Here is a 57,166-nt window from a genome sequence, read left to right on the forward strand (position 1 = left end):
ATCGCCCGCGGCGCCGCCTCCGGCGACCGGGACGGCTACTTCGCCGAACTCGACAAGAAGTGGTCCGAAGCGCAGAAGACCGTCAACGGCTGACCACACAGCACGAGTTGACCGAGTGACACCCCGTGGCGCGGCCGGAACCACTCCGACCGCGCCACGTCCCTCCCGGGACTTCACGATCCCCCAGGCACCACCCCCCACCCCGCCCGCACGTCCGGAGGACCCGCGTGAACGACCAGCCCCGCACCACCCGCCGCCGCGCCCTGCTCGGCGCGGCCGCCCTCGGCCTCGCCACCGCCCCGCTGCTCGGCGGCACCGCGTCCGCCGCCGACCAGGACTCCGACGCCCGGGGCCGGGACGCCTCCGGCAAGGACCGCGGCCCGTTCGTCACCGCCCGCGGCGGTGAACTGCGCCTGGACGGGCGGAAGTTCCGCTTCGGCGGCACCAACTGCTACTACCTGCACCAGCAGTCGCACTACATGATCGACGCGGTGCTCGACGACGCCGCCACGATGGGCCTGACCGTCGTCCGCGCCTGGGCGTTCGCCGACGGCGACGGCCACTCCTACCGGGCCCTGCAGCCCAAGCCGTTCAGCTACGACGAGGCCGCCTTCGAGAGCCTCGACTACGCCGTGTGGAAGGCCGGGCAGCTCGGCCTGCGCCTGGTCCTCCCGCTGGTCAACAACTGGCCCGACTACGGCGGCATGCAGCAGTACGTCTCCTGGTTCCTCGGCCTGCCCGACGACTCCTACGGCGACGGCACCCACCACGACAGGTTCTACACCGACGCCGACTGCCGCAAGGCGTACCGGGCCTGGGCCAAGCACGTGATCCAGCGCCGCAACCGCCACACCGGCCTGCGCTACGCCGACGACCCCACCGTCATGGCCTGGGAGCTGGCCAACGAGCCGCGCTGTCGCAGCGACAAGTCCGGTGCCACGCTGCTGGGTTGGGCCCGCGAGATGAGCGCGTACGTGAAGTCGCTGGCCCCGCGCCAACTGCTCGCCGTCGGCGACGAGGGCTTCTACGGGCGGGCGAACGAGGCCGACTACCCGTACTCCGACTACGAGGGCAACGACTGGCTCAAGCTGACCGCCCTCCCCGCCGTCGACTACGGCACCGTGCACGTCTACCCGCAGAACTGGGGCGAGACCAGCGGCGGCAAGCCCGGCACCAACGCCACCGACTGGGGCACCCGCTGGATCACCGACCACCTCGCCGACGGCCGCAAGCTCGGAAAGCCCGTCGTCGTCGAGGAGTTCGGCCTCCAGATCGACGCCGGCCGGGACGTCCCCGACACCGCCGCCCGCGACGCCGCCTACCGGGCCTGGACGGACGCGGCACTGGCCGCCGGCGCGGCGGGCGATCAGTTCTGGCTGCTCACCTCCCGGGTCGACGACGGCTCCTTCTACCCCGACTACGACGGCCACCGCGTCATGTGGAACAACGACCCGGCCAACCCGACCCGCACCACCGCGCAGCTGTTCGCGGCCCACGCGAAGGCGATGGCCGCTTCGGGCTGACGGGCGGGAGGGCGCGCACCCGGGAGCCCCGGGCCCCCGGTCCCGCCTCCCGCCGTCCTCGCCGGGCCACTGGCAAGGCTCCCGTCGCTCCCCGGGCTCCGGCCCCGCTCGTTCGCCCGCCACCGCCACGATCCGGCTCCCCGTGACCGCGATCACAGGGGGTCGGGTGAAACGCGCGGCGGGGTGAGGGGCGTCTGAGCTGTGGGCGATGGGCGCCCTGCTGGGGATCGGAGTCCGATGGTGGTTGGCCGATGGAAGTCGCGGACGCGATCGAACCGTCCGCGGGCCGACCGGGAGGGGTGGCGCCGGTGGGTGCCGGACCGGCGCCACCGGATCGACTACCCGCGGGCCGGCCGCCGGGGGGTGCGGCGCTGGCTGCCGTCCTGGCGGCAGGTGCTGCTGCTGGCGGGCGGGGCGTTCGGGCTGCTGGTGGCCACGGCCGGGGTGATGTACGCGACCACGGACATCCCCACCGACCTGAACTCCTTCGCCACCCAGCAGAACAACGTCTTCTACTGGGCGGACGGCACCGAGATGGCCCGCACCGGGCTGGTCAACCGGCAGGACGTGCCGCTGGACGAGGTGCCGGGCCAGGTGCAGTGGGCGGTGCTGGCGGCCGAGAACGAGACCTTCTACTCGGACCCGGGCATCTCCTTCCAGGGCATCGCCCGGGCGGTCTACCGGATGGGCGCGGGCGGTGACACCCAGGGCGGTTCGACCATCACCCAGCAGTACGTGAAGAACGCGTACCTCAACCAGCGCCAGGACTTCTCCCGCAAGCTCGACGAGATGTTCATCGCGCTCAAGCTGGACCGGCAGGACAGCAAGGAGGAGATCCTCAGCGGCTACCTGAACATCAGCTGGTTCGGCCGGGGCAGCTACGGCATCGAGCGGGCCGCGCAGGCGTACTACGGCAAGGACGTCTCCGCGCTCGACGTCAGCGAGGGAGCCTTCCTGGCCTCGCTGCTCAAGGGCGCCTCGCTGTACGACCCGGCGGCCGGCCCGGAGAACCACGCCCGGGCGGTCGAGCGCTGGTCGTGGATCCTGGACCGGATGGTCAAGATCGGGAAGCTGTCGGCGGCCGACCGGGCCGAGTACACCCGGTTCCCGGAGCCGAAGCCGGTGCCGCCGCTGGTCGGGCTGAACGGCCAGACCGGCTACCTGGTCGACCTGGCCAAGGGCTACGCGCAGAGCCACGCCGACATCTCGCCGGCCCGGTTCGACCTGGGCGGGTACCAGATCTACACCACCTTCGAGAAGCCGCGGGAGACCGCGCTCACCGAGGCGGTCGAGAGCGCCGGGAAGAAGCTCGACCCCGACCACCGCCCCGCCGACCAGAACGTCCACCTGGGCGCCGCCTCGGTGGCCACCGACGGCCGGATCCTGGCGGTCTACGGCGGGCCCGACTACCTGAAACAGGGCTTCGACAACGCCAACACGGTGAACGTGCCGGTCGGCTCGGCCTTCAGCCCGCTGGTGTACGCGGCCGGCCTGGGCCAGGGCGTCCAGCACGAACGCGACGGGAGCAGGACGCCGGTCGGGCCCGCCACCAAGTACGACGGGGACGACGGCGTCGAGCTGGAGACCCCGGAGGGGCCCTACTGGGCGCGGGACGGGAAGAAGGCCAGGACCGCCAACGACGGCGGCAGGAACTGGGGCAGCATCACGCTGCGGACCGCGGTCGAGCAGTCCGTCAACGGGCCGATCCAGCAACTCGGCATGGACGTCGGACTGGGCAACGTCCGCAGGACCGCCCTCGACCTCGGGCTGCTGCCGGAGAGCATGGGCGACCTGACGCCCGCCTACGCGCTGGGCAACTCCACCCCCAGCGCGATCCGGCTCGCCGACGCCTACACGGCCTTCGACGCCCGGGGGAGGCGCACCGACCCCTACTCGGTCAGCAGCGTCAGCCACAACGGCGGCGACGTCCCGGTGGAGAAGCCCCAAACCGTCCAGGCCGTCACCCCGGCGGTGGCCGCCGAGGTCGACGCCGCGCTGCACGGCGCGGTCAAGGACGGCGCGTCCAAGGACGTCCGCCAGGCCGTTCCCGACGGCGCCGGGAAGACCGGCGCCACCCAGGAGCGCACCGCGGGCTGGTACGTCGGCTACCGGGGCGACGTGGCCACCGCGGTCGCCCTGTTCCGGCTCGACCTGAAGACCCTGGAACTGCTCCCGCTGGCCGGCGTGGGCGGCGCCGCCCCGAGCACCCCCGACTCGGCGATCCCGGCCGGGATCTGGGCCGCCTACACGAAGGGCGCCGCGCACTGACCGGCCGCGGGGGCGGGGAGGGCGCACCCTCCGCGCCCCCGCGGCCGGTCACTTCAGGTAGGTCGGCCAGTCGGGGGACTGGGCCGGGTCCAGCCGGCGCAGCTGTTCCAGCACCTTCGGGTCCTGGGCGTCCATCCAGTCCGCCAGCTCCTTGAACGAGACGCAGTGCACGCCGTCCTTCTTGCAGACCGTCCCCATCACGTCCTGGACGGCCTGCATGTAGATGCCGCCGTTCCAGGTCTCGAAGTGGTTCCCGATGAACAGCGGCGCCCGGCTGCCGTGGTAGACCCGCTCGAAGCCGTCCAGGTACCCCTCGCGGGTCTGCTTCTCCCAGGCCGCGTACTTCTTCGGGTCGCCCTCGGTGCTGGCGCCCGACTGGTTGGCCAGGAAGTTGAAGTCCATCGAGAGCACCTGGGTGTCGCCGAACGGCAGCAGTTGCAGCGGGAAGTTCCAGATGCCGTCCGCCTTCGACGGCCAGACCTGGAACTCGCCGGGGGAGCTGGCGTCGTAGCGCCACCCGTAGGTCTTCGCGGCCTGCAGCAGGTTCTTCTGCCCCTCCAGGCAGGGGGCCCGGCCGCCCACCAGCTCCTTGGCGTAGTCGAACGGCAGCGGGGCCTCGGTGGAGAAGCCGGTGTTGGTCTTCCAACGGGCGACGAACGAGTACGCCTGGTCGATCTCCTTCTTCCAGTCCTCGACGCTCCAGGTGGAGCCGCCCCCGGCGTCGCCGGCGTCGGTGCAGAAGTGGCCGTTGAAGTGGGTGCCGATCTCGTCGCCGTCCCGCCAGGCCAGCCGCAGCTGCTCCAGGGTCTCCTTGACGTGCTGGTCGGTGGGGAAGGAGATCGCGGAGCTGCCGGGCGAGTGCCGGGGCGCCTGGTAGAGGCCGCGCTTCTCGTTCGGGACGAGGTAGATGCCGCTCAGGAAGAACGTCATCGTGGCGTCGTTCGCCTCGGCCAGCTCCCGGAAGCGGGAGAACAGGTGGTCGTCGTTCTCCAGCGCGCCGTCCCAGGAGAACACCACGAACTGCGGCGGTTCCTCGCCCGGCTTCAACTTCTCGATCTTGAGCTGGTGGGGCTGCGGCCCGGCGTCCGACATCGAGCCGTCGCCCAGCACCTTCACCTTGCCGTCCCAGGCGGAGGCGGAGGCCCCGGCGCCCGCCCCGGCGGCCTCGGAGGAGGCCGTCCCGGCCCCGTCCGGGTCGTCGTCCAGCACCAGGGTCAGGGCGAGCGCGGTGACCGCGCACCCGGCGAGCACCGCCAGCGACACCTTGACCGTCCGGCTCCGGGTGCCGGGCCCCTCCACGCGCCTGTGGTTCTTCACTGTCCCGCTGTTCCCCGTCCTGCTCCGCCGTACCGCCGACCGCCGACCGCCGCCGAGACGGCACGACCGGACATCACACCGTCTTCTTGTCGGACGACTGTAGGCGGGCTTCGGTTGTCACCGGAGGGCGGTCCCGTCGGTCGGGAGGGCGGTCGCGGGGAGCCGCGGCCGGCGGCGGGTCTCCCGGGGCCGGCGAACGGCCGTCCGGTATCACCCGGCGAATTCCCCTCCACCTGGCGGTGATCTGCCGGGAGGAGGAGCGGCTCACCGAACTGGCGGCGGTGCCGACCGAGTTCCTGCGGGCGTCCGGCGCGATGATCGACGAGTACGCCCACGACTGGAGCGCCGACGGGAACCGGGACTCCGAGCCGCAGGGCTACGTCGCACTGGCCCCGCTCGCGGTCGCGGTGCTCGCCCACGACGCCAGCCTCCCGATCGAGGTCGAGTCCGAGTCCGAGTCCGAGTACCTCCCCCTCCACCTGCTCCGGGGGCGGCGGGCGGGAGTCCGTTGACCGAGCGGAGGCCGTCATGTGACCGCGCGTCGGGCATCGGGCAGCGTGCTCCGGCGGCCGGGCCCGGGCCGGGACCGTCACGAGGCCCGTTCGCGATGGACTGCCACGCCTTCCACGGCGACTTCCCCATCGGGGTGGAGTCCCCGTACATTCCCAGGTACCTGCTCGACCACGAGTGGCCGGGCGGGTTCCCGACCTGACGGCCGGGCAGGTGCGGCCCCGCCGGCGGTTGGGGCACAGTGGTGACGGGCGCCGTGGCGAAGCGGCGCCGGTGTCGGAACGGACGAGGGACGCAGGGGAGTTCGGGTGTCGCAGCAGATCATCGTCGATGAGGGGAACCTGCGCGGGCAGGGCAAGAACCTGGAGTCGATCGGCGAGTCGTTCCAGCGGACCGTCGACCAGATGAAGTCACGGCTGTCGGCACTGGAGGACAGCGACCCGCCGTGGGGCGACGACGACCTCGGCGAGAAGTTCGGCATCGTCTACGAGGGCCTGCGCGACGGCATGAAGGAGTCGATGGACTCCCTGGCCCAGCGGCTCGGCGAGGTCGGCCAGAAGCTCCAGGTGATGGCCGACAACCACGCCGCCAACGAGGCCGACACCGCGGACCGGATGCACGCCCTCGGCGACCGCACCCAGAGCGCGGGCAACGAGATCCAGACGATGAGCCGCCCGCAGCTCTGACCTGCCCGGCCTGTCCCGACCTGCTCCGGCCCGCCGTCCGGAGGAGCGGAAGCGAGCCCGGCCGGGTGTCCGTTCGGGTTCGTATCATTCGGCCATGGAACACACGGGCACAGGAGGGGCGGTCCCGGGACGGCGCGCATGGTCGTTCCTGGTCGCGGGCGCGGAACGGGAGTTCCAGGGAAACACGGGGTACGAGGACGTGATCGAGGAGTCGTACAGCTACGACTCGACGGTGGCCAACCACCAGAAGGTGACCGCGGGCGATCTGGTGGTCGTCCGGAACGGCCGCGAAGCGCTCGGAACCGGGTACGTCGAGCGCATCGACGTCCTGACCGACTGCTCGAAGGAGCGCAACAGGTGCCCGGAGTGCGGTGACACCAGCTTCAAGGAGCGCACGAGGAAGCAGCCGCGGTACTGGTGCAGCCGTTGCAGCACTGCCTTCAACGAGCCGACCACCGAGATCGTCGCCATCACCGCCTACCGGGCGCACTACGGCAGGACGTGGCAGCCGCTCGAAGGCTGCCTGGAGAAAGCGTTGCTGGGGGAACTGAGCCTGAGCAAGTCGGGGCAGCAGTCGATCAGGGCGATGGACCTGGTGCGAACCCTCGACGCAGTGACCGTACGCGGAGTCAGGTTTCCGCACGAGTCGTCGATCGGACGGACGGCTCCCCGGCCGACTACGGAACTGCCGGGCGGACGGCGTCGGACCACCGCGGCGGTCAGGCGCGGACAGGACGCGTTCCGCAGTGCACTGGTGCGGCAGTACGGCATGATCTGTGCTGTCACCGGTCCCGCTCCGGCGGAAGTGCTCGAAGCGGCACACCTGAAGCCGTTCGCGGAGACCGAGCGGCACCGCATCGAGGAAGGGCTCCTGCTGAGGGCCGACATCCACCGCCTGTTCGACAGCGGCCTGCTCGCGATCAGCCCGGAACTGCAGGTGCACATCGCGCCGAGCCTGCGCGGGCACGTCACGTACGGCGCGTTGGACGGTTCGCTGCTGCAGGTCGGGGCGGACGGGGTACTGGACCTCGCGGTGGTGGAGGAGCAGTACACCGCAACCGTCTCCACCTGGTAGAAGAGGCCCGGCGCCGCTTCCCCGGGTCCTTCCGGGAACCGCGCGGCGGCGAGGGGAGCCGCCGGTGGGATCGGCGGCTCCCCTCGGGTGGGGCGGGGGAGGTCAGGCGTCCCAGCCGAGTTCGTAGACCGCGGCGGCGGTGTTGGTGATGTGGACGGCGCCGGTGAGGCCCTGGTAGGCGCCGGTGCCGCCGGTGATGACGCCGTCGAACTTCTTCGGGTACTTGGCGGTCAGCGGGTTGTCGATCGGGACGACCGCCGTGAAGGTGACCTGGTCGCCGCTGGTGAAGACCAGGTCGGCGGTGCAGAAGGCGGTGACCGAGTCGACCGAGATCACGTCCTTGGTGCACTGGTCGTACACGGTGGCGATCGTCGCGCCCGTGGCGTCCTTGGCCGTGGCGGTGCCGCCGAAGCCCGCGCCGATTGCGTTGGCCGCGCCGCCCGCCGAGTTGGTGCCGGTGAAGTCGATCGTGACGGTGGGCGGTGCGGCCCGGTGCGCGTCGGTGGTGGCCGCACCGGCGAGCGCGGGGACCCCGGCGACGACGACGGCGGCGGCGCCGACGGCGAGTGCGACGATCCCCTTGGCCTTGGCAGTTCGGGACATGTTTCCTCCAGTTCGGTCCGGGCGGAGTGCCCGGGGGCGGGCCCAGATCACCACACATCGGACACGGAGGGTGTTCATTCGTCACTCCCCGTGTCGCCCGTCGTCTGCCGCCGGACACGCCGTGCCGCCCCTTGCCGGGCAAGGCCCGTCCTCCGGTACCCGGCCCGGTCCGGGCCCCCGAAAATCACCCGTTCGTATTCGCACCGAACGGGGCGGGGCGGTTCGGGGCGGGAGCTGCCGCCGACGCCGGGGCCGGACCGCCGCGGGTCCGCGAACGGGTGCGGATATCTGCCGAACGGCAGATGGCGGGGCGCCGTCGATCGGCGAGGCTCGGGGGGTGATCGACCGCAGCCGACCGGAGGAACCGGTGAACCGACGACAGCCGCACCCGAGAACCCCGCCGCCCATGGGCGCGCCCGCGGACGCGCCCGTGATCGAGTTGGCCGGGGTGGGAAAGGTCTACCGGGGCGGGAAGCGGGCCCTGGACGGGGTCGGCCTGACCTTCGGGGTCGGGCTGCTGGGGCTGCTCGGGCCGAACGGAGCGGGCAAGTCCTCGCTGCTGCGGATCCTCGCCACCGTGACCCGCCCCAGCACCGGCACGCTCCGCTACCGGGGGGTCGACGCGGTGGCCGCCCCCGACCGGCTGCGACGCGAACTCGGCTACCTGCCGCAGGACTTCGGCGTCTACCCGAACCTGACGGCCCGCGAGTTCCTGGCCTACCTGGCCGCCGCCAAGGGCCTCACGGCGCGCTCCGCCCGGGCCCGCGCCGACGAGCTGCTGGAACTGCTCAACCTGACCGAGGCGGTCCGCCGTCCGCTGGGCGGCTACTCGGGCGGGATGCTCCGCCGGGTCGGCATCGCGCAGGCACTGCTCGCCGACCCCCGGGTCCTGGTGGTGGACGAGCCGACCGCCGGACTGGACCCGGAGGAACGCGTCCGGCTGCGCAACCTGCTCGGCGAACTCGCCACCGAGCGAGCGGTGTTGCTCTCCACCCACATCGTCTCGGACGTCGAGTCGACCGCCGACACGATCGCCGTGCTGGCCCGCGGCCGCCTGCTGCGCCGGGGCACCCCGCAGCAGTTGGTGCGGGAACTGGAGGGAAGGGTGTGGGAGTTGACCGTCCCGGCGGCTGAACTGCCTGCCTGGCAGGCGAGTTGGCTGGTCGGCCGCACCGTCAGGGCCGCCGCCGGCAGCGTCCGGATGCGGCTGATCTCCCCCGGCGCGGGGGAGGGGCCGTCCACCGCCGTCCCGGTCCGGCCCGATCTGGAGGACGTCTACCTGGCCGCCGTCCACGGCGGAGGGCACGGGGACCACGGGGGAAGCGGCGGAAGCGGGGACCACGGTGGACGCGGCGGAGGCCGGGGACCGGAAGGAGGCCGCTGGTGACGGCGCGGACGCTGGCCGCCCTGGCGGTCGGAGACTTCCGGGAACGGGTCCGCCGCCCGGTGTACGCGGTGACGCTGCTGGCGGCCGTCGGGCTGGGGCGCCTGGCGGTGCCCGCCGCCGACAGCCGTTGGGTGGTCCTCGACGTGGGCGGCAACCGGGGCGTGTACAACAGCGCCTGGGTCGGTACCGCGACGGCCCTGGCCGGGGCGCTGTGGCTGACGGTCGGCGGGTTCTACGTGGTGCGCGGCGCGATCGTCCGGGACGCCGCGACCCGGGTCGGCCAGGTGCTGGCCGCCACCCCGCTGCGCTCCACCGGCTACCTGGCGGCCAAGTTCCTCTCCAACCTGCTGGTACTGGCCTCGATGCTGGGCGTGCTCGCGGGCACCGCGCTGGTCCTGCAACTCCTCGCCGGCGAGGACAGGTCCGTCGACCCGGTCGCGCTGTTCGCCCCGTTCCTGCTGATCGCACTGCCGCCGCTGGCGGTGACGGCCGCGGCCGCCGTGCTGTTCGAGACGGTGCCCGTGCTGCGGGCCGGGTTCGGCAACCTGCTCTGGTTCGGACTGGCGCTGCTGCTCGCGATCGGCGGCCAGTCCGCGCACGCACCGCTCGGCGGCCTCGGCGTGCGGCAGGCCGGCGACTCGCTGCGGCAGGCCCTGGAGGCGCAGCAACTGCCTTACGGAGAAGGAGGGTTCAGCCTCGGCCTGACCCGGGTCGCCGAGCCGCTGCACTCCTTCCGCTGGGACGGCGCACCGCTCACCGGCGGATTCCTGGTCGCCCGGCTGGCCCTGGTCCTGCTGGCCGCCGCCGCGGCGGTGCTGCCCGCCCTCTGGTTCGGCCGCTTCGACCAGGCCGCTGCCGCCTCGGGCACGGGCCGGAACAGCGGGGCCGGGAACAGCGGGGCCGGGGGTGGCGGGGACGGGGACGTTCGGAGCAGGAGCAGGAGCAGGAGCAGGCGCAGGCGCAGGAGCAGCCGGGCCGGGAAGGGGCGGGTGAGGCCCAACCGCCGTCCGGGGCGGCGGTGTTCGGGGCGCTGCCGCGCACCGTGCCGGTCCGGGGCGGGGCGTTCGGGCGGTTGCTGGCCGGGGAGGCGCGGATCCTGGTGCAGGGCGTGCCGCGCACCTGGTGGGCGGTGGTCGCACTGCTGTCCGTCGCCGCGCTCGCCGTGCCCGCGCCCGCCGCGACCGGGCTGCTGCTGCCACTGCTGTGGCTGTGGCCGGTACTGCTGTGGTCCCGGCTGGGCACCCAGCAGACGGAGAACGGGCTGGCCGAACTGCTCGGTGCGCACCCCGCACCGCGCCGCCGCCTGCTCGCGGAGTGGACGGCCGGGGTCCTGCTGACCGTCCTCACCGGTGCCGCCCCGCTGCTGCGGATGCTGGCGACGGGCGACGCCGCCGGGGCCGCGCACTGGTCGGGCGGCCCGCTGCTCGTCCCCTCGCTGGCGCTGGCGCTCGGCGTACTGAGCCGCGGCCACCGGCCGTTCCAGGCGCTCTACCCGCTGCTGTGGTACCTGCTGGTCAACCACGTCGCCGCGGTGGACTTCATGGGCGCCACCCGCACCGCGGGCCGTCCGGACGGCCCGCACCCCCTGCTGGTCGCCGCGCTCTCGGCGGCCCTGCTCGGCGCGGCGCTGCTGACGGCCGAGGCTCGACGCGGGAGACGGAGCTGACGGGGCGTCGCAGCACGGGTGACGGGACACGAATGCCGGGAAACGAATGCCGGGACACGGGTGCCCGAGCGCGGAGGTCACGTCACGGACGTCAGGTGCGCGAACACCACGGTGTTGGAGTCGTACCCGGTGCGCCGGTCGTAGTGGCCGCCGCAGGTGATCACGCGCAGCTCGGCGCGGCCGGTCGGCGCGTACACCTCGTCGGTGGGGAAGTCGTCCTTCGGGAAGGAGCGCACCGAGTCGACGGTGAAGGTGGCGGCGCGACGGTCCTGCCGGGTGACGGTGATGGTCAGGCCGGGGCGCAGCAGGCCGAGTCGGTACAGCACGCCGGGGCCGTGCTTGTCGTCGACGTGGCCGACCACGACGGCGGTGCCGTCGGCGCCGGGGGTGGGGGCGTCCCGGTACCAGCCGACCAGGTCGGGGCGGCCCACGGGCGGGGTGGTGAGTGCTCCGGCGGGGTCCAGGCCGAGCGGGGTGAACGCGGCGTCCACCGAGATGGACGGGATGCGCAGCCGTTTCGGGTCGGAGGGGGCGAGCGCCGCGACCTCCGGGACGGTCCGGGAGGGGCGGGGGGAGGGGGACGTCCGGGCGGTGGCCGGGGACTGCGCCGGGGCCGAGGCCGGAGCGGTGGCCGGGGGCGGTGGTGGGGGTGGCGGCTGGGAGGTGGTCAGTCCGTCGTCGACCAGCCAGGCGCCGCACAGCAGCGCGACGACCGCGGTGCCGAACCGTAGCCGGTCGGCACCGCGGGCGCGTCGGTGGGTGGTGCGGGTCAACGGCGCGAGCGCGAGCGGCGGCGCCGGCGCACGACCAGGTAGCCCGCCCCGGCGATCAGGGCGGTGCCGACGGTGACCTCGGCCGGGTTCAGGTCACGCGAGGACCCGCCCGCACCGGCCGCGACCCCGCCGTGCGGAGGCCGTCCCGGATGCCCGGGTGAGGCGCTGGGCGAGGTGCCGCTGGACGGGGACGGGGACGGCGAGGGGGAGGTGCTGCCGGACGGGCTCGGGGAGGGGCTGCTGCCGACGCCGCCGCAGTCGACCGTGAACACCTTCTGCTTGGCGTCGCCGTTCTCGCCCACGAAGTTCCAGCCGAGCTTGTAGTGCCCGTCGGGCAGCGACTGGTCGGCGGTCCGGGCGTTCCCGGTGGGCATGACCAGGCTTCCGCTCAGCACCTGGGCGTTGCCGGTCGGCGGCTGCTGGTCGATGTGCCAGGTCACGGTCTGCCCGGGGTCGAAGTTGAGCCCGACGATGTAGAACTTGCAGACCTTCGGGTCGTTGTTCTGGCTGTCGGCGGGCGTGCCGGCGTCGTGGATCTTCACGTCGCCGTTGTCGCCGGCGGCGTGCGCGGGGACGGCGAACACGGCCAGCGGCAGCACGACGGCACCGGCGAGGGCGGCCGCGCGCAGGGGCAGCAGATGCCGCCCGGCCAGGATGGGGATCATGAGAACTCCGGGGGGATGGACGGGAGCTGCCGGCACGGTGCCGACACCCTCCTGAGAGTCCTCGCCGCGATCTGACGGGCAGTCACAACACACCCGAACCGGTACGACGTTTCCACCTGACGGCCGAGCACGGTGTCGGCCGACCCGCCGACCCGCCGGGCCCGGCGCCGAGGTAGCGCAGGACGGGGCCACCGGTGCCCACGTCGCCCCCCACCTCGACCCCGCCGCCGTCGCCGCCGCGATCCTCGGCACCCTCCTGCTGGCCGTCACGGCGGGCACCGCCGTCACCCGGCGGGGGCTGAGGCGGCGCTGAGACGGCCCGCGGCAGCACCGTCGCGGGCCCCGGGGTCAGGCGGCTGGTTGGTGGGAGCGGCGGCGGGGGCGGAGGCGTTCGCCGCGGGCCAGGCGGCGCAGGCGGGCGAAGCGGGAGAAGCGGTCGCGGTTGGAGACGGCGGCGCGGTCGAGTTCCTCCATCAGGCGGCGGCCGCGGTGCTCGAGGTCGAGCTCGTCGAGGATGCGGTCGACCTCGGCGAGCAGGGAGCCGTGCAACTGCCAGGCCTCCGGGTGTTCCTGGACGCGGCGCAGCAGGAGCTGGGCGACGTTCTCGCGGCAGGACCAGGCGGCGGCGAGTTCGGCGGCCAACCGCTGCTCGGCCTCCTCGGCGTTGCGGCTGACCTGGGTGGTGACCAGCACCGCGAAGCTCACCAGCGCGCCGCCGACGTGCTCGAACAGCTCCTCCAGGGCCACCGCCACGTCGTCGGGGAAGAGCCGCTCGCCGGGGCCGCGGCGCTTGGCCAGGTCGGTCAGCGAACGGGCGATCACCCGGATCACGACCACGCAGATCTCCAGGGTGTCCAGCCCGGTGCGCAGCACCAGCCGGGAGAGCAGGCCCTCGCTGATCCGCGGGTTGAGCCGCAGGCTGTCCTCGGCCTGCCGCAGCGCCCCGTCCACCTGGGCGATCGCGTGGTCCAGCTGCCTGGCCTCGTGCAGCCGCTCGGCGGCCCGCTCCACCGGGACGGGACGCCCCAGCTCCTCGGCCAGTCCGAGCAGCAGGTAGCGGGCCCGGCGGGCCAGGTCCTCGATCGACTCGCCGGCCTTGTCCACCCACACCGGTGGCGCTATCACCAGGTTGAACAGCAGGCCGACGCTCGCGCCGATCACCGTCTCCAGCACCCGGTCCCAGGCCTGGGTGGTGACCTGGGAGACGCCCAGGATCAGCATCGCGCTGATCGCCACCTCCTGGACGAACTCGTCCACCCGCACGAAGCGGCCCACCACCAGCGAGGCGAGGATGATCAGCCCCAGGCTCCACCAGGAGAGCCCCACCACCGTCGAGAACCCGATCGCGATCAGCACCCCGACCACCACCGAGTTGACCCGCCGGATGCTGGTGGTGAGCGTCGAGTACACCGTCACCTGCACCACCAGCAGCGCCGTCAGCGGCGCGGTCAGCGGTGCCGGCTCCCGGCTCAGCCAGGTCGCCACCACGTAAGAAAGCGTCGCGGCGACCGTGGCCCGTACCGTCTGCACGACGAACGGGTCCCTGGCCCCGCGGCGCACCACCACCGCCACCGGCTCCGGAACGTAACGCATGCAGATCTTGTATCCCCGCCGGAGCCCGATCACACCGCGCACACGCTGAGGGGGCGTCAGACTGTGAGCCCCGGTCACAGGACAAACGCCTGTCTGGCTGCGCCCCGGGCGCGCCGCCCACGATGGCGGCATCGGACGCCCATGACCCCCGCGCGGCCGAACGCGTCCGCGGTCCGAGGACGCGCCGCGCGATCCGACGACCGGACGAGGTGGTGGTCGCCGTGAGCGACGTCTCCGACCTGACCGAGCGCACCGAGAGGGTGCCCGCCCCCGAGGTGCTGCGACCGCTGCGGTACGCCGGGGTGTTCGCGCTGCTGTTCCTGTTCGGCACCGAGACCTTCCTGGTCTCCCCGCTGCTGCCGACCATCGCCGAATCGATCGGCTCCACCGAGGCCGCCGCCGCCTCCACCGTCACCGCGTACGTCCTGGTGTACGCGGTCTTCGCGCCCTTCCTCGGGCTGCTCAGCGACCGGTTCGGCCGCCGCCGCACCCTGCTCGCCGGCGGGCTGCTGTTCGTGCTGTCCAACGCGGCCGCCGCGCTCTCCACCGACCTCACCCTGCTGGTGCTCTCCCGCGCCCTGGCCGGGCTCGCCGCCGCGGCCGCCGGGCCCGCGATCTGGGCGCACATCGCCGAGACCGCCCCCGAGGCGGTGCGCGGGCGGGCCCTCGGACTCGGCATGGCGCTGTTCTCCACCGGCCAGGTGGTCGGCGTCCCGCTCGGCGGCGTGCTGGCCGGCGCGTCGGGCTGGCGGGCCGCGTTCTGGGCGCTCGCGATCGGCACCCTCGCCGCGATCGCGCTGCTGGCCCGGCAGGTCGCCCCCGCGCCGGGCAGCGCGGCGTCCGGCGGGGCCGTCCGGGCGATCCTGGGCGGCTGGCGCGACCCGGCGCTGCGGCGCGCGCTGCTGGTCAACACCGTCTTCAACGCGGCCAACCTCGGCGCGTACACCTTCCTCGGCGCCGTCCTCGACCGCCGCTTCGACCTCTCCGTGCAGGCCCTCGGCCTGGTCGGCGTCCTGGTCGGCGCGGGCAGCGTGGCCGGCTCGCTGCTCGGCGGACGCCTCGGCGACCGGGCCCGCACCGCGGGCCGCGCCGACCTGCCGCTGCTCGCCCTCTGGGGCCTGCTGCTGGCCGCCGGCATCGCACTCGCCACCACCGGCCCCGGGCTGCCGCTCTCGCTGCTGGGCGTGCTGATCTGGTTCACCGCCAGCGGAGCCTTCGTCACCGACCAGCAGACCCTGGCCGGCACCGTCGCCCCCGCCCACCGGGCCACCTCCAGCGCCTGGCTCACCTCCACCATGTACGCGGGCACCGGCCTCGGCGCGTGGGCGATCGGCGCGTTCTCCGACGTCACCCACGGCGCGCTGCTGATCGGCACCGGCCTGGCACTGGTCGCGGCGGCGGGGGCGTGGCTGGTGACGCGGGGCCTGCGGCAGGAGGGCTGAGTCCTCAGACGCGGTCCTTCCGCCGGGTGGTGAAGGCGTTGCGGTAGGCGGCCGGGGTCATGCCGAGGTGGCGGTTGAGGTGCTGGCGGAGGGATTCGCCGGAGCCGAGGCCGCTGCGGTGGGCGACCTGGTCGACGGTGAGGTCGGTGGTCTCCAGGAGTTCGCGGGCGCGCAGCAGGCGCTGCTGGAGCAGCCACTGGAACGGGGTCACGCCGGTCTCGGCGGTGAAGCGGCGGGTCAGGGTCCGCACGCTGGTGCGGGCCCGGGCGGCGAGGTCGGCGAGGGAGAGCGGCCGGTCGAGGTGCTGCAGGGCCCAGAGGCGGGCGTCGTCGAGCGGGGAGCCGGTGCGGGCGGGCAGCGGGGTGCTGACGAACTGGGCCTGGCCGCCCTGGCGGACGGGGGTGACGACGGCGGCGCGGGCGGCCGCGTTGGCGACGGCCGCGCCGTGGTCGGAGGCGATCAGGTGCAGGCACAGGTCGATGCCGGCGGCTGAGCCCGCGCCGGTGACGACCGGGCCGTCCTCGGCGAACAGCCGGTCGGCGTCCACCCGGACGGCGGGGAAGGCGCGTCGCAGCTCGTCGGCGAAGGCCCAGTGGGTGGTGGCGGTGCGGCCGTCGAGCAGTCCGGCCTGGGCGAGGACGAAGGCGCCGGTGCAGATCGAGGCGATCCGCCTGCCCGCGGCGGCGGCCCGCCGGAGGGCGTCCAGCGCGGCCGGGTCGGCGTCGTGGCGGCTGGCGGTGGAGGGGACGATCACGGTGTCGGCGGCGGCGAGGGCCTCCAGGCCGTGCCGGACCACGACGTCGATGCCGCCGTGCCCGGGCAGCACGCCGGGCGCGGGGGTGCAGACCGTGACGGCGTAGCAGGGGCGCCCGTCGGAGAGCGCGGCGTCGAACAGCACCGAGGGCATGGACAGGTCGAAGGGCTTGACGGGCGGGACGGCCAGGACGGCGACGCGGTGCATGGCTGGATCCTTGGACTCCGTGGCTATCGGGCCACTGACCCTACTCCCTGGTGGCACGGCAGAGTTGGCCGGGCGGAGGGCCCCCGCGACCGCGTTCCCCACCGAGGCACGAAGGAGACACCACCATGGCCGGAGCAGTCGTCATCGGAGCGGGCGCGACCGGGGCCGCGACCGCCAGGCAGTTGGCCGGGCGCGGCGAGCCGGTCCGCCTGGTGACCCGCGGGGGCGGCGGGCCGGAGCACCCGGGCATCGAGCGGATCGCCCTGGACGCGGGCCGCACCGAGGAGTTGGCCGAGGTGCTGGCCGGGGCGGACACCGTCTTCAACGCCGCCATGACCGCGTACCACACCTGGCCGCAGACCCTGCCGCCGCTGTTCGACTCGATCCTCGCGGCGACCGAGCGGGCCGGGGCCGACTACGTGATGCTCGGCAACCTGTACGGCTACGGGCCGACCGCGGAGCCGGTGACCGAGCGCACCCCGCTGCTGGCCCGCACCCGCAAGGGGCGGGTGCGGGCCGAGCTGTGGCGGCGGGCCGAGCGGGCGCACGCCGAGGGGCGGCTGCGGGTCACCGAGGTGCGGGCCGGGCAGTTCCTGGGCCCGGGCGCGGTCTCGCCGTTCGCGCTGCTGGTGGCGCCGCGGGTGCTGGACGGCGAACTCGCCCTGGTGCACGGCGACCCCGACGCGGCGCACTCCTTCTCGTACACCGAGGACGTCGCGGCGGCGCTGGTCGCGGTCGCCCGCGACGACCGGGCCTGGGGACGGGCCTGGCACGCCCCGGTGATCACCAGCACGGTGCGGGCGGCCGCGACCGAACTGGCCGAGCTGCACGGGGCGCCCGAGCCGCGCCTGGAACAGCTCACCGAACGGGAGTTGGCGCTGCTGGCGTTCGGCGACCCGCTGTGGCGGGAGTTCGCCGAGCTCGGCTACATGGCGGAGCAGCCGTTCGTGGTGGACGACGGCGACCTGCGCGGGGTCTTCGGGCTGAAGGCGTCGCCGCTGCGCACGGCACTGGCGGGCTGAGGCTCAGCGGCGGGCCCCGGCCGCCAGCAGCTCGGAGCCGCCGCCCGTCGCCTCCGTCCGCGGGCCCGCCGTCAGCCCGGTCACCCGGGCCGCGTCCTCGGGGGTGGCGGGGGTGAACAGGACGACCAGCGCGGACGGGTCGTCGACCGGGTGGAAGGAGCTGAGGGTGAGCCGGACGGGGTCGAGGCCGGGCGGGGTCGCCCGGACGGTGCGGGCGGTGAGTTCGGCGACGGAGTGGCAGCCCCACCAGTGGCGCAGCTCGGGGGCGTCGGCCTCCAGGCGGCGGTAGAGCTCGTCGGTGCGCGGGTCGGCGATGGCCGGGCCGGCCTGGGCGCGGAAGTGCTGGAAGACGTTCATGGCCAGCGGCTCCCAGTCGGGCAGGACCCCGCGCAGCCGGTGGTCGACGGCCAGCAGCCACATCAGGTTGCGGCGGTCGGCGGGGACGTGCTCGGGGGAGCCCCACAGCGCCGTCCAGGCCGCGTTCCAGGCCAGCAGGTCGAAGTGCCGGTCGAGCAGGGCGGCGGGGCTGGCGGGCCAGGAGTCGAGGACGGGGCGGACGGACGCGGTGAGGCGTCCGGCGGCGCTGCGGTCGGCGTCGGCGGGCACCGGCTCGTGGTAGCCGGCCAGCCGCATCGCGTGCCGCAGGCCCGCCTGGTCCAGCCGCAGGGCGCGCGCCACCGCCTCCAGGACCTGCCGGGAGGCGGTGACGCGGCCCTGTTCGAGCCAGGTGTACCAGGCGAGGCCGACGCCGGACAGCGAGGCGACCTCCTCGCGGCGCAGCCCGGGGGTGCGCCGCCGGGCGGTGGCGGTCAGTCCGACGTCGGCGGGTTGGAGGAGTTCGCGGTGGGCGCGCAGGAACGCGCCGAGTTCCTGGCCGGTGGCGGGGGTGGACACGGTGCTCGCTCCTCGTCGCGGGTGGTTCTCGGGTACGTCGGTTCCAGGTTAGGCCGGGAGCGGGCCGGTTCCGGATCCTGCAACAAACTCCTCACGTTGCGCCAACTCCCAGAGCCGAACGGGCATGTGGCTGACGTGCCCGCGTTCGTCCTGCCGGCGGCGGGCGGCCGCGCCGACGGCCCGGTAGAAGTCGGCGCGGCGCTCCTCGGGCAGGACCCGCGCGTAGTAGTCGCCGAAGGTCGCCGCGTGGAAGTGCTCGTACTGCTCGGCGGAGTCGACGGTGACCACCGCGTCCCGTTCGGCGTGTCCGGCGACGGCCAGGTGCGGGGCCAGGACGTCGAGCAGCTCGTCGACGGTGCGGGTGCGGGTGGCGATCGGCAGCACGCCGTGCGCGGCCAGCAGTTCCGGCACCCGCGCGGCGGGGACGCCCAGCGCGTCGAGCGCCTCGCGCACCAACTCGTCCTCGCCGCCCAGGCCGTGGGTGTCGCGGGCGGCGCGGACTCCTCCGGCAGGTCGGCGAAGATCTCGCCCTGCAGCGCGAACCACTCCGCCAACTGCGGCTGGTCGTCCAGCGACACCAGGTACCTGGTCAGCCCGGCCTCCGCCTCGTGCAGACGCTGGCGCCACAGGGCCGAACGCTCGGCCTCCGGCATCGACCGGTACGGCGAACGCCCCCATTCGGCCCCGCCGCCCCCCTCCTCCCCAGGCAGCACCACCACCCGCCGCCCCGGCCCCGTTCCGTCGACGCCCATCAGGTGCTCTCCCTCCGCAACGGTCCGCAGGTCCTTGTCGTTGCCACGCTAAGGACCGCCCGACCACCCCCAGAAGCCCCGAACGGCTACCCGGGGGGCGACCTTCGTCGCCCCCCGGGGGCGACCCGCGGACGACGGGAGCCCGCTCGCCACGGGGGCGAACGGGCTCGTCGGGAGGGCGCCCGGCCTCAGCCGGCCAGGCCGTGCCGGACGGCGTAGAGGGCGGCGCGCAGGCGGTCGGACTGGCCGGTCTTGCGCATGGCCTGGGTGAGGTGCTTCTTGACGGTGGCCTCGGCCAGGGCGAGCCGGCGGCCGATCTCGGCGTTGCTCAGGCCGAGCGCCAACTGCGCCAGCACCTCGCGTTCGCGGTCGGTCAGCCCGGTCTTCTCCAGCGGGAGTTCGACCGGGGCGACGGCCTGCGGGCGGACCGGCACCGGGGCGGGCAGGAACAGGGTGCCGCCGGCGGCGACCAGCCGGACGGCGTCCACGATCCGTTCCGGCGGCAGGTCGAGCGGGAAGCAGCCGCTGCCGCCCGCCATCAGGACCCGGCTGGCCTCGGTGGTGGTCTCGGCGCGGCGCAGGAGCAGGACCCGGGTGTCCGGGGCCCCGTCCGGGCGGCGCAGCGCGGCGATCGTCGCCAGGTCGCCGTCCAGGCTCGTGCCCCGGCCCAGCAGCACCAGGTCCGGCCGGCTGCGGTGGACCGAGCGGACGGCCTGCGCCGGGTCGGCGGAGGAGCCGACCACCGTCAGGTCGGCGGTGCCGGCCAGGACGCTGCGCAGCCCGGCGCTGACCACCGGGTGCCGTTCGACCAGGAACACCCGGGTGGCGACCGGCCGGTGCGCGGCGCCGGTCGGGCACAGCGGGTGGTTGCAGGTGCAGGCGGGTTCGGGCGCGGTGCGGGCCGCGTCGACGAGCAGCTGGTGGCCCGCCAGCAGGTCCAGCGGGTTGTCGATCTCGGTGTGCAGGGCGTCCTGCGGGTGTGCGCGGTGGCGCAGCACCCGGGCGGAGCCGCTGGTCAGCGCGGGCACGTGCCCTCCCGGCGGGAGGGTCGGGCGGGGTGCGGATGCGGGTGCATGGCGGGTCGGTCCCCTCGAAGGCGGCGAAGTCGCGGGAAGGGGGGATCGGCGCTCCGTGCGGCGCGGACCCCCGGAGGACGGACGGGGCGCCGCGGACCGGCCGGGTCAGGCCGGGGGGCGGCGCACCGTGCCGGGGCGACAGGTCTCGTCGAAGGACCTGCGGTGCCACGAGCCACCGATTCCCCAGAGGGTGAAGTCGGTTCGCCGATATGCCATACGGAAATCCTATTTGCGCCGTTGAGGGGCGGTCAAGGACGGTCCACCGTGCGGCTGTCGGCCCCACCGCCCTGTCCGGCCCGCCCACTCCTATGACCACGGGTAACAGCACGAATGCCTGGCTGGCTGCCCCGCACCCCGTCCGCGAGCCTCGGTCCGGACGACCCCGACGGCGCCGGCCCCGCCCCCGCCGTCCGAACCGGAGGACCCACCGCGCCATGCCCGCCGCCACCGACCCGGCCGCCCCGTGACCCGCTTCCTGCTGCGCCGACTGCTGCTCGCCGTACCCACCCTGCTCGGCGTGAGCGCCGTCGTGTTCGCCACCGTCGCGCTCGTCCCCGGCGACCCGGTCACCGCGTTCCTCGGCCCCGGCGCGCCCGCCGACGCCAGAGCGGCCCTCGCCGAACGCATCGGCCTCGACCGGCCGCTGCCCGTGCGCTACCTCGACTGGCTCGGCCACGCCCTCAGCGGCGACCTCGGCACCTCCACCTCCGCCCAGCGCCCCGTCGCCGACCTGCTGCTGCCCGCCCTCGGCCAGACCCTCACCCTCACCGGCGCCGCCTTCGCCCTCGTCCTGGCCGGCGGCACCGCCCTCGGCACCCTCGGCGCCCTGCGTCCGCGCGGCTGGAGCGGACGCCTCACCGGCGCCGCGAGCACCCTCGCCGTCTCCGCGCCCCAGTACTCGGTCGCCCTGCTGCTCACCGCCGTCTTCGCCGTCCACTGGCGGCTGCTGCCCGCCTCCGGCACCCACGACGCCTTCGGCGCCGGCGGCACCGGCGACCTGCTGCGCCACCTCGTGCTGCCCGCCACCGCCGCCGCCCTCGTCCCGCTCGGCCTCACCGCCAAGGTCCACCGCGCCGCGCTCTCCACCGTCCTCGCCTCCGACCTCGCCGACGGCCTGCGCGCCCGCGGCCTCGGCCGCGCCGCCGTCCTGCGGCACTGCGCCCACAACGCCTCGCCCGCGCTGCTCACCATCGGCGGCCTGCAACTCGCCTACCTGCTCGAAGGCGTGGTCTTCGTGGAGACCCTGTTCGCCTGGCCCGGCCTCGGCCGCCTGCTCTACGACGCCCTCACCGCCCGCGACCTGCCGCTCGTCCAGGGCGGCGTGCTGCTCGTCGCCACCGCCTTCGTCGGCGTCAACCTGCTCGTCGACGCCGCCCACGCCGCCATCGACCCCCGGGTGCGGAGCTGAACCATGGACACCACCCGCGCCCGGCGCCCGTCCGCCACCGCACTCGCCGCCACCGCCGCCCTGCTGCCCGTCCTGCTCGCCCTCGCCGCACCCCTGCTCGCCCCCGCGGACCCCGACGCCGGACGGCTCGCCGACCGCCTCCTCGACCCCGGCACCCCCGGCCACCTCCTCGGCACCGACGGCCAGGGCCGCGACCTGCTCAGCCGCCTGCTCTGGGCCGCCCGCCCCTCGCTCACCGCCGGGCTGCTCCCCGTCGCCTGCGCCGCCCTGGCCGGCGCACTCGTCGGCATCACCGCCGCCCTCGCCGGCCGCGCCACCGAACAGGCCCTGCTGCGCACCCTCGACGTGCTCTACGCCTTCCCCGGCGTCCTGCTCGCCATCGCCGTCGCCACCCTGCTCACCCCCGGCCTCGGCGCCACCGTCCTCGCCCTGACCGTCGTCCTCACCCCGGCCGTCGCCCGGGTCGCCTTCACCGAGACCCGCCGCATCCGCACCGCCGAGTTCCTCGAGGCCGCCACCGTCAGCGGCGCCACCCGCACCACCCTGATCCTGCGCCAGGTGCTGCCCGTCGTCGCCCCCGTCGTCCTGGTCTACGCCGGCTCCCTGGTCGGTCTCGCCATCGTCTACGCCGCCGGCCTGTCCTTCCTCGGCCTCGGCGTCCCCCCGCCCACCCCCGAATGGGGCGCCATGCTCGACGAACTCCGCCCCGCCCTGTTCACCCACCCCTGGCTCGCCGCCACCCCCGCCCTCGTCATCCTCGCCGTCTCGGTCGCCTTCAACGCCCTCGGCGAGACGCTGCGCGGACGGCTCGCCGAAGGAGCGGAGACCACCCGATGAGCCTGCTCACCATCGACCGCCTCACCGTCGAACACCCCGGCGGCGTACGGGCCGTGCAGGACGTCTCGCTCCGGCTCGACACCGGGCGGGCCCTCGTCCTGCTCGGCGAGTCCGGCAGCGGCAAGACCACCCTCGCCCGCGCCGTCCTCGGCCTGCCCGGACGCGGCACCGCCGTCCACGGCTCCATCCGGCTCGGCGACACCGAACTGCTCGGCCTGCCCGAACGCGAACTCGCCCGCGTCCGCGGCCGCCGCATCGGCTACGTCCCCCAGGACCCCTCCGCCACCCTCGACCCGCTGCGCCGCATCGGCACCCAGCTCGCCGAAGTCCTGCGCGTCCACGGCCTCGCCGCCACCCGCCGCGAAGCCCGCGCCGCCGCCCCGCCCCTGCTCGCCGCCGCCGGCCTGCCCGAGCCCGAACGCGCCGCGAGCGCGTACCCGCACGAACTCTCCGGCGGCCTGCGCCAACGCGCCGCCATCGCACTCGCCATCGCCTGCGGCCCCGAACTCCTCGTCGCCGACGAACCCACCACCGCCCTCGACACCCTCGTCCGCGCCCGCATCCTCGACCTCTTCACCACCCTGCGCACCGAACGCGGCCTCGCCCTCCTCCTCGTCACCCACGACCTCTCCGCCGCCGCCCGCATCGGCGACACCGTCGCCGTCCTCGCCGACGGCCGCCTCGCGGCCACCGGCCCGGCGAAGGAGCTGCTGAGCCCCGCCAAGGGGCCGGGAAGGACGGCGGGAGGCGAAATCAAGGGCCCGGGGGACGGCGGGCCCGCGCTGCCGGCGGTCGGAGCCCGCCGGGGTGTCCGTGCTGCTCCGGGCCCGGGAGCGGAACCCGGGGCCACGGCACGCGACGGCAGCGAACCGGCAGCAGTCCCGGGTCCGTCGTTCCCCGGACCCCTGGTGCCGTCCCCGGGGGAGCCCTCCCGGTGACCGCCCTGCTGCGGCTCGACGCCGTCTCCAAGAGCTACGCCCACCGCCCCGCCGTCACCGACGTCACCCTGGAGGTGCGCGGGGGCGAGAGCGTCGCGCTGGTCGGGGAGTCCGGCTCCGGGAAGTCGACGCTGGCCCGGCTCGCGCTCGGGCTGACGCGCCCCGACGCGGGCACGGTCACGTTCGAGGGGCGCGACCCCGCGCGGTTGCGGGCCCGCGCCGACCGGGACGTCCGGGCCAGGCTGCAGTTCGTGCCGCAGCACCCCCGGGGCTCGCTGAACCCGGCGCTGCGCTCCGGCGAGGCCGTCGGTTTCGCGCTGCGCGTCCACGGCGTCCCCAGGCGCGAACGAGCCGACCGCACCGCCGAGTTGTTCCGTCAGGTGGGCCTCGCGCCGGAGCTGGCCAGCCGCTTCCCCCGGGAGCTCTCCGGCGGCCAGCTGCAACGCGTCGCGGTGGCACGGGCGTTGGCGACCGGACCGGCCCTGGTGGTGTGCGACGAGCCGACCTCCGCGCTGGACCGCGACACCCAGGAGCGGCTGCTCGACCTGCTGGCCGAACTGCGCGAACGCACCGGCACCGCCTACCTGTTCGTCTCCCACGACCTCGCCGCCGTGGCCCGTTTCGCGCACCGCACGCTGGTGCTGCGCGCCGGCCGCGTGGTCGAGGAGGGCTGCACCGAGCACCTGTGGACCGCCCCGGCGCACCCCTACACCCGCGCCCTGCTGGACGCCTCGGGCCCGCACGTCACCCTCCGCGCCCCCGGAGCCCCCGGAACCTCCAGAGCCGCCGAGGCCCCCGGGCCCCTCAAGACCCTCCGCACCAACGAACCGAACGACGAGGAACCGAAATGACCGAGCACGCCCCCCGCCGCCCCAGAGCCGCCGCCGCTCTCGCCTCCGCCGCCGTCCTGCTGGCGGCCACCGGCTGCGCCTCCACCAGCAGCGACGCCGCAGGCGGTGGCGGTGGCGGCGGCGGGACGCTGGTGATCGGCGCGACCGGCAAGCTGCCGAACCTGGACACCGTGATCGGCGGCGCCGGCTTCGAGGGCAAGCGCCTGCTGAGCTTCCAGATCTACGAGGGCCTGACCCGCTACGAACTGCTCAAGGACACCGGCAAGCCGCCGCAGGTGACCGGCGCGCTCGCCGAGTCCTGGCAGGTCGCCCCGGACAACGTCACCTGGACGTTCACCCTGCGCAAGGGCGTCAAGTTCCAGGACGGCACGCCGTTCGACGCCGACGCGGTGCTGTTCAACCTGCACCGGTACCTCGACAAGTCCAGCCCCGAGTACACCGACGCGCTCGGCGCCGCCGCCAAGGAGTACGCCGGGGACATCGCCTCCTACCGCAAGACCGACGACACCCACGTCGAACTGGTCACCTCCGCCCCGAACGGGCACTTCCCGGAGGACCTCGCGCACGTGCTGATCGCCAGCCCCACCGCCGTCCGCAAGTCCGGCAGCGCCGATTTCTCCCAGCACCCGGTCGGCACCGGCCCGTTCGGCTTCGCCTCGCAGACCGAGGGCCAGCAGGTCGAGCTGGTCGCCAACAGGGACTACTGGCGCGGCGCCCCCAAGCTGGAACGCCTCGTCGTCAAGGCGCTGCCCGACCCGGCCGCCCGCACCGCCGCGCTGCGCTCCGGCGGCGTCAACTGGATCGAGTACCCGAACCCGGACGACCTGGAGAGCCTGAAGGCGTCCGGCGCGCAGATCCTCTCCAACAGCTACGACCACCTCTGGTACTGGATCCTGGACACCACCAAGGGCCCGTGGGCGGACGCGCGGGTCCGGCAGGCCGCCAACTACGCCATCGACCGGCAGGCCATCGCCGGCAACCTGCTGCACGGCACCGCCGACCCCGCCTTCCAAGCCGCGCCGCGCGCCACCGCCGCCTACGACCAGGGCGACGACCGCTACGGCCACGACCCGGTGAAGGCCAGGCAGTTGCTCACCGAGGCCGGCTACCCGAACGGGTTCTCCACCTCCGTGACGGTGCCCACCGGCGGCTCCGGCAACCTGCTGCCGGTGCCGATCACCGAGGCCCTGCAGCGCGACCTGGCCGCCGTCGGCATCAAGGTGGAGATCCGCACCACCGACTGGACCACCCTGATCGGCGCCGAGGCCAAGGGCGAGGTCGCGCTCGGCTCCGACGCCATCGCCCAGTCCACCACGCTGTTCCAGTCCGAGGCGCTGCTGCCGCTGTTCCTCGGTTCCAAGAGCCCGTTCTGGACCGGCCACTACGCCAACGCCAAGGTCGACGAACTGATCTCCACCGCCGCCGCCAACCCCGACCGGACGGCCCGGCAGGCCGCCTACCGCACCGCGCTGCGCCAGGTCACCGAGGACGCGCCCTGGCTGTTCGTGGTCAACGACCGCAACCCGCGCGCCCTCGCGCCCAGCGTGCACGGAGCCGTCCAGCCGCAGTCCTGGTTCCTCGACCTCACCACCGTGTCGGTCGGCAAGTGACGCCCCGCCCGCAGGCCGACCCGAAAGGCCCCCGATGAGCACCGCCCACCAGCCCGCCGCCCACCAGCCCGCCGCGCCGCCCGCCTGGGGCATCACCCTGCCGCTGCCCGGACTGACCATCGACCGGCACCGCTTCCTGGTCGAACGGCTCCCCGACCTCGGCTACGGCGACGTGTGGAGCGCCGAGGGCGGCGGCACCGACGCCTTCACCCCGCTGGCCGCCACCGCCGCCTGGGCGCCGCACCTGCGGATCGCCACCGGCATCGTGCCGGTGCACACCCGCGGGCCCGCCGTGCTCGCCCAGACCGCCGCCACGCTCGCCCAACTCTCCTCCGGCGGCCTCCTGCTGGGCATCGGCGCGTCCGTGCCCGCGCACGTCACCGACATCAACGGCATCCCGTTCGACGAGCCCTTCAAGCGCACCCGGGACGTGCTGCGCTTCCTCACCGCCGCGCTGCGCGGCGAGCACGTCGCCGGCGACTTCGACACCTTCTCGATCACCGGCTACCGGCTGCCCCACCCGCCCGTCGACCCGGTCAAGGTCATCCTGGGCGCGCTGCGCCCCGGCATGCTCCGGCTCGGCTTCACCGAGGGCGACGGCGCCATCACCAACCTGCTGCGCGCCCAGGACCTGCCCAAGGTGCTGGACGCGGTCGGCCCGCAGCCGCCCGGCAAGGAACTCGTCGTCAAGGTGTTCGTCTGCCCCACCGAGGACACCGCGTACGCGCACCGCGCCAGCCGGCCCTTCCTGGCCTGGATCCTCAACCGCGAGCCCTACCGCAAGTTCCACCAGTGGCTCGGCAACGGCGAGTTGCTCGCCGAGACGCACAAGCGCTGGGCCGACGGCGACCACGAGGGCGCCCAGCGCGCGCTGCCCGACGAGGTGGTCGACGCGCTGTTCCTGCACGGCTCCCCCGAGGAGTGCCGCGAACAGATCCTGCGCTACCAGCAGCCCGGCGTCACCGCCATCCAGCTGTACGTCTCGCTGCCGCCCGAGGTGTTCACCAGCCGCACCCGGCTGCTCGACACCCTCGCCCGGCTCGGACCCGCCGCCCGATGAGCTGCCCCGGCAACTGTCCCACGGCGGGCCGCCGTTCACCGGCGGCCCGCCCACCACCCGACGACCGCACCGGAGTTGACCCATGGAGCTCGAACTGCGCGGTGGCGTCCGCGCCGCCCCCGTGGCCGGCCGCACCCCCGCCGAACGCCAGGCCCTGCGCTGGGCCCCCGACCCGCGCGAACGCACCGCCGACCCCGCCCACATCGCCCGCACCGCACGGGAGTTGGAAGAGGACGGACTCGACTCCGCACTCGTCGTCCAGTCCTCCTCCTGGCCCGACCCGTGGGCCGTCGCCGGCTGGGCGCTGGCCGCCACCACCCGGCTGCGGATCGCCGCCGCCCACCGCATCGGCACCACCTCGCCCACCGCCGCCGCCCGCACCCTCGCCACCCTCGACCGGCTCTCCGGCGGCCGGATCAGCGCCCACCTGATCATCGGCTCCAGCGACGCCGACGTCGCCCGCGACGGCGACACCCTCCCCAAGGCCGAACGCTACCGCCGCGCCGACGAGTACCTCTCGCTGCTCACCCGCTACCTCGCCGCCGAGGAGGACCTCGACCACCACGGCGAGTACTACACCGTCCGCGCCGCCCGCAGCGGCCTGCGCCCGGCCCCCGGCGGCGAACTGCTCTCCTTCGGCGGCTCCTCCCCGGCCGGCGTCGACCTCGCCGCCCGCTACGCCCAGGTCTACGCCGTCCCGCCCCGCCCGCTGCCCGACACCCGGCTGCGGATCGCCGAAGTCCGCGCCGCCGCCGCCCGGCACGGCCGCACCCTGCGGATCTGGCGGCACGTCACCGTCGTCCTCGCCGACACCGACAGCGCCGCCCAGCAGCACCTGCGCCGCCTGCGCCGCGACGCCCTGCGCCTCACCTCGGGCCCCGACGCCGCCCGCCACCTGGACGCCGTCGCCCTCGACCGGGACCGCGAGCGCGGCACCGCCGACCCCGCCGCCGCCCAGGCCCAGGTCGCCGCCTACGTCCGCCGCTCGCTCGCCGGCGCGTACACCGGCTCCCCGGACACCGTCGCCGCCCGGATCGCCCTGCTGCGCTCCGCCGGCGTCGACATCGTCCAACTCGACCTCCCGGTCGAGACCGACCACGACCGCGCCCTGCGCCGGGCCCTGGTCGCCCGGCTCCGCGACCCCCTCCCGCCGCGCCGCGCCTGGTGACGGCCGCGCCCGCGACGGTGTCAGCCGGGCAGCAGCGGCAGCACCCGGGCCGCGACGGCGTACGGCACGGCCCCCGGCGGGGGCGGGGTGCGGCGGGCGTAGCGGGCGAACAACTCCCTCACCCCGGCGTCCAGTTCACCGGCCTCGGCGGGCGTGAGGTGCAGGACGGCGGCGAACGGCTCGGCGGTGACCGCCCTCTCCGGCTCCGGCCGGGTCTCCGTCCCCGGCTCCGGCTGCGGGCCCGGTCGTGCCTCCGGTCGTGCCTCCGGTCGTGCCTCCGGGACGACGGGAGACCCCCAGCGCAGCCGCCAGGGCCGGGCCCGTCCGCCGACCCCGGGGACCTCCTCCACCAGTCCGTAGCGGGCGAGTTGGCGCAGGTGGAACGAGCACAGCCCGGAGCTGAGGCCGAGCCGGGCGGCCGCCCCGGTCGCGGTGGCGGTGCCCGCCTCGGCCAGCAGGTCCAGCAGGGCGAGGCGGACGGGGTGCTCGGGCAGGGTGCGCCGGGGGGCGCCGGTCCCGGTCTCTTCGGTCTCTTCGGTCACTTTGCAAAGCATGCTACTTTGCAAATCCCCTGACAAGCCGTCAGCCGCACCGACACCCGAAAGGGGCCCCCTCGCCATGGCAGACACCCCGCCCGACCGCCGGACCCGCGTCCAGGGGCGGCCCGTCGACGCGTTCCCGGCGCTCGCCCCCGAGACCGAACGCGGCACGGTCCGCCGGATCACCGTCGTCGGGGAGGAGGTCCTGCACCGCCCCTGCCGCCCCGTCACCGCCTTCGGCACCCCCGAACTCGCCCGGCTGATCGACGACATGTTCGCCACCAACCACACCGCCGAGGGCGCCGGACTGGCCGCCAACCAGGTCGGCGCCGACCTCCGCCTGTTCGTCTGGGACATCACCGACGACTGGGGCGTGCGCCACGTCGGCCACATCGCCAACCCCGTGCTGGACGAGACCCCGCCCGCCGCCCGCCGCCTCCTGGAGGAACCGGAGGGCTGCCTCTCCGTCCCCGGCCCCTACCGCCCCCTCGCCCGCCCCGACCACGCCGTCGTCCGCGGCCTCGACCGGCACGGCGACCCCCTGGTCATCGAGGGCCACGGCTACTTCGCCCGCTGCCTCCAGCACGAGAGCGACCACCTCGACGGCCGCCTCTACCTCGACCGCCTCCCCGCCCGCGCCCGCAGGTCCGCCCTCCGCGAGATGGCCGACCGCCAGGAGGAGGTCTTCGCCCGCCGCGCCGCCAACGCCGCCCGCCTCGGCTGAGCCGCTGAGCCGGTGAGCTGCGGGACGGCCGGTGAGCCGCGGGACGGCCGGAGCCCGGGGAGGGCGGGAGGGCTCCGCCGCGGCCCGCCGGGCCCGACCGCCCGCCCGGTGCCGGTGGAGCGGGGGACCCCCGGTGCGCCGGAATCCGGCCGGTGGCTCACACCGGCGCCGCTGTCCGCAGGACCCCCCGCGCCGCCCCCCGCGCCGCCGCGCGGGCCGCGCCCGCGAAGGCCGCCAGGGCGCCGGTGGTGTTCCCGGCGCGCCGGACCAGGCCGTAGCCGACCGGCTCCGCGTCGGCGACGGGAACGTACGCGACGCCGGGCCGGGCGAAGTAGGTCGCCGTGTGCGCGGCGGTGAGGAGGGCGCCCCGGCCGCCCGCGACCAGTACCAGCGCCTCCTGCATCTGGGTCACGGAGGGGCCGGGGGCGATGGGCCTGCCGCTCGGGGTGCGGGTGGGGGCGTGCTGCTCCCGCCGGTAGTCGGGCAGCTCGCCCTCGACCGTGAGCAGGGGGACGCCGGCGAGGTCCTCCAGCGAGACGCTGCCGCGGACGGCGAGCGGGTGCGCGGACGGTACGGCGAGGACGCGCTCCTCGGTGAGGAGGGGCGGGCCGCCGTCCAGGTCGTCCTCCCGGACCGGGAGCTCCTGCAACTGGACGTCGAACTCGCCGTCGCGCAGCCGCCCGTACGGATCGGCCATCGGCACCTCGCAGATCTCCACCGCGAGACCGGGGTGGCTGCCCCGGAGCGCCTCCGTCACCTTCATCACGAACTCGCCGGTGAGCGGGTTGGAGAATCCGACGTGCAGGACCGCGTCGATGCCGCGCGCGGTGGCGACGGCGCGCGCCAGAGCGGCGTCCATCGCGCGGTGGTGCGGTTCGAGGTCGGTGCGCAGCCGGCGGCCGATCGCCGAGATGGTGACGCGGCGGCTGGTGCGGACGAACAGCGGGGCCCCGACCCGCCGTTCGAGGCGCTGGATCAGCTGGCTGACCCGGGCGCGGGAGAGCCCCATCCGCTCGGCGGTGCGGCCGAAGTGCAGCTCTTCGGCAAGCAGGAGGAAGCACTCGACCTCGTCGCGTTCCATCGGTTCCCCCGGGTGAGCCGGATCGGTAAGCCCCGTTGAACGAACGTCCAGGTCTTCGCCGTTGTTCCGCCCGCGCGTCCTGGCCGAAGGTGAACGAGCCGCCGCCCAGCGGGCGGCACACCTCCTTCCCCCGCCCACAGCCAGGAGTCGACCTGTCATGAGTACGACCAAGGCGGCAGCCGCCGCGTTCAGCGCCCGGGAGTGGGGCGTGCTGCTCGTCCTGTGCGGCGCGATCTTCCTCGAGGGCATCGACGTCGCCATGCTGAACGTGGCGATGCCCGCCATCCGCGCGGACCTCGGCCTGTCCACCGGCACGCTGCAGTGGGTGATGAGCGCGTACGTCCTCGGCTACGGCGGCTTCATGCTGGTCGGCGGCCGGGCGGCGGACCTCTTCGGACGGCGCCGGATGTTCGTGGGCTGGCTCGCGGTGTTCCTGGTCTTCTCCGGACTCGGCGGACTGGCCTCGGAGGGCTGGCAGTTGATCGCCGCCCGGTTCGTGACCGGTGCCGCGGCGGCCTTCACGACCCCGGCCGGGCTCTCCGTCATCACCACCGGCTTCGCGGAGGGCCCGCGCCGCAACAAGGCCCTGCTCTTCTACTCCGGTACGGCCGCCGGCGGGTTCTCGATCGGCCTGGTCGCGGGCGGACTGCTCGCCTCGGTCGACTGGCGGTGGGTGTTCTTCGCGCCGGTGGTCCTCTCGGCGCTGGTCCTGGTCGGTGCGCTGGTCTCCGTACCGAAGTCGCCGCGGCCCGACCGGACCGGGCGGGGCCTCGACCTGGCCGGCGGCCTGACCGCCACCGCGGCCGTCCTGCTCCTGGTCCTGGGCGTGGAGCGGGTGGGCCACGCCTCGCCCGCCTCGACCGTCGTCACGCTGGGCGCGGGCCTGGCCTCCCTCGCCGCGTTCGTCGCCGTCGAACGCCGTACGGCCGCGCCCCTGGTCCGGCTCGGCATCTTCCGCAGCGCCGCCCTGGTGCGGGCCAACGTCGCCGGTCTGCTCTTCGCCGCCGGGTTCTTCGGCTTCCAGTTCCTGGTCGTCCTCTACCTCCAGGAACTGCGCGGCTGGTCCGCCCTGGAGACCAGCTTCGCGATGATCGTCGTCGGTGTCGACGCGGTCCTCTCGCCGACCGTCGTCCCCAAGTTGGTCGACCGCTTCGGCAACGCCCGCCTGATCTTCGGCGGCCTGGTCCTCGCCTCCCTCGCGTACGCGCTCTTCCTGCCGCTCGGCGCCGACTGGACCTACCTCGCGATGCTCCCGAGCCTGCTGCTGCTCGGTGTCGCCTTCGCCCTGACGTACGGTCCGCTGACCATCGTCGCGACGGAGGGGGTCGAGGAGGAGGAACAGGGGCTGGCCGGCGGGCTCCTCTACACCGCGTTCCAGTTCGGCGCGGCACTCGGCCTCTCGGGGGCGGCCGCGGTCGACGTCGCGGCCACCGCGTCGGATTCGGCCGCCGCGCGCCTCGACGGGTACCAGGCCGCGCTGTGGGTGCCGCTCGCCGCGGCACTGGGCGCGGCGCTGGTCAGCGCCTTCGGAGTGCGGTCGGGCCGGGGCCGCGCGGTCCGGGAGCCCGATCCCTCGCCCGAGCTCACCACCGCCGGGTGACCCGCCGCCCCGCGCACCCGGAACCCCACCGCGACGGCTCCGGCTCCTCCCCTCCAAGGGGGGTCAGGGGCCGCCCGGGGCGACCGGTCCGGTCTCGTGGGCCAGGCGGTTCGGCCTCCGCGGGCGGTGGGACGCGAGGCCGCCGGTAGTCTCGGCGCCGGACGGACCACCGACCGGGAGGGGAAGCGCCGTGACCGTCGCCGAACACGAACTGACCACCCCCTGGGAGGGCGTCCTGATGGAACCGGACGCCGGCAGCGGCACGGGCGTCCTCGTCCTGGCCGGATCGAGCGGCCGGGTGGAGCGCCGGCGGGCGAGGCTGCTCGCCGAACAGGGCCACCTCGCCCTGGCCGTGCGCTGGTTCGGCGGGCCGGGGCAGCCGCCCGGCATCTGCGAGGTGCCGCTGGAGACGTTCGTCCGGGCCGTCGACCTGCTGCGCTCCCACGGCGCGGAGCGCGTCGCCCTGCTCGGCACGTCGAAGGGCGCGGAGGCCGCGCTGCTCACCGCCGTCCACGAGCCGCGCGTCGACGCGGTGGTCGCCCTCTCCCCGACCTCGCTGGTCTGGTGCAACGTGGGGCCGGGCCGCGACGGGCGGCACCGGCCCTGGAGGTCCTCGTGGACCTGGCGGGGCGAGCCGCTGCCCTTCGTGCCGATGCACGGCGACTCCTGGGAACCCGACGGCCCGGGCGACGGCCCGGTGGCGATCCGCGGCTGGTACGAACTCAGCGAGCGGACCCACGCCCGGCGCCTGGCCGCCGCCGCGATCCCGGTGGAGCGGGCCGCCGCCGACATCCTGCTGGTGGCCGGCGGCGACGACGCGATGTGGCCCTCGCTGCCGTACGCCGAGCGGCTGGCCGCCCGCCGCCGGGCGGCCGGCGCCCCGGTCCGCCTGGTGACCCGCGACGACGCCGGGCACCGGGTGCGCTTCCCCGGCGAAGGCCCCGCCGCCCCCTCGGAGACCTTCGCCCACGGGGGCACGGCCCGCGCCGACGCCCTGCTCGGCGAAGCGGCCTGGGGGCCGGTCCTCGACCTGCTGCACCCCGGCCGGACCGGGGCCGGCCCCGCCTGACGAGCGGCCCGGCCCGGCACGACCGGGGCGGGCACGGGGCGGGGGCGGGGTGCGTTCCCGGCAGAACCGGAGACCGGTCACAACCTGCTCCCGGCGGCCTTACTGTGGGCTTGTCGTGTGATGCCGGGCGGCGGGAGCAGCGGAGTGCGGACGGGAAGTGCGGGGCCCCGGCGGGGCAGCGGAGGTGCGGGCCGTGGCTGAGGAGCCGAAGGCGGCGGCCCCGCGCACCGAGGAGGAACTGCGGGCGGCCCGGGCCAGGGCGGGCGAGCTGGCCGGGGAGTTGCAGGCGCTGCTGGGCGACCGGCCCTCGACGGTCTGGACCGCCGGCGGCGCGGTGCGGGTCTCCGTGCGGCTGCGCGGGCCGCACGGCACGGACCTCGCGATGTCGGTGCTGGCCGTCCTGGGCCGGGCCGACCGGTACGGGCACCGCAAGGGGCCGGGGCGGGAGCAGCTGTGGCTGGAGATCGGGGGCGTGCCCACCGAGGACCACGAGTGGTGACACCCGCGGGCCCCGGCCGGGCGCCGTCCGGCCGGGGCGGGCCGGTGCGGGCCGGTGCGGGGCGGGGCGGAGTCAGGCCGGGCCGGGGCGGGTCAGGGTGCCCAGCTTGTCGGGGTTGGAGACCGCGTGGATCCCGGTGATCAGGTCGCCCTCCGGGGCCAGGTCCAGGACCAGCACCGCGAACGGGCGGCCGAAGGCCGAGAAGGCCACGGCGGGTGCGCCGTTGACGGTCCGCCAGGAGGTCTCCAGGCCGCGGCCGGTCTTCGCGGCCAGCGCCACCAGCAGCCGGGCCACCTGGCCGCGGCCGGTGAGCGGCCGCCGCCCGCCGGGGGCCTTGCCGCCGCCGTCGCCGACCAGGGTCACGTCCGGGGCGAGCAGTTCCAGCAGCGCCGCCAGGTCGCCGCCCAGGGCCGCCGCCAGGAAACGCTCCGTCACCCGCCGCCGCACGCCCGGCTCCGGCTCGTACCGGGGCCGCCGGGCCCGCACGTGCTCGCGGGCCCGCTTCACCAACTGCCGCACCGCCGCCGGGCTGCGGCCCAGGATCCCGGCGATCTCCGCCCCGCTGTACCCGAACACCTCGTGCAGCACGAACGCCGAACGCTCCAGCGGCGACAGCGTCTCCAGCACCACCAGCAGCGCCAGCGACACCGACTCGGCCCGCTCGGCCGCCAGCGCCGCGTCCCCCGCCGCGCCGTCCGCCCCGGCCTCCGGGCCCACCAGCGGCTCCGGCAGCCACGGGCCGACGTACGTCTCGCGCCGCCGGGCCGCCGCCGCCCGCTGGGCCAGCGCCCGGTTCACCGCGATCCGCACCAGGTACGCCTTCGGGTGCTCGATCTCCGCGGCCGCCGGGTCGGCGGTCCGCGCCGCCCAGGCCAGCCAGGTGTCCTGGAGCACGTCCTCGGTGTCGGCGACGCTGCCGAGCAGGTCGTAGACCAGCGCGAACAGCAACTCCCGGTGCTCCTCGTACTCCCGGACCGCCCGCTCCCCGGCCGCCTCCCCGACCGCGCCCGCCTCCCCGACCGCGCCCGCCGCACCCGCCGTGCCCGTCGTCTCCGCCGGGTCCGTCGCGCCCGCCGTCTCCCCGTCCATCCCGCACCCCTCGTCAGCCGGTCGTGTCCGCACCAGGGAACCGGACGATCCGCCCGAACGGGACCGGACCGCACCCGGTGTGATCCGGATCATGCCGCCGTCCGGGCCGGGCCACCCGTGCCCGAACAACCGTCCGTGCACCTCAAGTAGGCTGAGCGCGGCCGGAAGTGACGGTGCCACGACGAGCCGGGGGCCGCCCCGGACCCGTCCGGGAGCCCGCCGCGGGGGCGGCCGACGGGGACGGACACGCGAAGGACAGGCACAAGTGGACAGCGACAACCGCGCCGGCGCACGACTCCAGGACCGGCCGGAGGACCAGGCGGGGGACCGGCCGCCGACGGCCTGGCAGTACCTGCTGGACGACGGCCTCGACCCCGCCGGACGGATCCCCGTGCACGCCGTGCGCGGCAGCACCCCGCCCGGGGCCGGTCCCGACGGCTACCGCCCCAACCCGCGCCACGGCCGCCCGCTGTCCCCGCCCGCGCCCGCCGGTGCGCCCGCCCCCGCGCTGCCCCCGCTCGGCGCCGGCCGCCGCCCCGCCGGACGCGCCCTGCTCTCCTGGCTGGAGGACGGCCGCGCCCCCCGGCTGTGCCGCATCACCGGCTCCTCCGGCAGCGGCCGCACCCACCTGCTGACCTGGCTCGCCGCCGCCTGCCCGCCCGACCACCCGCGCCCCGGCCGCCGCGTCCACGCCCTGCTGGACGCCGAGGGGCTGACGGTCCGCTCGGCCACCGCCCGGCTCGCCGACCTGCTCGGCCTCACCGCGGGCGAACCCGCCGACCTGCTCGAAGCGCTCCAGGACGGCACCCCCCGCACCATCGTGGTCACCGACCTCGACCGGGCCGGCGGCCCCCGGCTGCCCGACCTGCCCGAACGCGTCGCCCGTGAACTCCTCGTCCCGCTGCTGTCCGTGCCCTGGCTGCTGCTGGTCGTCGAAGCCGCCCACGGCCCCGCCGCCGACGCGCTCGGCGCCGCCGCCCCCACCGGCGCCGTCCTCGACCTCGACCAGCCGCAGTGGACCGACCCCGCCAAGTACGCCGACTGGTGCGCGGGGCTCCCCGGCCACCCCGTCGACCCGGCCACCACCCACCCCAGCCCCGGCCTCGCCCAGCTCGCCGCCCGCACCCCCGGCGCCGCCCCCGACCCGGCGCTGCCGCCCGCCGCCCGCGCCGCCGCGCTCGCCGAAACCTGGTGGACGGCCGTCCCCGCCGCCGAACGCGCCGCGCTCACCGCCCTGGCCGGCGCCGAGGGTCCGATCAGCACCGCGCTCTGGGCCACCCTCCCCGGCGCCGACGCCCGCTCCGTCGCCGCGGCCGCCGACCTGCTGCCGCCGCCCCCGATGGCCGACCGCTGGCGGCTGCGCCCCCGGCAACTCGCCGACCTGGTCGCCGCCGGCCGCCCGCCCGTCGACCACGCCGCCATGATGTGGGAGGTGGCCGGCGGCATACCCGCCCGCCCCGACGGCGGTCCCGACCTCGCCGCCAGCGACCCCGAACGGCTCGCCCTGCTGGTGCGGCACGCCTCCGCCGGCGACCCCGCCACCCCGCTGCTCGGCGAGATCGACCTGCTGCTGCACGCCGAACCCGCCACCGTCACCGCCGCGTTCCAGCTCGCCGAGGACGCGGGCGCGCCGCCCACCCCGCTCGCCGAAGCCTGGCGCCGCGCCGCCCCCGACCGGGCCGCCACCGCCCGCCCCGTCGACCGGGCCGCCGTCCTGCACGCCCACCTCACCGGCCGCCACGCCGACGCCGCCGCGCACTGCGCCGCCCTCGCCCGGCAGACCGACACCCGCTGGCACGCCGTCTGGCAGCACGTCCCCGCCGGTGGCCCGTGCGCGGCCACCCTCGGCCTCGGCCCGTTCGCCGGCCACCTGCTGCTCGTCGACGGCAGCGGACTGCACCTCGCCGACCCCGCCACCGGCCGGCTCCTCGGAGCCCCCGAACCGCTCACCGAACCCCACCCGCGGGCCCTGACCGGCACCCCGTTCGGCGGTGCCCTGCTGCTCAACGCCTCCGGCGCGCTGCGCTCGCTCACCGTGCGCGGCGTCGAGGGCGTCCCGGGCGGCGCGTCGGCCGCCCCGGACGCCTGCACCGCCGTCGCCGCCCACGAGGACGTCATGGTGTTCGGCCGTCCCGACGGCCTGACCACCTACAGCGAGGTCTCCACCGGCACCACCCACCGGCCCGAACTCCCGCTGCACGAGGGCCCGGTCACCGCCCTCGACGTGGCCCCCGCCGACGGTGGCGCGCTGGTCGCCAGCGGCGGCGAGGACGGCCGGGTCTGGACCTGGATGCCCGGCCGCCCCCCGCTGCCCGCCCCCGTCGACCAGCGCCCGCACCCGGTCACCGCCGTCGCCCTCGGCAGCACCCCCGCCGGGCTGCTGCTCGCCGCCGCCTGGTCCGACGGCCTGCTGCGGCTGCGCCGCTGGGGCGAGCGCCACCGGGGCGCCGACATCCGCCTCGGCGCGGCCGTCCGCACCCTCTCCGTCACCCCCGACGGCCTGGTCGTCGCCGCCCTGCCCGGCTCGGTGCTGGCGCTCACCCTGGTCGGCTGAGCGCCCGCCCCGCCGTAGATCCCGCCCGGTGTGTTGAAAGTTGACGGCATCGCCGAGAACTTCAACGAAAGACCGGGTGGACCGCCATTTCCGGTTGGTTCCTGATCGAGTTTGACCAGCGGAAGGACATTGGGCGTCAAAGAAGCCGCCGTTCCTTCCCCCTCAACGGATGAATCCTCCCGCGAACCGTGAATCGCGAACCAAGTCCGACCGGAAACGAGGAATCGATGTCTGAACACCGTGACGGGGTCGACCACGTGGAGAGGGCGTGCGCAGTCCTCGCCGGGCTGCCCGCCGCCCAGCGGCTGGCCGAACTCGAGAAGCTCTGCCGCCGCACCGAGCGGGCCCTCGGCCGGGCCGTCCTCGACACCGCCGCCGAGGTCTACGAGCAGGGCCACGACACCGCGCTGCACCGCACCCCGTACGCCTACGGGTACCTGCGCCGCAGCCTCGGCTTCCGCGCCGAACACCGAACGGACGGCTGACAGTTGTACACCTACATGTGCCGCACCCGCTGGGGCGACATGGACGCCTTCGGGCACGTCAACAACCTCAAGGTGCTCCAGTACGTCCAGGAGGCCGTCTACTGCCTGCTGTACGACGACACCGAGGGCCAGGACCTGTTCGAGGACGGTTTCATGATCGCCCGTCACGAGATCGACTACCGCTCCCCGCTCTACCACTGCCCCACCCCGCTGCCCGTGCAGATCTGGGTGGAACGCCTCGGCCGGTCCTCGATCAGCACCACCTGCGAGGCCCGGCGGCACGGACAGTTGGTGTTCCAGGCCCGGACGGTCACCGTGCCGACCGACGCCGCGACCCGGCGCAGCCGCCCGCTGCGCGAGGCCGAACGCCGCCACCTCAACCGCTACCGGGTCCGTCCCACCGGCCCCGTCGCCTCCGTGGCCCCCGTCGGCCGCGTCCCCGTGCGCTCCACCGGCCGGATCAGGGTCCCCGTCCCCGCCCCCGGCGAGCGCGAACGCGAGCGCGAGCGCGCCTGCTGAACGGGCCCGCCGGACGGGTGCGCCGAGCGCGTGTCCCGAGCACGCCGAGCGCGTGTCCCGAGCACGTGTCCCGAGCGCGTGTCCCGGGCGTTCCACGGGAGCACCCTCCCCGCGCCGAGGGAGGACCAGTACCGGCCCCGGCCCGGGTGACCCCACCCGGGCCCGGGGCCGGCCCCCGTTCCCGCCCGCCCGGCCGACCCGGCCGGCGGCGTCGAACGCGATCCCGCGCCCGTCAGCTGAACCACCCGGGGCCCGGCCCGTCCGGGACCGGCACCGGGGACGGGACGCCGTCGTTCGGCGGGGCGTCGGCGCCCGTGCGCCGCAAGCCTTCCGGCACCGCCGCCGGGGCCGGTGGCTGCGGGGGGACGGGTCGGACCAGCGGGTAGTACGAGGGATCGTTCATGACGCCAATCGATCACCACCGCTCCCGCCCGCCAAGCACCCGGCCCGCACGGCTCACCCCGCCGCCGGGCCGGACCCCCGCCTGCCCGCCGACGGCCGCTGACGGCCGCCGACGGCCGCCAGCGCCCCCGGAAGCCGCCGACCCGGCACTGCTCCGCGCTACCCGCCCAGCCGGGCGAACCTGCCCTCCAGCCGTGACAGTTGCAGCGTCGTCGCCGGGGAACGCAGCGCGTCCTGCCGCTCCCGGAAGCTCGCGTACGCCCGCCGGGCCTGGTGGATGTTGCCCGCGTCCAGCTCGAGGTGCGCCAACTGCAGCAGCGACAGCCCGATCGTCCGGTGCTCGCCCGGCGGCCTGGCCCGCAGCGAGGCCCGCAGGTACGACAGCGAGGACTCGGTGGCCCGCAGCGAACGGTGCACCTGCGCCGCCTGGTACAGCAGGGCCGGCTCCGGGTACCGGTGCGGGCCGCCCTCCGACGCCGCCCGCCCCGCCCAGTGCTGCGCCCCCTCCAGGTGCTTCAGCGCCTGCGCGGACTGCCGCAGCCGGGCCGCCGCCACCGCCTGCTGGGCCAGCACGAACGCCCGCACGCCCGGCGCCGCGTCCGGCGGCAGGTGCTCGGCCGCCGCGTCCGCCAGCCGGGCCGCGTACGCCTGGTGCCCCAGCGCCCCGGCCTGGGTGCTCTGGTCGCGCAGCGCCATCGCCTGGGCCGGGCCGTCCTGCGCCTCCGCCGCGAGCTGGTACGCCAGCCGGTAGTGCCGCTGGGCCTCCCCGTGCCGGTTGTCGTCGGTGTACGTCCGCCCGACCAGGCGGACCAACTGGGCGGCGGCGACCAGCAGTTCGCGGTGCCGGGGGCCGCCGGCCGGGGACTTCGCCCAGGGCAGCACGTGGTCGCGCAGGTAGCCGAGCAGCAGGCTGCGGGCGATCGCCCCGCCGTACCCGTCGTAGTGCCGGGCACCGAACGCCGTCATCTCCCGCACCGCTTCCACCTGCCGCGCCCCCACCCGTTCGGGACCGGAACGCCGGACGGACGGGACCAGCGGCGGTCGGGGCGCGGATTCCGCCGCCGACCCGGGTTTCACCGCCTGCCCGGTTTTCGCCGGAGCCCCGGGTTTCACCGGCGGGCGGGGGGAGGGAAGCGTCCGGATCCGGAACAGCGGAGGCTGAAAGGCTTCGTCCTGCGGCTCACTGGAATTCGGCCAGGAATGCAGTCGGCGCAGCCCCGTCAGGGCGTCCGTCGGCTCCTGCTCCGCTTCTTCCGCGAGCGCGGGATCGGCCGGCTGGAGGCCGAGCTCGCCGCGCGAGACCGGGCGGCCCAGCCGCCGGGCGAACGCCTCCTCCAGCAACTGCGGACCGGGCGGCCGGGGCTGGGTGCCGGACAGCCAGTGCGCCACCGTCGTCCGGTCGTAGCCCACGCTGAAACCGCTCTCCCGGGCCACCTTCTGCAGCGCGGCCGCCAGCGCCGGGCCGTTCCACCCGGCCTCCGCCATGCAGCCGCGCAGCGCGGTGTTCGGAACACGGGTGTGCGGCATCGACAACTCCTCGACGACTCCTCGTGCGGACCACTCAAGGGATTGTCCACAGAATAACCGGCGGCGCCGACGACCAATACCGATTTCCGCCGAGCGCCGACTGTTCAACGCGCGGGGGCGGAAACCGATACTGCGCCCCGGGTTCTGTTCGGTGGCGAAGGAGTGAATCCCCGGCGGCGGGCGGGAGTGACGGCGACGGATAAATGCGATGACACGGCAGGAATATGGTATTCCTGCTCTTCTCGCGCTCCAGGCCCCTGGGCCCGGTACCTCCAGATCAGCTAATCCCTTAATCTACGGATCCTTGGATCCTGCTGCCTCTGGATGCCGGGCCCCTGCTGGTAGCCCGCCTATTCGAACTTCTCCGCGCCCCCGGCCTCCTCCAGCATTCGCCGCATCATCTTCCCGGTGTCCAGGTGCCGGTGCTCGGTGCCCACCGGCACCAGCCGGTGGGTCAGCTCCAGGAAGCCGCGCACCGGTTCGGCCGGGGTGTGCAGCACCGCGGTCTGGCCGGGCGTGCTCAGCGCGATGGCCAGCAGGTCCCCGTCCGCGCTCGACCGGCGGATCGTCACGTCCCCGATCCCGGCCCACCCCTCCAGCCCGTCCGCCAGCAACTCCCGGGCGAACAGCCAGGTGATCGGCTCCTCCAGGTCCACGTGACAGTCCAGGTGCACGGCGTACGGATCGGCCCGGTGGTAGCGCAGCCGGGCCGGCACCGAGACCCGCAGCCCCGGGCACGGCGAGACGGTCACGTCCAGCATCAGCACGCAGTCCGGCTCGCCGTTGCGCCGCAGCCAGGCGTGCGGGATGTTCTGGTGGCTCACTGGGCTTCCCTCGGGCGGACGACGGACGGGGCGACGGACGGGGCAGCGAACGGGGTTGCGGGCGGGGGAGGGGGCGCGGCCCCGACGGTGGCGGGGCCGGGCTCCGGCCCGCTGGGTCCGTCGGGTCCGCCGAGTCCGTTGGGCCCGTCGGGCCCGGGATCGGGCGGGGGGTGCGGGGCGAACCGCTCCCGCGCGGGTGCCGGGTGGGCGGAGAACCGGGGCGGTGTGACCAGCCGGGACCACTCGTGGTCCCGGCGGCCGGGCACGGTACGGCCGGACTGGTGCCAGATGGTCACCAACCGGGCGTAGATGGGGGCTTGCTGAATCGTTTCGTCGCGGACGCCCGTCGGGGCCCAGGGGTCAGCACTCACGTCCGGGGATAACGACCGAACCCGGGGGCGGTCACGGCACTCGTCCGTCCGCCGTGCCGGACAGCGGGCGATCCCGCCGCCGATCCGCCCGACTCGTCCGGACAAGCGACGGAATGTCAGGCCCCCGAGGCCGCCCGGCAGCTCACCTTCCCGCGCTTCCGACTCCGGGCACCCCTGGCGCCCCTGCTGCCCCTCCCGCCCTCGGCGTCCTCGGCGCCGCGCCGGGCCCCGGCGGCCAGCGTCGCGGCCTGCGCCCGGGCGCGGTCGAAGACCCGCACCGGGTTCGGCGCGGACGTCCACGGGTGGGCGCCGCACCACGGGCCGAGCAGCCGGAACTGCTCCAGCGCCAGCGCGGGCTGCCGCGACAGCAGCGCGAAGTGCGCCAGCAGGTGCCGCAGCGCCGGCACCTGGTCGTTCGACGCCGGCACCGCGTCCAGCGCCGCCGCCACCCGGGGCAGCAGCTCCCGGTACCGGCGGCCGGCGGGCAGCCCGCCCGGGCCGTGCCGCGACTCCAGCTCGGTGAGCGCCTGCAGGTACAACCCGGGCAGCGGCGAACCGGCCGGGGCCCCCTCCACCGCGCGCACCGCGAAGCGCAGCATCAGCGCGTCGCTGCCGTGCCACTTGGCGCACCAGTACTGCATCGCCTGCCAGTGCCCGCCGACGTGGTGCGGCGCCCGGGCCACCACCTCGGCCCACAGCTCCCGGAACTCCCGGTGCGACAGCCGCATCCCGCGCGCGGCGGTGACCATCACCACCCAGGGCCCGGGATCGCGCCCGTCCGCCTCGGCCGCCGCCCGGGCCAGCCGGTACGCCACGGGCAGCTGCGCCCGGAACGCGGCCAGCCGGTCCGGCTCGACCCGCGCCGCGAAACCGCCGCCGCGCGCCTCCCAGGCCCGCTGCACCAGCAGCCTGGCCCGGACCGTCGCGGCGGCGCACGGCGCCGTCCCCGCCTCCTCCCACGCGGTCAGCCACTCGTCGCGCGCGGCCGCCACCCGGGTCAGGAAGTCCAGCCGGGACCAGCGCTCGTCCCAGTCCTCGCCGGCCGCCGCCACGTACGCCTCGGCCGCCCGCCAGCCGCCCGCCAGGCAGGAGTCCGCCAGCGCCTCCAGCTCCTTGCGCCGCAGCAGCCGCATCGGCGGCCCGGCCCGGCCCGGGTCCAGCTCCACCGAGGACGCCAGCCCGTGCGCCGACGGATCGAACCCCGAGGTCTCCACCTTCCCCGGCCCCGACCAACCGCCGCCCCGACGCCGTGCGAACAGCACGATCAGCGCGGCGAAACCGAACAACAGGACGGGGATCATGCGGAGAATGATCTACCACCCGGCTCCGCCCCGGCACGCCACCCCCCTTTCTGTGACACGGTTGAAACCGTTGCGGTAACCGGGTGGTGTGGGTACGGCCGACGGCGGGCGGCCGTAGCCCCGGCCGTCCTCCGCCGCGAGCCGGTCGAGCTCGCCGTCCGCCTCCGACACGGCGGTGGCGGGCAACCGGGCTTCCGGCCGGCCGGGTCGCGGGGCGGCCCGGGGGAGTGCGGGGAACTGCAGGGAACTGCGGGGAGCTGCGGGAGGCCGCCGCGTGGCGGCCGGGCTGAGGGGCGGGGAGCGCCGAGGGCAGCCAAGGCCGGTGGCCTTGGCTGCCCTCGGGTGGTGGGGGCGGGTCAGAACCGGGTGCTGATGGTGACGTCGGCGAAGTCGGTGGCGGCGTACAGGCTCAGGTAGCGGTAGCCGGCGGTGGGGTTGGTGACGGTGATGGTCTGGGCGGTGCCCGGGTCGGTGGAGGAGGCGGTGAAGGCGCCGGGGGAGGCCCAGGTGGTGTCGTTGTAGTACAGGTACGCGGTGCCGGTTCCGCCGTCCGCGGTGACCTTCAGGGTGGTGGTGCCGGCGGGCAGGTAGACGTACAGGTAGTCGGTGCTGCCGGCGGTGCGGGTGCGGCCGGTGCGCCGGCAGTTCCGGCCCATCGCGTCGGGGCGCTGGTCGGTGCAGGTCGGCAGGGCGGGGGCGTCGCCGTCGACGGTGGTGGTGACCGAGGCGGGGGTGGCGGTGGTGCGGCCGTCGGCGTCGGTGACGGTCAGGGCGACGGTGTAGGTGCCGGCCTTGGCGTAGGTGTGCGAGGGGTTGCGCTCGTCGGAGGAGGACCCGTCGCCGAAGGTCCAGTGCCAGGCGGTGATCCGCGCCGGTGAGCCGGTGACCACGGAGCGGTCGGTGAGGGTGACGGTGGCGCCGTTCACGGACCGGTCGAACAGCGCGGTCGGGCCGGTGGCGAAGCAGGCGCCGTCCGCGCACCGGGTCAGCCAGGCGTCGAAGTCGGCGTCGTAGGAGGTGCCGAGGCCGTCGTAGACCGCGTACCCGCCCCGGTAGTCGCCGGCGCGGAAGCGGCCGAGCACGGCGTACACGTCCGCCGGGTGCTTCTCGACCATGTAGCGGACGGCCAGGTAGCCCCACGGGTAGACCCGGGTGGAGTCCGAATTGCCGTACGTGTTCTGGAAGATCGTCGACAGCTTGTAGGTGTGTTTGCCGGCCTCGGCCATCGCCTGGGTGTCGGTGACGCCCCGGTAGGCGTACGACTGGTACTCGGCGACCCCCTCGATCCACCAGATGTCCGGGACGGACGTCTCGGCGGCGAAGTCGCCCTTCATGTCGTAGACGTTGTCGAGGTAGTGGGTGTACTCGTGGTTGAGGTTCCACACGTTGCCCGGGAAGTCGTCGTTCCACGACTTCTGGTACATCACGCACACCGGCTGGTTGTTCGGGTCGGTGACGTCCATGACGGTCTGGCCGCCGTTGTCGGTCGAGTTGCCGTAGATCGCCCACGAGTAGGTCTGGTAGTCGGCGGCACTGGCGAACACCGGCATGACGACCGTCCTGCCGTACTGGTTCGGCACCGGGCCGTCGTCCTTGACCAGGCCGTGGAAGAAGGCGTCCTCGCCGCGCAGGCTGTCGCACACCGGCCGTAGTTGGGCCACCGTCAGGGCCTGGGCGCGCAGCGTCCTGTGGTCGCAGACCAGGACGTTGGGCAGGACGGCGTCGGCGAGCCTGGTCGGCAGGTCGCAGGTGCCGTAGTACGCGCACTGGCCGTGGTCGTAGGCGTTGGCGTTGAACGCCACGTGCACGTACAGCGGGCCGGTCGCGCCGAGGATCCGGGTGGTGTCGAGGACCTGTTTGACCAGCGGCTTGGCGGCGTTCTCCACGGCGGTGGAGGTGCCGGCCATCCGGGCGAGGTCGTTGCCCGCGTTGACGTCCAGGAAGGCGTTCGGAGTGCCCAGCAGGTCGCGGTGGCCGAGCGTGAAGTCGCCGAGCGAGGCGACCAGGCCGGTGTCCGCGCCGATCGCGTTCACGAAGTCGGTGTTCCAGTTGCCGCGCCACAGCGGGGCGAACAGCACCGCGTTGACCGCGTTGACCATCTTCGGCGTCGCGTCGTACCCGTTGTCGTAGCCGTCCAGCACCTGCTCGTAGACGTTCAGGTACCCGGCCTGGACATTGGCGCTGTCGGTCAGGATCAGCGCGTCGTACAGCACGGCGCCGTTGGCGTCGGTGACGTCCTTCCACCGGGTGCCCGCGAAGAAGGCGTCCAGACCGGCCCGGGTCGCGCTGGTCAGCGCGGCGCCGTAACCGCCGACCTGGGACGGGTAGTAGGACTGCACGTAGTAGCCGGCCCGCAGGAACTGCACCAGTTGCAGGACGCCGGAGCCGTTGGTGCCGTCGTAGCCCGCCGCCAGGTCCTTGAAGGCGCCCGCGACGGTGAGCATGTTGGACTGCTTGAAGATCGGGCCCGCGTCGGCGCCGGTCACGTTGTACAGCGTGTTGACGCAGGTGTTCGTCGAGGACTTGACGAAGTTCACCAGGTCGGTGCCGGTGCGGCTGCCGAAGTCGGCGTAGGTGCAGCTCTGCGCGGCGGCGGCTGCGGCGGTTGCGGTTGCGGCCTGCGCACCGGCCGGGCCGGTCCCGGGGCCGGGGGCGGCGTTCCGGGCGGCCGGGCGCGGGGCGGTCTGGACGGCGGTGCCCTTCGGCTGCCCCATCTGGACCTGGCCGAGCAGGGCGGGCGGCAGCGGTGCGGACACCGGGGTCAGGCTCTCGGGCGCGGCGTCGACGATCGGACCGAGCGGCTTGGGGACGGCCCCGCCGGGGGCGTCGGCGCCCTCGGCGGGGACCGGGGCGGAGGCCGGGGCGAAGGCCGCCGCACCGGCGGCCTTCGCGGGCTGTCCGCCGGTGGCGGCCACGGCCGGGGAGACCGGCAGCAGGGTGGCCGCGACGGTGCAGCCGGCCAACAGGCCGGCCGCCAGGGCGGGGAGGGGTATGCGCAGACGCACTGCTTCTCCTGGGGGAGGGAGTTCACCGGGCACGACAGACGGGGGAGGGTGGCGCGGTGAGCATCCTGGCACCGGGCGCAGGGTCAGAACAATGTCACAGGTCATATGACATTGCATGGACGCGGCATAACACGGAGGGGAAGACCTTGGCCCGCCCCGGGCTTCAGGTGCGTGGCGGGCGGAACGTCCGGCCGGCCCAACCGTGCAGGTGGGGGGCCTCGGCGGCGAGTTCCCGGTACGCGGCGGCCGCCGCCCCGCACAACGTGTCGGCCAGGCCCGGGCCGATCGTGGCACGCCGCCACAGCAGCACGTACCGCAGCCACAGCGGCGTCCCCAGCAGCGGCTTGACCGCGACGCCGGGCACCGGCGCGGTGCTGCCCGGGACCAGCGCCGCGCCCAGTCCGGCGGCCACCAGGTCGAGCACCTCCCGCCGCCCGCAGGGCAGTTCGCGCACCCCGGCCGGGGCGAACGCGGCCGCCTCGCAGGCGGCCCGGAACAGCGCGGGCCAGGGCGCGCCGTCGGCGGCGGGCAGTAGCCAGGTCTCGCCGGCCAGGTCGGCCGGCGCGGGTTCAGTGTGGTGGCGCAGCGGGTGCCCGGCGGGCAGTGCGACGAACACCGGCTCGGTGGCGACGGCGCGCGCCGCCAGCGCGGGCGTGGCGCGCGGGCCCGGGCCGGGGTGGTCGAGCAGCAGCGCCAGGTCGAAGGGGGGCTCGGGGGCCGGGGTCGAGGCCGGGGCCGGGGTCGCGGGCGGTTCGGCGGCCCGGACGGAGGGTGGCTCGGGGTTCCGCGCGGGGGGCGGCTCGGGGTGCCGAGTGGGGGCCAGGGCGAAGCGCAGCTCGGGCCGGAGCTGCCTGGTCCTGGCCAGGGTGCCGGGCAGCAGGGCGGGGCAGTCGGTGGCCAACCGCAGTTCGCGGTGCGGACGTTCGCCGTCCGGGACGGCGGCCCGGCCCAGTCGGTCGACCCGGGAGAGCACCTCGCGGGCGGCGGCCAGCACCTCGGCCCCGAACGTGGTGGGCACCACGCCGGCCGCCGTCCGGTCGAACACCGCCGCGCCCAAGTGGTGCTCGATCCGCCGCAGTTGGGTGCTGGTCGCGGGCTGGGACGCGCCGATCGCGGCCGCCGCCCGCCCCACGCTGCCGCTGTCGGCGATCGCGCAGAGCACCCGCAGGTGTCGCAACTCCAGATCCACGACCGGCCCTCCTCGCGCGGGCGGCCCCGCCTCGGCGGTGGCATCGGACGATTCATGCAATGTCACACGCAACATGTCAGATGGTTTTGCTCACCTTCGCCTCCCGGCAGTGCCGCGTCAAGCCCCCGGATGCCGAAGACCCCTGGACGGCGGCCCCGCCGCCACCCCGGGTCGTCGATCGGGTCGTCGGTCGGGCCGTCGGTCGGGTCGCGTCAGCCGGACGGCGTGCGGACCTCCACCGGGGGAGGGGGAGGGGAGCCGGCGGGCAGCGGATGGCGCTGGTACCACTCCGTCCCCGCCATCCGGGCCCGGTCCGCCGGGGACGCGGCCGCCAACCGGCCCGGCAGCGCGCCGCGCTCCACCTCCGAGCGGTGCGCGAACACCGCCGCCAACTTGCGCTCCAGCCACGGCGACACGTCCAGCGCCTCCGTCTCCCCGTCCGGCACGGTGTACGCCGTCCGCCCGGGGCGCAGCAGCAGCGGGGCCAACTCGCGACCCGCCCCGTCCGGATGCGTGGCCAGCAGTAGCCGCCGCACCCGCACGGGCCCGCCCAACTCCGGGTACAGGCCCGGCAGCGCGGCGGCCTGCACCGCGAGCACCGTCAACCGGTGGGTCTGCCGGTGGTCCGGATGCCCGGTCATCCCGCCGTACGCGTCGTGCGTCACCACCCACTCCGGCCGGAACCCGCGCAACTGGGCCACCAGCCCCCGCACCGCCTCCTCCAGCGGCACGTCCAGCAGTCGGGCCGCGCCGGGCGCCGACTCCGGGACCTTCGCGTCCGCGTAACCCAGCAGCCGGGGCGCCCCGGCCCCCAACTCCGCCAGCGCCCGCGCCAGTTCGGGCGCCCGGTGGGTCCCCGCCGCCCAGGTCGCGGTCACCACGGCGGTCCGCGCCCCCGCCGCCGCGTGCCGGGCGAGCAGACCGCCCGCCGCGAGCGACTCGTCGTCCGGATGGGCGAACACGCCCAGTACGTCGGGCAGTTCCATCCCGCCACCACCTCTCCACGCACGATCGTGCCTGCCCGCCACGCTAGGGCCCGTCTTCAAACCCCCGTCTGCCCCACAACGCCTGGCACGCCCTCTCGCCGCACCGGGCGAAAGGCCAAGTACATCCAGTACGAGGCCTTCCGGCGCCGGACGGTCAGGCGGTCGGGCGGGGCGGGCAGGTGCAGAGCGGGGCGAAGGCCCGGGCGGCGGCCGCGGCGAGGTCGGCGGCGATGGCGGGGGGCGGGTCGCCGGCCAGGACGCGGCGGCGCAGTTCGCGCAGGGTGGCGCGGTGCAGGCCGGTGAGGGCGCCGGCCAGCAGGGGGGCGTCGGGGGAGGGCGGCAGCGCGGCGGCCAGGGCGGCTTCGGCGCGTTCGCCGATCTCGCGTTCGCGGGCGCGCAGCGCGGGGCTGGCCTCGACGGTGCGGAAGAAGGCGGCGGAGCCGGGGGCGAGGCCGATCGCGGGGTCGGTCCGGCGCAGGGCGGCGCAGAGGTCGTCGCGGACGGCGGCGGCGGGGCAGCAGGTCCCGGGCGGGAGCGGGTCGACCAGGGCGGCGAGGTGGCGTTCGACCTCCTCCTGCCGGTCGAAGAACAGGTCTTCCTTGGTCGGGAAGTAGTTGAACACCGTGTTGGTGGAGACGCCCGCGTGCCGGGCGACCTCGGCGACGGTGACCCGGTCGAAGCCGTGCTCCAGGAAGAGCGGCAGCGCGGTGTCCGCGATGGCGGTGCGGGTCTGCTGCTTCTTGGTCTCGCGAAGGCCCATGCGCCCATCGTACGGAATGGTAGGGTCACTGAAAAATTGGTGTCACACCAAGTTTCTTCGACGGATGACGCCGGACGAGGATGAGGGAGAGCGAAATGGCTTACCGGCGGCGGGAGTTCACCTTCGGCATCTACCCGGGCGGGCTGGTCGGCGACGAACACGGCCTGGTCCACCCCGTGCGGCCCGACGACCCGGTGCGGGTGGCCGAGGCGCTCGACCTGCTGCAGGGCGCGGAGCCCGGCTTCCGGGTGCGGGTCTACCGCTCCTTCGCGGCCACCGTCCCCGCGCCGCCGCAGACCCCCGACGGCTGGGAGGCGTACCTGCGGCGGCCGGGGCGGCGGGTCGACCTGGTGGTCCAGTTCCGCGAGCCGACCGGCTCCCTGGCGGGCTGGGAGGCGTACGTACGGGGCCAGGTGCGCGAACTCGGCGACCGGCTCGGCTCGGTGCAGGTCTGCGAGGAGCCCAACGCCGACCTGCCGGTGCTGGACGGCAGCATCCCGAACGTGCTGGCCGCGCTGGTGGCCGGGGTGGTCGCCGCCAAGGACGAGGTGCGCGCGCTCGGCCTGGACGCCACCGTCGGCTTCAACGCCGTCCCCGCCTTCGGCCCGGACGCGACCTTCTGGCCCGACCTCGGCCGGCTCGTCGACGACCGCTTCCTGGACGCGCTGGACTACGTCGGCCTGGACTGCTTCCCGGACGTCTTCCGCCCCGTCCCCGCCGAACGCCTCGCCGAGGTCACCGGCTGGCTGCTGGACACCTTCCGGCACACCGACCTGCCGAAGGCCGGCATCCCGGCCGACGTCCCGATCCGGATCTGCGAGAACGGCTGGCCGACCGGCCCGGGCCGCCCCGAGGAGGCCCAGGCGCGCGTCCTGGAGACGGTGGTCCGCACCGTCGCCGCCCGGGCCGGGGAACTCGGCATCGACGGCTACACGCTGTTCGCGCTGCGCGACGCGGACAGCTCCGGCGCGGGACTGTTCCGGCACTTCGGGCTGCTGCGCGACGACCACACGCCCAAGCCGGGGTTCGACACCTACCGCCGCCTGATCGCCGAACTCGGGCCGCGGCTCAGGGGGTCGGACGGGTAGACCGGCGGGTGGGGGGCCGGGGAGTGGCGGCGGGCGAGGGGGTGATCGTCGAACTCGGGCCGGGGCTTCTGAACTCGATCGGTGATGTCGGAGTCGTTCGCCCGGCAGCGGTGGCTCCGGTAGCTCCGGGCCCGTCCGGGACCGGGCGGTAGGGCTTGGCCCGCACCCTCGCCCCGGTCCGCTCGGCGAAACGGCGCGGATCACCACCCGGCAGAACCGGCCGGTGGGCCGTCAGCCGCGGAGCGCCGTCACCAGCGCGCAGGTGAAGACCGCCGTGACCCACGTCCACAGCACCGACAGCGCTACGTGGGCGGCGGTGCGGAGGCGGTTGCCGCGCCGGAGTCTCGGGGGGAAGACCGCGAACTCGAAGAGCCGACGGGCGCCCCGGAAGAGGGTCTGGGCGGCGAGCAGCGCGGTGCCGAGGCGGCTGCCGGCGAGGAGGTCGGGGGCGAGGAGGAGGGGGAGGAGGCCGAGCAGGGCGCAGGTGAGGGCGATGAAGAAGAGGTGGACGTAGGAGACCTGGCGGGTCAGGAGGCTGGTGGCGGTCAGGTCGGCGGGCCAGCCGATGATTCGCGGCAGAACGATGTGGAAGGCGCCCATCGCGATCAGGGCTGCGCCCACCGGGCGGAGTTGGCCTTCCAGGGTGAGCAGGTGAGTCACCATGCGCGGTGCTTTCCGGGCGAGCCGGTGGTGGTAGCGGGTGAGCAGGTTGCCGCCGAGGGCCATCACCCGGCTGTCGGTGTCGCTGCGCAGGATCTTCAGCCCGCGCATGGTCCGTCCCTGCGGGGTGGGGAAGCGGGTGAAGATCCGGTAGCCGGTGAGGACCTGGTCGGTGCCGAAGCCGGCGGGCAGGAACGCGGGCCGCAGGTCGCGGGTGTCCACCAGGGCGGCGGCGAAGCCGTGCTCGGCGCCGGCCGGGTCGGTGTAGGTGTCGAGGGTGAGCCCCGGTGGCAGCAGCGGTTGCAGGACCTGCGGCGGCAGGGCGTAGGTGAGGACCAGCGAGTGCGCGAAGCGGGTCCGCATCGGGACGGGGGAGCGGCGAGCACGGCCCTGGTGACGTTGATCACGCCCGGCGCCCTCCCCGGCCGCACCACCGCTGGTCAGCGGGGGGACCGCCCCGGGGCGGCGGGAGCGTCCTGGTTAGCATGGGGGCGCCTCAGCTCGGCAAACCCTCAGCTCGGCCGATCCCCGGTTCGGCCTGCCCTCAGCTCGGCCTACCCTCGAAAGTTGAATTGTGACTGTCAACGACGACGTGTTCACGGACTGGAAGAACCGCGAGGAACTCGCGGAGACGATGATCCCGATCATCGGGCGGCTCCACCGCGAGCGGGACGTCACCATCCTGCTGCACAGCCGTTCCCTGGTGAACAAGTCGGTGGTCAGCATCCTGAAGACGCACCGCTTCGCCCGCCAGATCGCCGGCGAGGAACTCTCGATCACCGAGACCTTCCCCTTCCTCCAGGCCCTCTCCACGCTCGACCTCGGCCCGTCCCAGATCGACCTCGGCCTGCTCGCCGAAGCCCACCGCGCCGACGACCGCGGCCTGTCCCCGGCGGAGTTCACCGCCGAGGCGGTGGCGGGTGCGACCGGTGCCAACAAGCTGGAGCGCCAGGCCCCGCGCGACGTGGTGCTGTACGGTTTCGGCCGGATCGGCCGCCTGCTGGCCCGGCTGCTGGTCGAGAAGGCCGGCGGCCTGCGGCTGCGCGCCATCGTGGTCCGCGACGGCGGCGGCGACGACCTGGTCAAGCGCGCCTCGCTGCTGCGCCGCGACTCCATCCACGGCCAGTTCCAGGGCACCATCACCGTGGACGAGGCGAACAACACCATCGTCGCCAACGGCAACGCGATCCAGGTGATCTACTCCAACGACCCCGCCGAGGTGGACTACACCGCGTACGGGATCGACAACGCCATCCTGATCGACAACACCGGCCGCTGGCGCGACCGCGAGGGGCTCTCCAAGCACCTGCGCCCCGGCATCGCCAAGGTCGTGCTGACCGCCCCGGGCAAGGGCGACGTCCCCAACATCGTGCACGGCGTCAACCACGACACCGTCAAGCCGGACGAGCGGATCATCTCCTGCGCGTCCTGCACCACCAACGCGATCGTGCCGCCGCTGAAGGCGATGAACGAGGCGTACGGCGTGCTGCGCGGCCACGTGGAGACCGTCCACTCGTTCACCAACGACCAGAACCTGCTGGACAACTACCACAAGGCCGACCGCCGGGGCCGCTCCGCGCCGCTCAACATGGTGATCACCGAGACCGGTGCCGCCTCGGCCGTCGCCAAGGCGCTCCCGGAGCTCCAGGCGAAGATCACCGGCAGCTCGATCCGCGTCCCCGTGCCGGACGTCTCGATCGCCATCCTCAACCTGCAGCTGGCCCGGGAGACCACCCGCGAGGAGGTCCTGGAGCACCTGCGGGAGGTGTCGCTGACCTCCTCGCTGAAGCGGCAGATCGACTTCATCGACTCGCCCGACGCGGTCTCCAGCGACTTCATCGGCTCCCGGCACGCCTCGATCGTGGACGCGGGCGCGACCAAGGTCGAGGGCGACAACGCGATCCTGTACCTGTGGTACGACAACGAGTTCGGCTACTCCTGCCAGGTCGTCCGGGTCGTCCAGCACGTCTCCGGCGTCGAGTACCCGACCTTCCCGGTCGCCGCGCACTGACCCCGCGCCGACCCGAAGGGGAGGGCCCCGGCCGATCGGCCGGGGCCCTCCCCTTTTCCTGACACCCCGTCAGTCCTGCTGCTCCGCGCGCTTCCTGGCGTAGGCGCGGGCCGCCCGGACGCGGTCGCCGCAGCGGGTCGAGCACCAGTGCCGGGCGGCGTGGGTGCGGACGTAGAACCGGCTGCACGGGGCGCCGCCGCAGCGGGCCAGCCGCTCGGCGTCCGGGCCGGTCAGCAGGTCGGCGGCGTCGGCGGCGAGCCGGGCCATCGCCCGGTCGGCGATCCGGTCGGCCGGGTGCGGCAGGCTGCGGTGCAGGCCGTGCTCGGCGTCCCAGCGCAGCAGCGGCACCGACGGGGCCGCCGCCAGCGCCTCGTTCACCGCCGCCAGCGCCCCGGGCGGGGCGGGCCGCCCCGCCACCCGGGCGTCCAGCAGCTCCCGCACCGCCCCCCGGAACGCCCGCAGCCGTACGGTGCACGGCTCCATCACCCGCCCCGCCTCCGGTGCCAGCCCGTGCCCGACCAGCCACTCGGACGCCGGACCCGGCGCGCCGAGCAGGTCCAGCGGTCCGCTCGGCAGGGTCAGCAGCGAGTTGGCGAAGTCCAGCGCCGGGTACTGCTCGGCCCCCGGCGCGGGCGGCGGCGGTGCGGTGGCGGTGGCGGTGCGCTGGCTCATGCCCCTCATGGTAAACGCTCGCCTTGCCCGTGAGGAGGCCCGGGCCCGGACGCGATGATGGACATGTCGACTGATCGATTCGGCCAGGGAGTTGGCGGTCGGCCGACGGGACTTCACGGAAAAACTTGCGCTTCTCCGTGAGAGGTCGCTAGATTCTCCTCACGGAGAAAGTTGAAGTTCCCCGTGAGGGGAGCGCCGATTCGCGAGGTGTGACATGACCGCTGTCCCCGCCGTCCAGGTCTTCGGAGGCCCCACCGCCCTGATCGAGTACGGCGGCCTGCGCCTGCTCACCGACCCGACCTTCGACGCCCCCGGCGACTACCCGCGCGGCGACGGCCGGTTCCTCACCAAGACCCTCCCCGGCACCGCCGACCCCGCCGACCTCGGCCCGATCGACGCCGTCCTGCTCTCGCACGACGAACACCCCGACAACCTCGACCGCCGCGGCCGCGAACTGCTCGCCGACGTCCCGCTCACCCTCACCACCCGCGGCGGCGCCGAGCGCCTCGGCGGCACCGCGCGCGGCCTCGCCCCCTGGGAGAGCGTCGAACTGGGCGCCGTCACCGTCACCGCCGTCCCCGCCCAGCACGGGCCCGACGGCAGCGAACCGCTGGTCGGCGAGGTCGTCGGCTTCGTCCTGACCGGCCCCGGCCTGCCGGTGGTCTACGTCAGCGGCGACAACGCCTCGCTCGCGGTGGTCGAGCGGATCGCCGAACGCTTCGGCCCCGTCGACACCGCCGTCCTGTTCGCCGGCGGCGCCCGCACCGGCATCCTCGACAACGCCCTGCTCACCCTCGACAGCGCCCGCGCCGCCGAAGCCGCCCGCATCCTCGGCGCCCGCCGCGTCGTCCCCGTCCACTACGACAGCTGGGCCCACTTCACTGAGGGCCGCGAACCCCTGCTCGCCGCCTTCGCCGCGGCCGGCCTCGCGGACCTCCTCGAACTGCGCTGACCCGGCCAAACACCGAGATCCTTCCGGTACCCGCCCGACGTCCGCGCCGTCACCGTCCGGCCCTGTCGTGTGGTCCGCGCGGCGTGCGCCGGTCGACGAGGAGGGGCCGTGGGACCGATGGGACCGGGGGGTGGCCGGTCGGCGCTCCGGCGCCGGGCGGGAGCCGTCGGGGCGGGGCTCGCGCTCGTCGCGACCTCGGCGTGCACGGCCGGGCAGGACGGCGCGGCGGGCCTGTCGGTGACCGAGGACGGGCACCTGCTCGGCGTGCCGGCACTGTGCGGACGGAAGACGGTCGGCGCGGACGTCGTCACGACCGCCGCCGGACAGGACGGCCTGCTCGGCACCTGGACGCCCGACCACGCCCTCGACTTCGGCACCGTCACCTGGCGCCTGGACGGACCCGCCGAGGGCCGGGACGCCACCGCCTACGTCGGCGCCCTCGACCCCGGCACCACCTACCGGCTCTACACCCGGAGCGCGGACGACGGCTGGTTCACCACCCAAGTCTCCTTCACGGCGGCGGACCTGGACCGCCTCGCCCCCGGAACCGTTCGCTACGACCGGACCGGGCCCGACGGCAGAACCACCGCAGCCGTCGTCCCGCTCGACCGGTTCATCGCCGAAGCCTGCCACCAGCACTGACCCGCCCCCGGGGTGACGGTGGCGGGTGCCAGGATGGGCGGCCGGACGAGTGGGCGGGAGGAGACGCGGGTGGTGGGAGGTAGCGGGCGCCGGGCCCGGAGCGCGGTGGCGGTGGCCGGGCGGCAGCGGGCGGCCGCGCGGGCGCTGGTGGCGGACCACGCGGCGGCCGTCGGGGAGGTCGCCGAGGCGCACCGGCGGATCTTCGAGCGGCTGGTGCGGGCCGAGCTGGCGGCGATCCCGGTCGAGCGGCTCAAGGACGTCACCGAGGGCCGTCTGCAGATCGGGACGCTGCGCTCCGTCGGCTACACCACCGTCGCGGCCGTGCACGGCGCCACCCGGCAGGACCTGCTGCGGATCCCCGGCATCGGGGGCCCCACCGCCGCCCAACTGCTCGCCGCCGCCGGCCAGATCGCCACCGCCGTCGAGGAGGGCACCGCCGTCCGCCTCGACCCCGCGCACCCCGACGCCGAGGCCACCGCACTGGTCGCCGCCCTGCACCGGCTGGTGCTGGCCGGGCCCGCCGCCCACCGGGCCGCCGCCGAGGCCGCCGAACTCGACGCCCGGTACGAGACCCCGATGGCCGAGGCCAGGTACGCCCGGGGGCGGCTGCGCGGCCTGCTGGCCGGCGCCGAGAAGCGCGAACGCGCCCGGCGGGCCGTCGAGTCGCTGGCCGAGGAGGGGGAACGGGCGGACGCGGACGGGGTGGAGCTGCGCTTCGCCCAGGCGTCCGCCGACCTGCTGCGCCCGCTCGCCGGGGAGGTCGAGGTCTGGGTCGAGTTCGAGCACCGGGCCGCCGAGTTCTACGCCGAGCTGTCCGTGCTCGCCGAGGACGGCCGGCTCGCCGGTCCGACCGCCACCGACGGCCGGGCCGCCGCCGAGGGCCACCTGCCCGACGGCGTCGCCGCGGAGGTCCGCGCCCAGCGCCTCGACGACCGGGGCCGCACCGTCTCGCTCCGCGGCTACCAGGCGTTCGGCGCCCGGTTCGCGCTGGCCCGCCGGAAGGTGGTGATCGGCGACGAGATGGGCCTCGGCAAGACCGTCCAGGCGCTCGCCGTGCTCGCCCACCTCGCCGCGGACGGCGGGCCGCACCGCTTCCTGGTGGTGTGCCCCGCCTCGGTGCTGGTCAACTGGCAGCGCGAGACCGCCGAACGCACCACCCTCGCTCCGCACCGCTACCACGGCCCCGACCGGGAGGCCGCCCGCGAGCGCTGGCTCGCCGCCGGCGGCGTCCTGGTCGCCACCTACGAGTCGCTGCGCACCCTGGCCGCCGACCCGGTCACCGCGCTGGTCGTCGACGAGGCGCACTTCGTGAAGAACCCCGCCGCCCGGCGCACCCGGCTGGTCGCCGAGTGGGCCGCCCGCACCGAGCACGTGCTGTTCCTGACCGGCACCCCGATGGAGAACCGGGTGGAGGAGTTCCGCACCCTGATCGGCCACCTCCAGCCCGACCTGCTCGCCGACCTCCCGGCCGGCCTCGGCGCCCTCGGCCCGCTCGCCTTCCGCCGCGCCGTCGCCCCCGCCTACCTGCGCCGCAACCAGCAGGACGTGCTCACCGAACTCCCGGACGTGGTACGGGTCGACGAGTGGAACGAACTCTCCGCGCCGGACCGCGCCGCGTACGCCGCCGCCGTCGCCGAGGGCAACTTCATGGCGATGCGCCGCGCCGCGTACGCCGAGCCCGCGCACTCCGCGAAACTCCGCCGACTGCGCGAACTCGTCGCCGAGGCGGCCGAGTCCGGGCACAAGGTGGTGGTCTTCTCGTACTTCCGGGAGGTGCTCGCCGCCGTGCGCGGCGCCCTCGGCGCGTCCGTCACCGGCGCCGTCGCCGGATCGCTCCCGGCCGAGCAGCGGCAGGAACTGGTGGACGCGTTCACCGCCACCGACGGCCACGCCGTGCTGCTCTGCCAGATCCAGGCCGGCGGCCTCGGCCTCAACCTCCAGGCCGCCAACGTGGTGATCCTGTGCGAACCGCAGCTCAAGCCGACCCTGGAGGACCAGGCGGTGGCCCGTGCCCAGCGGATGGGCCAGATCCGCCGCGTCCGGGTGCACCGGCTGCTGGCCACCGACAGCCTCGACCGCCGACTGGTCGAACTGCTGCGCGGCAAGGCCGAGTTGTTCGACAGCTACGCCCGCCGCAGCGATCTCGCCGAGGCCGCCCCCGAAGCCGTCGACATCTCCGACCGGGCGCTCGCGGTCCGGATCGTCGAGGACGAGCAGCTCCGGCTGGCCGTCCCCGCGAGCTGACGTACCGTCAGATCCGTACCAGCATCTTGCCGGTGTTCGCGCCCGCCAGCACGCCGAGGAACGCCTCCACCGTGCGGTCGAAGCCGTCCAGCACCGTCTCCGGAGCCGACACCCGCCCGGAGCGCAGCTGCGGGCCCAGCAGGGCGTACAACTCCTGCTGCGCGTCCAGGTGGTGGCGGACCAGGAAGCCCTCCAGCCGGATGCTGCGGTGCACCAGTTCGAACAGGTTGTGCGGGGCGGCGGGCGGCGGGGTCGCCACCCCGTACTGGGAGATCGCGCCGCACCAGG

51 protein-coding genes (1 of these 51 cut by a window edge) are annotated in these 57,166 nt (G+C 75.1%); 29 read left to right on the forward strand and 22 right to left on the reverse strand.

Features of this window, described 5'->3' with window-relative positions; genetic code table 11:
• The first annotated feature begins 227 nt into the window (after positions 1–227).
• Together OO48_RS23490 and OO48_RS23495 are read left to right on the forward strand one after the other, a co-directional pair.
• Complete coding sequence (locus tag OO48_RS23490) at positions 228–1,523, forward strand: glycoside hydrolase 5 family protein (RefSeq protein WP_051732575.1); 1,296 nt, start codon at positions 228–230, stop codon at positions 1,521–1,523.
• Positions 1,524–1,835: 312 nt separating this feature from the next.
• The gene (locus OO48_RS23495) at positions 1,836–3,791 is read left to right on the forward strand and encodes a transglycosylase domain-containing protein (RefSeq protein WP_033219503.1); all 1,956 of its coding nucleotides are present in this window, start codon (positions 1,836–1,838) and stop codon (positions 3,789–3,791) included.
• Positions 3,792–3,839: 48 nt separating this feature from the next.
• Here OO48_RS23495 and OO48_RS23500 read toward each other — a convergent pair whose 3' ends face one another.
• A complete protein-coding gene (locus OO48_RS23500) occupies positions 3,840–5,108 on the reverse strand; it encodes a polysaccharide deacetylase family protein (RefSeq protein ID WP_051732579.1) in 1,269 nt (422 codons plus the stop codon).
• Between the two features lie 239 nt (positions 5,109–5,347).
• On the opposite strand from OO48_RS23500, the gene OO48_RS39315 reads away from it, so the two are divergent.
• The 3 genes from OO48_RS39315 (at position 5,348) to OO48_RS23515 (ending at position 7,379) form a co-directional block, all read left to right on the forward strand.
• On the forward strand, positions 5,348–5,620 hold the full coding sequence (locus tag OO48_RS39315; protein WP_033219505.1) for an Imm49 family immunity protein: 273 nt from the start codon (positions 5,348–5,350) through the stop codon (positions 5,618–5,620).
• 306 nt (positions 5,621–5,926) lie between these two features.
• Positions 5,927–6,304 (forward strand): hypothetical protein, encoded by a 378-nt coding sequence (locus OO48_RS23510; RefSeq protein WP_051732581.1) that lies wholly within the window; start codon positions 5,927–5,929, stop codon positions 6,302–6,304.
• Between the two features lie 94 nt (positions 6,305–6,398).
• A complete protein-coding gene (locus OO48_RS23515) occupies positions 6,399–7,379 on the forward strand; it encodes an HNH endonuclease (RefSeq protein WP_051732583.1) in 981 nt (326 codons plus the stop codon).
• A gap of 102 nt (positions 7,380–7,481) precedes the next feature.
• Here the strand turns inward: OO48_RS23515 and OO48_RS23520 are convergent, their stop codons facing one another.
• A complete protein-coding gene (locus OO48_RS23520) occupies positions 7,482–7,982 on the reverse strand; it encodes a hypothetical protein (RefSeq protein ID WP_033219507.1) in 501 nt (166 codons plus the stop codon).
• 430 nt (positions 7,983–8,412) lie between these two features.
• Between OO48_RS23520 and OO48_RS23525 the strand changes: the two genes are divergently transcribed.
• Genes OO48_RS23525 through OO48_RS39325 form a run of 3 tightly spaced genes read left to right on the forward strand, consistent with a single transcriptional unit; the run spans position 8,413 to position 11,035 of the window.
• A complete protein-coding gene (locus tag OO48_RS23525) occupies positions 8,413–9,369 on the forward strand; it encodes an ATP-binding cassette domain-containing protein (protein WP_081952324.1) in 957 nt (318 codons plus the stop codon).
• Positions 9,366–10,706 (forward strand): ABC transporter permease, encoded by a 1,341-nt coding sequence (locus OO48_RS39320; RefSeq protein WP_209439529.1) that lies wholly within the window; start codon positions 9,366–9,368, stop codon positions 10,704–10,706. The genes OO48_RS23525 and OO48_RS39320 overlap by 4 nt, the downstream gene beginning before the upstream one ends.
• Before the next feature lie 32 nt (positions 10,707–10,738).
• Entirely contained in the window at positions 10,739–11,035 is a 297-nt protein-coding gene (locus OO48_RS39325; protein WP_209439530.1) for a hypothetical protein, read from the forward strand.
• A gap of 77 nt (positions 11,036–11,112) precedes the next feature.
• Here the strand turns inward: OO48_RS39325 and OO48_RS40790 are convergent, their stop codons facing one another.
• From OO48_RS40790 to OO48_RS23550, 3 genes are all read right to left on the reverse strand, one after another.
• Positions 11,113–11,808, reverse strand: a complete 696-nt coding sequence (locus OO48_RS40790; protein ID WP_051732585.1) for a class F sortase — start codon at positions 11,806–11,808, stop codon at positions 11,113–11,115.
• Positions 11,805–12,473 (reverse strand): hypothetical protein, encoded by a 669-nt coding sequence (locus OO48_RS23545; protein ID WP_051732587.1) that lies wholly within the window; start codon positions 12,471–12,473, stop codon positions 11,805–11,807. The genes OO48_RS40790 and OO48_RS23545 overlap by 4 nt, the downstream gene beginning before the upstream one ends.
• Positions 12,474–12,821: 348 nt before the next feature.
• Positions 12,822–14,066, reverse strand: a complete 1,245-nt coding sequence (locus OO48_RS23550) for an FUSC family protein (protein WP_033219512.1) — start codon at positions 14,064–14,066, stop codon at positions 12,822–12,824.
• A gap of 221 nt (positions 14,067–14,287) precedes the next feature.
• Between OO48_RS23550 and OO48_RS23555 the strand changes: the two genes are divergently transcribed.
• The gene (locus OO48_RS23555) at positions 14,288–15,508 is read left to right on the forward strand and encodes an MFS transporter (RefSeq protein WP_157845519.1); all 1,221 of its coding nucleotides are present in this window, start codon (positions 14,288–14,290) and stop codon (positions 15,506–15,508) included.
• A gap of 4 nt (positions 15,509–15,512) precedes the next feature.
• Here the strand turns inward: OO48_RS23555 and OO48_RS23560 are convergent, their stop codons facing one another.
• Entirely contained in the window at positions 15,513–16,469 is a 957-nt protein-coding gene (locus OO48_RS23560; RefSeq protein ID WP_033219517.1) for a GlxA family transcriptional regulator, read from the reverse strand.
• Positions 16,470–16,594: 125 nt separating this feature from the next.
• On the opposite strand from OO48_RS23560, the gene OO48_RS23565 reads away from it, so the two are divergent.
• Positions 16,595–17,491, forward strand: coding sequence for an NAD-dependent epimerase/dehydratase family protein (locus tag OO48_RS23565; protein ID WP_033219519.1), 897 nt, complete (start codon positions 16,595–16,597; stop codon positions 17,489–17,491).
• 3 nt (positions 17,492–17,494) lie between these two features.
• Here the strand turns inward: OO48_RS23565 and OO48_RS23570 are convergent, their stop codons facing one another.
• The 3 genes from OO48_RS23570 to OO48_RS23580 all read right to left on the reverse strand — a co-directional run bounded on the left by OO48_RS23570 (position 17,495) and on the right by OO48_RS23580 (position 20,165).
• Positions 17,495–18,385 carry a helix-turn-helix domain-containing protein gene (locus OO48_RS23570; protein WP_081952320.1) on the reverse strand — a complete coding sequence of 297 codons (891 nt, stop codon included), beginning with the start codon at positions 18,383–18,385 and terminating at the stop codon, positions 17,495–17,497.
• 48 nt (positions 18,386–18,433) lie between these two features.
• Positions 18,434–18,931 (reverse strand): hypothetical protein, encoded by a 498-nt coding sequence (locus tag OO48_RS23575; RefSeq protein ID WP_157845520.1) that lies wholly within the window; start codon positions 18,929–18,931, stop codon positions 18,434–18,436.
• A gap of 394 nt (positions 18,932–19,325) precedes the next feature.
• Entirely contained in the window at positions 19,326–20,165 is an 840-nt protein-coding gene (locus OO48_RS23580) for a LuxR C-terminal-related transcriptional regulator (RefSeq protein ID WP_081952321.1), read from the reverse strand.
• A gap of 511 nt (positions 20,166–20,676) precedes the next feature.
• On the opposite strand from OO48_RS23580, the gene OO48_RS23585 reads away from it, so the two are divergent.
• From OO48_RS23585 to OO48_RS23615, 7 genes are all read left to right on the forward strand, one after another.
• Positions 20,677–21,621 carry an ABC transporter permease gene (locus OO48_RS23585; protein ID WP_033219521.1) on the forward strand — a complete coding sequence of 315 codons (945 nt, stop codon included), beginning with the start codon at positions 20,677–20,679 and terminating at the stop codon, positions 21,619–21,621.
• A gap of 3 nt (positions 21,622–21,624) precedes the next feature.
• The gene (locus OO48_RS23590; RefSeq protein WP_051732593.1) at positions 21,625–22,458 is read left to right on the forward strand and encodes an ABC transporter permease; all 834 of its coding nucleotides are present in this window, start codon (positions 21,625–21,627) and stop codon (positions 22,456–22,458) included.
• Positions 22,455–23,396, forward strand: a complete 942-nt coding sequence (locus OO48_RS23595) for an ATP-binding cassette domain-containing protein (protein ID WP_051732595.1) — start codon at positions 22,455–22,457, stop codon at positions 23,394–23,396. Before OO48_RS23590 ends, OO48_RS23595 begins: the two co-directional genes overlap by 4 nt.
• Entirely contained in the window at positions 23,393–24,247 is an 855-nt protein-coding gene (locus OO48_RS23600) for an ABC transporter ATP-binding protein (protein ID WP_063830723.1), read from the forward strand. The genes OO48_RS23595 and OO48_RS23600 overlap by 4 nt, the downstream gene beginning before the upstream one ends.
• Positions 24,244–25,857, forward strand: a complete 1,614-nt coding sequence (locus tag OO48_RS23605; RefSeq protein WP_033219523.1) for an ABC transporter substrate-binding protein — start codon at positions 24,244–24,246, stop codon at positions 25,855–25,857. Before OO48_RS23600 ends, OO48_RS23605 begins: the two co-directional genes overlap by 4 nt.
• 34 nt (positions 25,858–25,891) lie before the next feature.
• A complete protein-coding gene (locus OO48_RS23610; RefSeq protein WP_051732597.1) occupies positions 25,892–26,917 on the forward strand; it encodes an LLM class F420-dependent oxidoreductase in 1,026 nt (341 codons plus the stop codon).
• Positions 26,918–26,999: 82 nt separating this feature from the next.
• Positions 27,000–28,085: an LLM class flavin-dependent oxidoreductase gene (locus tag OO48_RS23615; RefSeq protein ID WP_033219525.1), complete on the forward strand. Its 1,086-nt coding sequence runs from the start codon at positions 27,000–27,002 to the stop codon at positions 28,083–28,085.
• A 20-nt stretch (positions 28,086–28,105) separates the two neighbouring features.
• Here OO48_RS23615 and OO48_RS23620 read toward each other — a convergent pair whose 3' ends face one another.
• Complete coding sequence (locus OO48_RS23620; RefSeq protein WP_051732599.1) at positions 28,106–28,639, reverse strand: helix-turn-helix domain-containing protein; 534 nt, start codon at positions 28,637–28,639, stop codon at positions 28,106–28,108.
• Positions 28,640–28,703: 64 nt separating this feature from the next.
• Between OO48_RS23620 and def the strand changes: the two genes are divergently transcribed.
• Positions 28,704–29,348 (forward strand): peptide deformylase, encoded by a 645-nt coding sequence (gene def, locus OO48_RS23625; RefSeq protein WP_033219529.1) that lies wholly within the window; start codon positions 28,704–28,706, stop codon positions 29,346–29,348.
• A gap of 157 nt (positions 29,349–29,505) precedes the next feature.
• On the opposite strand, the gene OO48_RS23630 is transcribed toward def, so the two are convergent.
• Positions 29,506–30,429, reverse strand: a complete 924-nt coding sequence (locus OO48_RS23630) for a LysR family transcriptional regulator (RefSeq protein WP_033219531.1) — start codon at positions 30,427–30,429, stop codon at positions 29,506–29,508.
• A 157-nt stretch (positions 30,430–30,586) separates the two neighbouring features.
• Between OO48_RS23630 and OO48_RS23635 the strand changes: the two genes are divergently transcribed.
• From OO48_RS23635 to OO48_RS23645, 3 genes are all read left to right on the forward strand, one after another.
• Entirely contained in the window at positions 30,587–32,029 is a 1,443-nt protein-coding gene (locus tag OO48_RS23635; protein WP_033219533.1) for an MFS transporter, read from the forward strand.
• A 190-nt stretch (positions 32,030–32,219) separates the two neighbouring features.
• The gene (locus OO48_RS23640) at positions 32,220–33,098 is read left to right on the forward strand and encodes an acyl-CoA thioester hydrolase/BAAT C-terminal domain-containing protein (protein ID WP_033219535.1); all 879 of its coding nucleotides are present in this window, start codon (positions 32,220–32,222) and stop codon (positions 33,096–33,098) included.
• Positions 33,099–33,291: 193 nt separating this feature from the next.
• Entirely contained in the window at positions 33,292–33,597 is a 306-nt protein-coding gene (locus tag OO48_RS23645) for a hypothetical protein (RefSeq protein WP_033219537.1), read from the forward strand.
• A gap of 72 nt (positions 33,598–33,669) precedes the next feature.
• Here the strand turns inward: OO48_RS23645 and sigJ are convergent, their stop codons facing one another.
• On the reverse strand, positions 33,670–34,686 hold the full coding sequence (gene sigJ, locus OO48_RS23650; protein WP_081952322.1) for an RNA polymerase sigma factor SigJ: 1,017 nt from the start codon (positions 34,684–34,686) through the stop codon (positions 33,670–33,672).
• A gap of 265 nt (positions 34,687–34,951) precedes the next feature.
• Here sigJ and OO48_RS38490 point away from each other — a divergent pair, with 265 nt between their 5' ends.
• The 3 genes from OO48_RS38490 (at position 34,952) to OO48_RS23665 (ending at position 38,244) form a co-directional block, all read left to right on the forward strand.
• The gene (locus OO48_RS38490; protein ID WP_033219539.1) at positions 34,952–37,240 is read left to right on the forward strand and encodes a hypothetical protein; all 2,289 of its coding nucleotides are present in this window, start codon (positions 34,952–34,954) and stop codon (positions 37,238–37,240) included.
• A gap of 227 nt (positions 37,241–37,467) precedes the next feature.
• Positions 37,468–37,725, forward strand: coding sequence for a hypothetical protein (locus OO48_RS23660; RefSeq protein WP_157845521.1), 258 nt, complete (start codon positions 37,468–37,470; stop codon positions 37,723–37,725).
• A gap of 3 nt (positions 37,726–37,728) precedes the next feature.
• Positions 37,729–38,244 (forward strand): acyl-CoA thioesterase, encoded by a 516-nt coding sequence (locus OO48_RS23665; protein ID WP_051732601.1) that lies wholly within the window; start codon positions 37,729–37,731, stop codon positions 38,242–38,244.
• A 561-nt stretch (positions 38,245–38,805) separates the two neighbouring features.
• Here OO48_RS23665 and OO48_RS23670 read toward each other — a convergent pair.
• From OO48_RS23670 to OO48_RS23700, 7 genes are all read right to left on the reverse strand, one after another.
• Positions 38,806–40,173, reverse strand: a complete 1,368-nt coding sequence (locus OO48_RS23670; protein ID WP_033219542.1) for an NsdA family TPR-like regulatory protein — start codon at positions 40,171–40,173, stop codon at positions 38,806–38,808.
• Positions 40,174–40,523: 350 nt separating this feature from the next.
• Positions 40,524–40,997, reverse strand: a complete 474-nt coding sequence (locus OO48_RS23675) for an SsgA family sporulation/cell division regulator (RefSeq protein WP_051732603.1) — start codon at positions 40,995–40,997, stop codon at positions 40,524–40,526.
• A 487-nt stretch (positions 40,998–41,484) separates the two neighbouring features.
• Entirely contained in the window at positions 41,485–42,669 is a 1,185-nt protein-coding gene (locus tag OO48_RS23680; RefSeq protein ID WP_051732606.1) for a hypothetical protein, read from the reverse strand.
• Positions 42,670–43,025: 356 nt separating this feature from the next.
• Complete coding sequence (locus tag OO48_RS23685) at positions 43,026–45,674, reverse strand: collagenase (RefSeq protein ID WP_033219544.1); 2,649 nt, start codon at positions 45,672–45,674, stop codon at positions 43,026–43,028.
• Positions 45,675–45,837: 163 nt separating this feature from the next.
• Positions 45,838–46,863 (reverse strand): LysR family transcriptional regulator, encoded by a 1,026-nt coding sequence (locus OO48_RS23690; protein WP_033219546.1) that lies wholly within the window; start codon positions 46,861–46,863, stop codon positions 45,838–45,840.
• Between the two features lie 212 nt (positions 46,864–47,075).
• The gene (locus OO48_RS23695; RefSeq protein WP_033219548.1) at positions 47,076–47,849 is read right to left on the reverse strand and encodes a PIG-L deacetylase family protein; all 774 of its coding nucleotides are present in this window, start codon (positions 47,847–47,849) and stop codon (positions 47,076–47,078) included.
• Between the two features lie 154 nt (positions 47,850–48,003).
• Positions 48,004–48,609 (reverse strand): TetR/AcrR family transcriptional regulator, encoded by a 606-nt coding sequence (locus OO48_RS23700; RefSeq protein ID WP_033219550.1) that lies wholly within the window; start codon positions 48,607–48,609, stop codon positions 48,004–48,006.
• A gap of 95 nt (positions 48,610–48,704) precedes the next feature.
• On the opposite strand from OO48_RS23700, the gene OO48_RS23705 reads away from it, so the two are divergent.
• The gene (locus OO48_RS23705; RefSeq protein ID WP_033219552.1) at positions 48,705–49,697 is read left to right on the forward strand and encodes a glycoside hydrolase 5 family protein; all 993 of its coding nucleotides are present in this window, start codon (positions 48,705–48,707) and stop codon (positions 49,695–49,697) included.
• 231 nt (positions 49,698–49,928) lie between these two features.
• Here OO48_RS23705 and OO48_RS36575 read toward each other — a convergent pair whose 3' ends face one another.
• A complete protein-coding gene (locus tag OO48_RS36575) occupies positions 49,929–50,720 on the reverse strand; it encodes a YqjF family protein (protein ID WP_081952323.1) in 792 nt (263 codons plus the stop codon).
• Between the two features lie 211 nt (positions 50,721–50,931).
• On the opposite strand from OO48_RS36575, the gene OO48_RS23720 reads away from it, so the two are divergent.
• Entirely contained in the window at positions 50,932–52,368 is a 1,437-nt protein-coding gene (locus OO48_RS23720) for a glyceraldehyde-3-phosphate dehydrogenase (protein ID WP_033219554.1), read from the forward strand.
• A gap of 69 nt (positions 52,369–52,437) precedes the next feature.
• On the opposite strand, the gene OO48_RS23725 is transcribed toward OO48_RS23720, so the two are convergent.
• Positions 52,438–53,040 (reverse strand): ABATE domain-containing protein, encoded by a 603-nt coding sequence (locus OO48_RS23725; protein WP_425338575.1) that lies wholly within the window; start codon positions 53,038–53,040, stop codon positions 52,438–52,440.
• 214 nt (positions 53,041–53,254) lie between these two features.
• Between OO48_RS23725 and OO48_RS23730 the strand changes: the two genes are divergently transcribed.
• From OO48_RS23730 to OO48_RS23740, 3 genes are all read left to right on the forward strand, one after another.
• The gene (locus tag OO48_RS23730) at positions 53,255–53,992 is read left to right on the forward strand and encodes an MBL fold metallo-hydrolase (RefSeq protein WP_033219558.1); all 738 of its coding nucleotides are present in this window, start codon (positions 53,255–53,257) and stop codon (positions 53,990–53,992) included.
• Between the two features lie 108 nt (positions 53,993–54,100).
• Positions 54,101–54,634 carry a hypothetical protein gene (locus tag OO48_RS23735; protein WP_167346475.1) on the forward strand — a complete coding sequence of 178 codons (534 nt, stop codon included), beginning with the start codon at positions 54,101–54,103 and terminating at the stop codon, positions 54,632–54,634.
• A gap of 33 nt (positions 54,635–54,667) precedes the next feature.
• The gene (locus OO48_RS23740) at positions 54,668–56,878 is read left to right on the forward strand and encodes a DEAD/DEAH box helicase (protein WP_051732610.1); all 2,211 of its coding nucleotides are present in this window, start codon (positions 54,668–54,670) and stop codon (positions 56,876–56,878) included.
• Positions 56,879–56,885: 7 nt separating this feature from the next.
• Here the strand turns inward: OO48_RS23740 and OO48_RS23745 are convergent, their stop codons facing one another.
• Positions 56,886–57,166, reverse strand: the 3' end of a protein-coding gene (locus OO48_RS23745) for an NADP-dependent oxidoreductase (RefSeq protein WP_033219560.1). It continues 721 nt past the right edge of the window; the window shows 281 of its 1,002 coding nt (coding positions 722–1,002); its start codon lies beyond the right edge, outside the window; it ends in the stop codon at positions 56,886–56,888.

This window comes from Kitasatospora phosalacinea, assembly GCF_000716545.1.
In the GTDB taxonomy this organism is placed as follows: Bacteria; Actinomycetota; Actinomycetes; order Streptomycetales; family Streptomycetaceae; genus Kitasatospora; species Kitasatospora phosalacinea.

Bases quoted from the DNA above. Each gene is read 5' to 3' on its own strand.
- OO48_RS23680 (WP_051732606.1), bottom strand. From the start codon at position 42,669: ATGATCCCCGTCCTGTTGTTCGGTTTCGCCGCGCTGATCGTGCTGTTC.
- OO48_RS23615 (WP_033219525.1), top strand. From the start codon at position 27,000: ATGGAGCTCGAACTGCGCGGTGGCGTCCGCGCCGCCCCCGTGGCCGGC.
- OO48_RS23605 (WP_033219523.1), top strand. From the start codon at position 24,244: ATGACCGAGCACGCCCCCCGCCGCCCCAGAGCCGCCGCCGCTCTCGCC.
- OO48_RS23635 (WP_033219533.1), top strand. From the start codon at position 30,587: ATGAGTACGACCAAGGCGGCAGCCGCCGCGTTCAGCGCCCGGGAGTGG.
- OO48_RS23550 (WP_033219512.1), bottom strand. From the start codon at position 14,066: ATGCGTTACGTTCCGGAGCCGGTGGCGGTGGTGGTGCGCCGCGGGGCC.
- OO48_RS23700 (WP_033219550.1), bottom strand. From the start codon at position 48,609: ATGGGCCTTCGCGAGACCAAGAAGCAGCAGACCCGCACCGCCATCGCG.
- OO48_RS39325 (WP_209439530.1), top strand. From the start codon at position 10,739: ATGCTGGCGACGGGCGACGCCGCCGGGGCCGCGCACTGGTCGGGCGGC.
- OO48_RS23705 (WP_033219552.1), top strand. From the start codon at position 48,705: ATGGCTTACCGGCGGCGGGAGTTCACCTTCGGCATCTACCCGGGCGGG.
- OO48_RS23565 (WP_033219519.1), top strand. From the start codon at position 16,595: ATGGCCGGAGCAGTCGTCATCGGAGCGGGCGCGACCGGGGCCGCGACC.
- OO48_RS23545 (WP_051732587.1), bottom strand. From the start codon at position 12,473: ATGATCCCCATCCTGGCCGGGCGGCATCTGCTGCCCCTGCGCGCGGCC.
- OO48_RS36575 (WP_081952323.1), bottom strand. From the start codon at position 50,720: ATGCGGACCCGCTTCGCGCACTCGCTGGTCCTCACCTACGCCCTGCCG.
- OO48_RS23695 (WP_033219548.1), bottom strand. From the start codon at position 47,849: ATGGAACTGCCCGACGTACTGGGCGTGTTCGCCCATCCGGACGACGAG.
- sigJ (WP_081952322.1), bottom strand. From the start codon at position 34,686: ATGGACGGGGAGACGGCGGGCGCGACGGACCCGGCGGAGACGACGGGC.
- OO48_RS23620 (WP_051732599.1), bottom strand. From the start codon at position 28,639: ATGCTTTGCAAAGTGACCGAAGAGACCGAAGAGACCGGGACCGGCGCC.
- OO48_RS23730 (WP_033219558.1), top strand. From the start codon at position 53,255: ATGACCGCTGTCCCCGCCGTCCAGGTCTTCGGAGGCCCCACCGCCCTG.
- OO48_RS23670 (WP_033219542.1), bottom strand. From the start codon at position 40,173: ATGCCGCACACCCGTGTTCCGAACACCGCGCTGCGCGGCTGCATGGCG.
- OO48_RS23560 (WP_033219517.1), bottom strand. From the start codon at position 16,469: ATGCACCGCGTCGCCGTCCTGGCCGTCCCGCCCGTCAAGCCCTTCGAC.
- OO48_RS23725 (WP_425338575.1), bottom strand. From the start codon at position 53,040: ATGAGCCAGCGCACCGCCACCGCCACCGCACCGCCGCCGCCCGCGCCG.
- OO48_RS23660 (WP_157845521.1), top strand. From the start codon at position 37,468: ATGTCTGAACACCGTGACGGGGTCGACCACGTGGAGAGGGCGTGCGCA.
- OO48_RS23630 (WP_033219531.1), bottom strand. From the start codon at position 30,429: ATGGAACGCGACGAGGTCGAGTGCTTCCTCCTGCTTGCCGAAGAGCTG.
- def (WP_033219529.1), top strand. From the start codon at position 28,704: ATGGCAGACACCCCGCCCGACCGCCGGACCCGCGTCCAGGGGCGGCCC.
- OO48_RS23520 (WP_033219507.1), bottom strand. From the start codon at position 7,982: ATGTCCCGAACTGCCAAGGCCAAGGGGATCGTCGCACTCGCCGTCGGC.
- OO48_RS23610 (WP_051732597.1), top strand. From the start codon at position 25,892: ATGAGCACCGCCCACCAGCCCGCCGCCCACCAGCCCGCCGCGCCGCCC.
- OO48_RS23515 (WP_051732583.1), top strand. From the start codon at position 6,399: ATGGAACACACGGGCACAGGAGGGGCGGTCCCGGGACGGCGCGCATGG.
- OO48_RS23595 (WP_051732595.1), top strand. From the start codon at position 22,455: ATGAGCCTGCTCACCATCGACCGCCTCACCGTCGAACACCCCGGCGGC.
- OO48_RS23740 (WP_051732610.1), top strand. From the start codon at position 54,668: ATGGGCGGCCGGACGAGTGGGCGGGAGGAGACGCGGGTGGTGGGAGGT.
- OO48_RS23590 (WP_051732593.1), top strand. From the start codon at position 21,625: ATGGACACCACCCGCGCCCGGCGCCCGTCCGCCACCGCACTCGCCGCC.